Source organism: Catenibacterium sp. co_0103 (assembly GCF_004168205.1).
Classification (GTDB): domain Bacteria; phylum Bacillota_I; class Bacilli_A; order Erysipelotrichales; family Coprobacillaceae; genus Catenibacterium; species Catenibacterium mitsuoka_A.
In genome coordinates this window covers 1-43,246 of record NZ_RCYB01000013.1, presented here as the reverse complement: position 1 = coordinate 43,246, position 43,246 = coordinate 1, and the positions used below count along the sequence as shown (strand labels likewise).

Genomic DNA, 43,246 nt, shown 5'->3' with positions numbered 1-43,246 from the left:
AAGAATGATGCTTGTCAGTATATACCATATGATTCTTACTGGAGAGACATTTAATCCTTCAGATTATGAATCATTTAAAAATCCTAAGCCACCTATAAAGCAACAAGTTTTAACAGAAGAATCAGCGATAGAGTTTCTTAAGAAATCAGGTTTTGACGTTTCTAAATTAACTAAACCATAATATTCAATTATTCTATTTTTTCTAAATTATTCAAACTTATTTTTAAGTTTGTCTTTTTTTATACGTTTGCAACGGTGTACAAAGGGAACATAATAAAAAACTTAATAATGGACTGCCAATCTTACACAAAGTACCGCCCAAACGAGACTACGGGCGGTATTTTTGTATCATGGCGGAGAAAGGAGGAACTTCCCACGGGGGCTTGACTGAAAAGTTGAGCCCCTTTTTTCATGCCCAAAAACAGGAGGTAAATGCTTATGGCAGATGATAAAACCACAAAAACGCCGGAACAGCCGGTAACGGATAGCGGGTCGGGCAAGGAAACGTCTCCCGCTCCCCCAAAAGAGCCGGAGAAAGTTTCCGTTTCCCCGGAGCCGGAAAAAAAGACGGAACCAGAGGTAAAGAACCCACAGGTTTCTGTCTATAACTTCGCTGAAATTATGAAGGAAAAGAAAGCCGAGGAACGGGCGGCAGCTCCCGGCGGGGAAAAGCCTGCCCCGGCAAAAGCGGAGAAACCGGAAAAGCAGCCGGAGACTCCGAAAAAAGCGGAGGAAAAACCCAAAGAGCCGGAACAGCCGAAGCGCCGGGGCCGTCCCCCGAAAGCAGATAAGGACAAGGACGCAGCCCTGAAGCCCAAAGCTCCCGCACAGAAACCGGAAAAGGCGGTCAAAAAGGAACCGGAGAAAAAAACGGCTCCCACGGTGCAGACCGCTCCCACTCCGAAGGAACCCGAAAAGCCGAAGGATGCACCACGCCGGGGCAAGGAGCAGATCGTCTATATCAAGCTGAACGAGCTCTACGCCTTCAAGAACCATCCCTTTGAAGTCCGGGATGATGAAGAAATGCGGGCTATGGTGTCCAGCGTTAAGGACAAGGGCGTGACCCAGCCCGCTATTGTCCGTCCCCGTGAGGATGGCGGCTATGAGATCGTGTCCGGCCACCGCCGCCAGAAAGCCAGCGAGCTTGCCGGGTATGCGGATATGCCCTGTATCGTCCGAAACCTGACAGACGATGAAGCCATCACACAGATGGTCGAGGACAATCTCAACCAGCGTGAAGAAATCCTACCCAGTGAGCGGGCCAAAGCCTTGAAAATGCAGCTTGAGGCAATCAAGCACCAGGGTTCCCGCACTTCGGGCCAGATTGACCCGAAGGACGCAGGAAAACGCTCCAACGAAATTGTGGCCGAGCGGAACAAGATGGCTGTCAAACAGGTGCAGCGGTATATCCGGCTCAATGAGCTGGTTCCCGACCTGATGAAGCTGATGGATGAAAAAAAGCTGGGCTTTACTACGGCGGTGGAGCTTTCCTATATCGGCAAGAAGAACCAGAACTATATCGCCGTCGCCATTGACAGCCAGCAGTCCTCGCCTTCACAGGCGCAGGCAAAGCGTATGCGTGAGCTGGACGAAAAGAAGCTGCTCAACGGGGATGTGATCGACGGCATTATGATGGAGGACAAAAAGGAGGTAGACAAAGTGATTTTGACAGGCGCGGAACTGAGCAAGTATTTCGGCAAGGAAACTACGCCGAGGGAAATGAAGGACCAGATCATCAAGCTGCTGGACGACTGGAAGGGTCAGCAGAAGGAACATGAAAAGCCGGAGAAGAAAACCGAACAGGAAAAGTAAGCCCAAACTTCGGGTCAGCATGGCCCGAGGATTGCGGGGCTCTGCCCCGCGCCCCGAAGCTCTGGAGATATAAATTATTCCCCGTCGCCAGTTATTCCGTAGCATAGCCGGGAAAATCAGTCAAGGGCAGCGCCGCCGCAGGCGGTGCCAGAGGCACCCTTGACGGATTTCTCCCGGTTATGCTTTTTCCCGGTCAAGCGACGGGGATATAAATTCTCCAGAGCCGTTCCCCTTCCCGGGGGAAGGGGCGGAGGGGTTGGGCGAACTCTTGCTTTTCCCTAAACCAAAACAGAAATGGAGGCTCAACCAATGAAACGACCTTTAGCGTACCTGACCGCCGCATGGAGCGGCGAGCCGGATGTTGATATGGAGCTGGCGGCCCACTACTGCCGTCTTGCTTATGAGGCGGGCTTTTCCCCGATCTGCCCGCTCTTGTACCTGCCGCTGTTTTTGAATGACAGCGTTCCCGAGGAACATAAGGCCGGGATTGATATGCGCCGGGATATGCTGCGGCGCTCCCATACCCTGATCGTCTGCGGCAGCGCTGTGGACGAGGATGTAAAAAACGATATTGCGGTTGCCGGGCGGCTGGGCATTGCGGCGACCACACTGGAAGGGGTGCTTGCCGTGAAGGGACACGGCACCCCGAGCCATGCCGGACATTAAGCTGGGGAGCCTTTTTGACGGGATCGGCGTGTTCCCTCTGGCTGCTTCCCGGTGCGGTATCCGTCCGGTATGGGCCAGCGAGATTGAAAAAGCGCCCATCTCCATAACCAAAAGGCACTTTCCCGACATGGTACATTTGGGGGATATTACGAAGGTGGACGGCGGGAGAATCCCGCCGGTCCATGTGATAACCTTCGGCTCTCCCTGTCAGAACCTTTCTCTGATCGGCAACCGCTCCGGCCTTGCCGGGGCAAAATCAAGCCTGTTCTATCAGGCGTTTCGTATCATACAGGAAATGAGGGATGCTACTGATAACCTATATCCAGCTATCGCTGTTTGGGAAAACGTCATGGGAGCGTTTTCTACAAATGACCGGATGGACTTTAGAGCCGTCCTATCCGCCTTCTCGGACACCGAAGTTCCAATGCCTCCTTCGGGAAGATGGGGAAACGCCGGAATGGTGCGAGGGGGAACGCCTGATGTGTGCTGGCGGCTCATGGACGCCCAGTATTGGGCAGGCACCCGAAGGCTGGCACGAAGGCAGCGGATTTTCGTCGTGGCGGATTTTGGAGGCAGACGTGCCGCAGACATACTATTTAAGCCCCGTCCAATGCTCCCACTTCCTCCGCCTTGCGGAGAGGGCGGGCGGGCCGCCGCCGAAGGAGATCGAACAGCTTCTTTTGAAACAGGGCGGCAGATACCAGTCATCCACCCCTTTCAGTGCTTCCGTATGCGGGGAGCGGCAAAAAGGCAGGAAGAAGCGGCCTTCCGAAACAGCTTCGGATTACCAACTGACCCTTTTCCCACTCTTTTAGCCAGTGATGTAACGCCCTTTGCCTTCTGGTATGAGGACGACCCGGTGGGCGGCTGTATCCGTTTTCTGACGGAAACGGAAAGCGAACGGCTGATGGGGCTGCCGGAGGGCTGGACAAAGTACGGGGCGGACGGCGTGGAGATCCGGCCTCTGCAACGCTACAAGGCGCTGGGGAACGCGATTGCCCTCCCTTGCGCCGATTACATTATGGCCGGGATTTATGAGGTGCTGGCTGACCGGGCCGGAAAGGAGGAATGAGCCCATGTTTGAAGCCTATATAACCAACACCGCCCTGTACCCCTTGATGGGGATTGAGGTAGGGACAACGGTACATTTCCCCACGACGACACAGGAGTTGCAGGCCGCCCTTGCCAAAATCGGGATAGACGGGAAACGGTACAGCGAAGTGTTCTTTACCAGCTTTGACAGCGATGTGCTGGGACTCTACGATCATCTCTACGAATGTGAGAACATCGACGAGCTGAACGAGCTGGGCCACGCCCTGCTGGAAGTACGGGATAAGGGCGGACTGGAAACCTTTGAAGCCGCTCTTGTCTTGGGAAACCACACACGGAGCGTGAAGGATTTGATAAACCTGACGCAGAACCTTGACCTTTACCGCTTTTACCCGGATATTTCCGATGATGAAGGGCTGGGCCGTCTTTACGCCGACGAGCTTGGGACTATCGACATACCGGAGCACATTCAGAACTACTTCGATTATGAAGCATACGGGCGGGATGTGCGTATCAACGAGGGCGGCGTATTCGCTCCCGGTGGGTATGTGTCGGCAGTCCCGGAGGGCTTCAAGGAGTATTACCACGGGCCGCAGGACATTCCGCCGGAACACCGGATATTTGCCTATCCTGAAAAGGCCGAGCCTGTCCACTCCATTCTCGCTGCACTCAAACGGTTTCAAGAAGCCCCGCCCGCTCCGAAAAAGGACAAGGCGGGGCCTTCCCATGAAGAACGGTAAGACTTCGGGCCAGCATGGCCCGAAGCATGAAGGAGGTGCATACCATCAACTATTACCCTATCAATGAAGGAGCCGCCCGCCGGGCAAAAGAAATGAACAGCTTTTCCGACTACAAGGAAGGGAGCGCAACGGCGGAATACCGGGCAATGGTGGACAAGGCCGCCGCCATAGCGGAAAAGCAGAAATCCCGGGTGGACCCCATGTACCATGAGAAGATCGACCATCTGTTAGACACCTACGCCCGCAAGCTGGCCGAAAACATGAACCAGGGCTTTGCCATTGACGCAAGGGTTCCCTCTGTGATGATCGCCGGACCTGCCAATTTCCCGGTGGGAAAGAAGGAAAAACAGAACCGGGCTCGGGACAGCAACATGGAGGAATGGCGGTATATTCAAGGGCTGCTGGATAAGATACGCAGTACCGGCATGGGCGGGATCAGCGCCGATGACCCGGCAGCGATTGAAAAGCTCCAGAAGAAGCTGGACGGGCTGGAACGCTCCCAGCTCATTATGAAGGAGGTCAACGCCTATTACCGCAAGCATGGCAAACTGGATGGCTGTGCGCTGCTGTCGCCGGACCAGATCGAAAAGCTGAAAGCAAGCATGGCGTCAAGCTGGCGGAGCGACCCGAGGCCCTTTGAAAGCTACCAGCTTACCAACAACAACGCGGAGATCCGCCGGGTAAAGGCGCGTATCGAACAGCTTTCCAAACAGGCGCAGCGGGAGTTTTCCGGCTGGGAGTTCGACGGGGGTCGTGTGGAGATGAACCGGGAGGACAACCGCTTGCAGGTATTCTTTGATGGAAAGCCTGACGCGGACACCCGGGCCGAGTTGAAAAGCAGCGGCTTTCGCTGGGCTCCCAGCGTAGGCGCATGGCAGAGGCAGCTCACGGACAACGCCATCCGGGCGGCTGACCGGCTGGAATGTATCAAGCCGCTGTCCGGCGAAAAGCCCTCCCAGCTTCAAAAGAAGCCCTCTATCTTGCAGACCATGCGGGAACAGGGCGAAAAAGTCCAGACGGAGCCGGAAAAGAAAGCTCCGTCCGGCAGGGATGCCGAGCGGTAAGCCTCGGGCCACATTGGCCCGAGGTTTTCTGTTCCCCGAGATTGTACGGGGGCCTCCCGGATAGCGGGGACCCCGACGGAAAGGAGGTTTTATGCAGGAAGAAGTAAACCAAAAAACAGTTGCCCTTTCGATCAGGACAACGAAGCTCACGGGAAAAGTGCTGGCTGCCGCTCTTGGGAAGGTAGCGCGGGCGGTGCAAAAGCACCATCGGAAGGCACTGACCCCGCAGGGACGCCAGAGCGTGAAAAAGCTGATGAACCACTATGGCGGCAAAAGCACCATGCCCTATGTGGGAGCTCCAAAGGATTTTGACCGGATTGCGAAGGAGTTCCATGTGGACTACGCTTTCCATAAAGTGAGCCCCGGTCATTACCTGCTGTTTTTCAAAGCCAATCAGGCGGACGCCATCACGGCGGCCTTCCAGAAGTACAGCGCAAAGGTGCTGAACAAAGAGCAGGACAAGGCTTCCATCCTCGGTCAGCTTCGGAAATTCACGGAGCAGATCAGGACACAGGCAAAGGAAAAGCAGCGGACCAGAGAGGCGGTGAAGGACGGACGTTGAGTGACAAGATCAGAAAATATGTGCTCCCAAACCTGCCGTACCTCTTTGTGTTCTGGTTTTTCTCCAAAATCGGGACGGCCTACCGGATCGCCCCCGGCACAGACTTCGGGACAAAGCTCATGGGGATGCTCGACACCTTCCCAAAAGCCTTTGAAACCTACTGGCCGGGGCTGGGCGGTATTGACCTGCTGGTGGGCCTTGCCGGTGCGGCTGGGATGTATCTGCTGATACAGTCAAAGATCAGGCAGGCGAAAAAATTCCGACGGGATGCGGAATACGGCACCGCCCGCTTTGGAACAAAGGAGGATATAAAGCCGTTTGTTGACCCAAAATTTCAGAACAATGTCATTCTGACCGGGACGGAGTTCCTTACCATGAACACCCGTCCGAAGATACCCGCCAATGCCCGGAACCTGAACGCCTGTGTCATCGGCTCGTCCGGCTCGGGAAAGACAAGGTTCTGGCTGACCCCGCAGCTCCTTCAAGCCCATTCCTCGTATGTGGTGGTAGACCCGAAGGGCGGCACCCTCGACCAGTGCGGGCGGTTTCTGCAACGGGAGAAATACAGGGTGCGGGTGTTCAACAGTATCGACTTTTCAAAATCCATGCACTACAATCCGCTGGCCTATATCAAGACGGAAAGCGATGTTTTGAAATTCGTTACCGCCCTGATCGCCAACACCAAAGGCGACGGCAAGGAGGGCGACGAGTTCTGGACTAGTGCGACTCGTTCGCAGACGGTAAAAAGTCTGCGCACGAGCAACGGTTTTCCGTTGTTCGGAGAACTGGTAGTTTGATAGGTGGAATGACGGGGTAACGCCCTGAAACGCCTACCCTTGATGGGCGTGCATTAGCTGTAATGGCTGGTGTACGAAGCCCCATGACAAAGGCTGAGAGTAACCGTAACCACTGCCTAAAGTGGTCGAAAGCGGTCTGGAGGCAGACTGTGTTACCTATAAGCCGAGAGTCTATAAGATACCTATGGTTAGAATGTTCGCTTTGGCGGGCGGACTGACGAACCTGCGAATGTACAGGTCTAAAAGAAGACCACGCAGAAATGTGTGGGTGCGTTAATGCGCAGTCGGTGTGGTTTAGTAGAAATTGATCCTACGAACGACCATGCTGTGTTACAGGCACAGGCAAGCCGACAGGTCTATAGCAGGAACCTATGGGTATGTATGAACAGATAGAACTATCGGAACGAGGAAAGGCAGCAGATTCCGCAAGGAATAGTCTGACGAAAAACAATAAGCAGACGAACTGCTGCTGAAAAGTAGTGGTCGAACCTATGATGTGCTTGCGTTATGTGAGCTACGGAGGAATGGCCACAAGTCGGTTGAGATAAGCAGGCATTATTCAATCCAACATAAGGATTCGAGTAAGACCAAAAGGGTCACTTTCGCAAAAAGGAGGTGATGCCTTATGCCAAAGAAAAACAAAACTCTATGTGTAGATGACTTACGTCATGCCGAGTATTACGGTATGCAGCCAGTTTTTGATGAACTCTATCATCGAAGTTTGGAGGGAGAAAATTTTACCGACCTTATGGATTTAATTCTGAGCCGGGACAACATTCTTCTGGCATATCGGAACATCAAAGCAAACGGAGGAAGCTACACAGCAGGAACAGACAACAAAAACATCAGTGACATCGGGTGTTTACCGCCCGAAACAGTTGCAGAGAAAGTGAGGTTTATTGTCACAGGAAGTCAGCACGGATACCGCCCAAAGCCGGTAAGACGCAAAGACATTCCGAAACCAAACGGAAAAACCAGACCGTTAGGTATTCCCTGTATCTGGGACAGGCTGGTACAGCAATGTATCAAACAGGTCATAGAGCCAATCTGCGAAGCGAAATTCAGCGACAACAGTTACGGCTTTCGCCCGAACCGTTCCGTGGAACACGCCGTGCAGAAAACTTACACCATGCTTCAACGCATGAACCTGCATTATGTGATTGAGTTTGATATAAAAGGATTTTTCGACAACGTAAATCACAGCAAGCTAATGCGGCAAATATGGGCAATGGGAATACACGACAAACAGTTGATTTTTATTATCAAGCGGATTCTGAAAGCACCGATTAGAATGCCAGACGGCACTACACTCATTCCAGACAAAGGCACTCCGCAAGGCGGTATCATTTCACCGTTGCTTGCCAATATCGTGCTGAATGAACTGGACAAATGGGTTGAGAGCCAATGGCAGAACCACCCTCTTGTAAAGGAATACGGGTATGAGAGGAAAATCAGAAACTCGATTACTTTTGACCGGAGCAAGGCATTCCTCAAAATGAGGAAAACAGGGTTGAAAGAAATGTATATCGTGAGATATGCAGATGATTTCAGAATTTTCTGCCGGAATAAAGAGGACGCTTTGAGAACGAAAGAGGCTGTAACGGCATGGATAACCGAGAGGCTGAGGTTGGAGGTATCGCCAGAGAAAACAAGGATAGTCAATGTTAGAAAACGCTATTCAGAGTTTCTTGGGTTTAAGATACGAGTCAGACCGAAAAGCAGGAAGTACATCGTGCAATCTCATATCTGTGACAAAAAGTTGGAACTGGAAAGGCAAAAACTGGTGGAACAGGCGAAACGAATTGCCCGACCTCCAGAGGGAAAAAGACCTTTGGACGAAATACGGCTGTACAATTCAATGGTTCTGGGAATACAGAATTATTTTCAACTTGCCACCTGCATCAGCATTGATTGCAGGAAAATCCACAGACAGGTCATGACAGTTTTAACAAATCGGCTCAATACAGAAACCGGGTGCAGACTTGTTCGAGAGGGCGGCGCAATGACCGAGAGCGAAAAAGAACGGTTTGGAAAGTCGGCAATGATACGGTATGTATCTGGAATCGACCAACCTATCTACCCTATCGCATACATCAAGAACAAGATACCGATGGCAAAGAAAGCGGCGGTTTGCAGTTACACGGTAGAGGGACGGGCATTGATACACACGAACCTAAGTATGAACTCATCTGTTCTATCAGGTTTGAGGAATCAACCGTCTATGGGGCGAAGCACAGAACTTACTGACAGCAGGATTTCACTATTCTCGGCTCAACGTGGAAAATGTGCGCTAAGTGGGGAACTCTTTGAAAATGCGGCTGACATAGTATGCTGGCTGAAAACACCGGCAGAATTGGGCGGCAAGGAACGCTATCGAAATATGATTTTGTTCCATAATAGATTTCTTCCACTCCTGCAAGAGTGTCCTAAGAATGAGCTAAAAGAGATAGCCGACACGCTCAAGGCAACAAAGGAACTGATGTTAAAAGTGAACAGTCTGCGCCAGCAGGCTGGTTTGTCCGCAATAGAAAACTAACATTTCATTTGGTGATTGATTAAATGCTTGTGAAAACAACCGATGGAACGCCGGATGCGGTGAAAGTCGCACGTCCGGTGTGGAGTGGGGGAAAATCCGGCGATAACTTCAAAGGATTACCTATCACTATAAGCTGAAACCCTCTTGTACTGCGCCCTTGTGGCCTACATCGTCTTTGAGGGGCCGGAGGAAGAACGCAACATGAATACGCTGGTGGAAATGATAAACAGCATGGAAGTCCGGGAGGATGACGAAACCTTCAAAAATGCGGTGGACTATATGTTTGACGGGCTGGAACGACGCAGCCCCCAGCACTTCGCCGTGAGGCAGTATAAGAAATATAAGCTGGCCAGCGGCAAAACAGCCAAAAGCATTTTGATTTCTTGCGGTGCGAGGCTGGCTCCCTTTGATATTCCCCAGCTTAGGGAGATCATGTCCTATGACGAGCTGGAGCTGGATAAACTGGGGGATGAAAAATCGGCGCTGTTCTTCCTTATCAGCGACACGGACACCACCTACAATTTTTTGGTTGCCCTTGCTTTTTCGCAGATGTTCAACCTTCTGTGTGAACGGGCTGACAACACCTATGGCGGGCGTCTGCCCTACCATGTGCGGGTGCTGTGGGACGAGGCAGCCAATACCGGGCAGGTGCCGGGGCTGGAAAAGATCGTGGCCGTCATCCGCTCCCGGGAGATCAGCCTGACGCTCTTTTATCAGGCTATGAGCCAGTGCAAGGCATTGTACAAAGACCATTCCGAAACCATCATGGGAAACATGGACAGTATCGTGTTCCTCGGAGGCCGGGAGGCTTCCACCCTAAAGGATATTTCGGAAAACTGGCTGGGCAAGGCCACCATCTCCATGCAGACCGAGGGCCGAAGCCGGGGACAGTCTGAAAGTTACAGCCAAAATATGCAGCGGCTTGGCCGGGAACTGATGACCACCAGCGAGATCACCACCATGCCCGGGGATAAATGTATCTTGCAGCTTAGGGGGCTCCCGCCCTTCCTATCTCCGAAGTATGACTTGAAAAAGCACCCGAATTACAAGTACACAGCCGAATTTGATAAAAAGACAAACGCCTTCCGCTTGGAAAGCCTGTTCCGCCACCGGCCATTGAGACTAAAGCCGGAGGACGAATACACGGTGTACGAAGTGGACGGCTCCGACATAGACGAAGAAGCTGACCTGTTGAATTTCGACGATCTGGACAGCGACGAGTTTGTGTAACTTCGGGCCATGATGGCCCGAAGCGCCGCCGATGTGGGCGGCTTTTTTTGTACCCAAAACCATCAAACAAACAAAATGGAGGAACGTATATGGAATTTTTCAATCAGGCAATCGACATTCTTAAAATTCTGGTCATGGCTCTTGGCGCCGGTCTGGCGGTGTGGGGCGTCATCAACCTTCTGGAAGGTTACGGGTCGGACAACCCTGCGGCAAAATCACAGGGCATTAAGCAGCTCATGGCAGGCGGCGGTGTCGTTCTGATCGGCCTTCAGCTTATCCCTCTGCTGTCCGGCCTGTTCAGCTAAGTGTTACCCGTTGTCCCTTTTTCCAGAAAAGGAGCTGATGTATGGACTTTATCATCGACGCAATCGTTGAATGGCTGAAAGGTCTGCTCGTCGATGGTATCATGGGAAATCTGGACGGCCTTTTCGATAACGTCAATCAGAGCGTTGGCGAGATCGCCACACAGGTAGGCACGACCCCGGCGGACTGGAACGCCGGGGTCTTTTCCATGATACGACAGATCTCTGAAACTGCCATTCTGCCAATCGCCGGGGTCATCCTCACTTTTGTAATGACTTATGAGCTGATACAGATGCTTATAGAACGCAACAACCTCCATGAAGTTGACACATGGATGTTTTTTAAGTGGGTGTTCAAAACCTTTGTGGCTGTGATGATCCTGACGAATACCTTTAATATCGTGCTGGCGGTCTTTGATGTGAGCCAGCATGTGATCCAGCAGTCAGCGGGCATTATCCAGAACGGGACAGAGATCACGCCGGATGTGCTGGACAGTCTGCGGACAGAGCTTGAGGCGATGGAGTTAGGCCCTCTGTTCGGACTCTGGCTCCAGTCCTTCCTGATCCAGCTTACCATGATTGCCTTAAACATCGTGATCTTCGTTATCGTATATGGCCGTATGATTGAAATTTATTGCGCGTCCAGAAGCGCCGCTTTTCATCCAAAGGCGGTGTGCGGGCATTTTGGGAACCCGGCTTTAGCAAGCCGGTAAAGAAAAGTATCAAAGACGTGAAAAGCGTCACTTTAGCGTCATCCGATTTACCCCGGAGGGAAACCACAAGGGGGACAATAGCGTATCGGAAAAATCGCAAGTTGGGAAAACCATCTACCCACGACTGAGCGGCAAGACGCAACATTGTGAATGAGGAGCAAGGCTAAACTGCTTTAAGGGCAGTCCGAGGCGGGATACTCGACCCGGCGGCGCAGGATGGTTGTATTCGCCGTATGTCATAGCGGAATGTGACAGGTAAACACAGACCGCACGATACTTATGACAGCCAGCCGCAGTAAGCGGAAAAGGACGAAAACCCACTACCGACATCACAATACGCTTTTCCCAAAGTGTCTAACTGGAGATTGCCTAAACCGGAACGCCGGAACTATCCGGCTATGCGTAATGCCGCAAGGCGATAAATTTCAAGGGGTAAAAACCCAAGAAAGATGACGCTGAATATCCGGCATGGCAACGGAGCCTCCGTAGTAGTCCGAGGGCGGGAAAGCCGTCTACATGGCGAAGGGAGGCAGGATGTCAACCAATTCATAAAAAGGAAAGGTGCGTGAGGCATTATGAGAAGTCCTGAAAATGTGTTGGAAAGCCTAAAATCCAAGGCGTGTAACAAGAGTTACAAGTACGAGCGGTTATACCGCAACCTGTACAATCCACAATTCTATCTGCTGGCATATCAGCGGATACAGGCGAAACCAGGCAACATGACAGCCGGAACAGACGGCAAAACCATTGACGGAATGGGAATGGCAAGGATAAACGCCCTCATTGAAAAGATGCGGGATTTTAGTTATCAGCCTAACCCGGCAAGGAGAACGTATATCCCGAAATCCAATGGGAAAATGCGTCCTCTGGGGATACCGTCATTCGACGATAAACTGATACAGGAGGTGGTGCGGCTCATCTTAGAGAGTATTTATGAGCCAACCTTTAGCGACTATTCCCACGGTTTCCGTATAAACAGAAGCTGCCATACGGCACTCAAATATGTGCAGAAATATTTTACGGGGACAAAGTGGTTCGTTGAGGGAGATATAAAGGGCTGTTTTGACAACGTAGACCATCATGTGTTGATTGCTATTTTGCGAAAGCGGATTGCAGATGAATATTTCATCGGTCTGCTCTGGAAGTTCTTGAAAGCCGGATATATGGAGGATTGGAATTATCACAATACTTATTCCGGTACTCCGCAAGGCTCCATCATCAGCCCAATCCTTGCAAACATCTACATGAACGAACTGGACAGTTATATGGCAGAGTATGCAGAGAAATTCAACTGCGGAAACCGCCGTAAAATCAATCCTGCGTTCAAGAAGAAGCTGGATGTCTGCCGGGGGAAAGAACAAAGGCTTAAAAGAAATCTCTCTAAAATGAGCGAGGAAGAAAAAGAGGGCTTAATTGCAGAAATCCGGGAACTGCGGCGTAGTCTGAAATCTATGCCGTATAGCGACCAGATGGACGATAGCTATAAACGGATTTGCTATATCCGATATGCCGATGATTTCTTAATTGGAGTTATCGGCAGCAAAGAGGACGCAGAACAGATTAAACAAGATGTAGGCTGCTTTATCCGGGACAAACTCCATCTGGAAATGTCCGAGGAAAAGACATTGATTACTCATGGACACGACGCTGCGAAGTTCTTGGGATATGAGGTCACAATCGCCAAAGGCGAACACAACAAAAAGACCAAAACCGGGGCTACCAGACGGGTAAACAATGGAAAAGTCTTACTTTATGTTCCCCATGATAAGTGGGTAAAACGACTGTTCTCCTACAATGCCCTCAAGATTAAATACGACAAACAAAATGGAAACAAAGAGGTTTGGGAACCTGTCCGGCGCACTCGCCTGTTGCACTTGGACGATTTGGAAATCTTAAACCAGTACAACGCAGAAATTCATGGATTGTATAACTACTACCGACTTGCAAACAACGTGTCTGTACTCAATAACTTCTACTATGTAATGAGATACAGTATGCTCAAAACCTTTGCTGGAAAATATCGGACACGAATCAGCAGAATTATCCGCAAGTACCGTCAAGGGAAAGATTTTGTTGTGGAGTATCCGAAGAAAAACGGCAAGGTGGGAAAAGTGCTGTTCTACAATGACGGTTTCCGCCGGAATACCAAAGTAGAAAGCGGAAATCCCGATATAGTAGCACGAGCCGTTGAGAATTATGGACGCAACAGCCTGATTAAAAGACTGCAAGCGAACCAATGCGAGTGGTGCGGCGCAGAAAATGTGCCGCTTGAAATACACCATGTACGAAAACTCAAAGATTTAAGTGGCAGAAAACAATGGGAAATCGCCATGATTGGGCGTAAGCGCAAGACAATGGCACTCTGCGTCTACTGTCACGATAAGTTACACGCTGGGAAATTAGACTGACATCTGGAGAGCCGGATACGCTGAGAGGTGTAAGTCCGGTTCGGAGGGGAGTTCTCGGAAACCTACCATAGTGATATGGTAAGGCGCCGGGTTCTTACCCTACTACTCACAAGTTTAGCGCCTATCCCGTTTGCCACCGTCCCCAACAGGGAAACCGGGCACATGGGGCAGAACTATTTCCGCTCCCTCTTTGCGGTGGGCTTTCAAGGTCTATTGATCTTAGTCTGTGTCGCCATCTATGCGGTGCTGATCCAGAGTATCGCCACCGACGGCGACCCCATCGGGGCGATCTGGGGCTGCGTGGGATATACAGTGCTGCTGTGTTTTACCTTATTCAAAACAGGCAGTCTTGCAAAATCCATCTTCGGCTGCCATTAAGAGACTTCGGGCCATGTTGACCCGAAGCAGAAAGGAGGATCATGCCGAAAGAAAAATTTTCAATAATCTATGCAGATCCACCGTGGCGGTATGAACAGAAAAACAGGCAGGGATCAGCAGAGCTTCATTATCCCACTATGAGTATTGAAGAAATCTGTTCCCTTCCGGTAGCCGACTTGGCTGCAAAAGACAGCGTTCTGTTTCTGTGGGCAACATTCCCGCAACTGCCGGAAGCCTTAAAGGTCATTAAAGCATGGGGCTTTTCTTATCGTTCTGTGGCTTTTGTATGGATAAAGAGGAACCGGCGCTCCTACTCATGGTTCTACGGTCTGGGGTACTGGACCAGAGGCAATGCAGAAATTTGTCTTTTAGCCATAAAAGGACATCCGAAGCGTAAGTCTGCTGGTGTCCATCAGCTTATTGTTTCCCCGATAGAGCGCCACAGCAAAAAGCCGGACGAGGCCAGACAGAAAATTGTAGAACTGATGGGCGATATACCACGAGTGGAATTGTTCGCCAGAGAAAAAAAGCCCGGATGGGACGTGTGGGGAAACGAAGTTGAAAGCACTGTAAACTTGTAACAGCTTCGGGCCATGCTGACCCGAAGCGGAAAGGAGAAATCCATGCAGGAAAAAACTGCGGGCGGAACACCAGCCGCCCCTATAAAGCTGGATGTAAGCGTGCGGGTCATCGAACCTGTGAAAAACCTCATGGGCTTTGCCAGCGTGAAATTCAATGACTGCTTTGTGGTGGAAAATCTGAAAATCGTACAGGGCAGCAAGGGCCTCTTTCTTGGGATGCCCAGCCAGCCGGACGGTAAAGGCGGCTACCGGGATATGGCCTACCCTGTCACAAGGGAGTTCCGGGAACAGCTCAACACCGCTGTTCTGCAAGCCTATGAGGCAAAGCTGGAACAGATGGCGGAGCGCGGCTCTGTGGGGCGTGCGTCCATCAGCGACCAGCTCAAAGCTGGAAAAGCGGCTGCCGAACAGGCAAAGGCAGAACGGCCTCCGAAGGAAAAGCTCAGCCGCAGCGCAGAGCGTTGACCTCGGGCCATGCTGGCCCGAAGCAGAAAGGAGGCGGGAACCATGCCACGCAAACGGACGGGCTATGACGCGGCCTGCTATTACGACGGAAAACTGCTGGGCCGCTGTACCAAAGCGGACAGCGACGCCTATACCCTGTTGATGAACGCCTGCGGCGGGGAGGCCGCCCGTGTCCTTCGGGAATATGCCTATTTTTCCCCGGAACTTCGCGCCATCTTAGAAAAGGCGGCGCTCATGCAGGCGGACCGGAACCGGACGGGCGGAATGTTCCATGCGCCGAAAAGTTCCCCGTGGGGCGAGGTGCAGAATTGTGAAACCCTCTGTCCGGGGGTGTTTTTGGTATCTACCGCCAGCCACGGCGGAACGATGGTGGCAAACGAGGTAGCCGCCGTCCTCTCCCCAGCGGCCAAAAAATGCGGCTTCAAGGATAAGGGCTATATCTGCTATGAGGAGGACGCACAGGAAAGCGTAGTGCTCCGGGAACTGCTGGATAAAAAGCTGTGGAACATCCCTGACCGCATTAAGGACAAAGAGCAGTTTGAGGAAAACCTCAATCAGTCCATCCGGCAATACAACCCCGAATACTGGCGGGCAAGGCAGAGCGGACGAGAAGCCGCCGAAGCTGCCCGCAGCACAGCCCCGGCCAAAGAGGCCGCAAGATAACCTCGGGCCATACTGGCCCGAAGCAGTAAAGGAGGTGTACCCAAATGGCCTATGTGCCAGTACCAAAAGACCTTTCCAAAATTAAGACAAAGCTGGCCTTCAATCTGACGAAGCGCCAGCTTGTTTGTTTTTCCGGCGCGGCGGCGGTAGGGCTCCCGGCCTACCTGCTTTCCCGTGGAAGTATCGGGAACAGCGCCGCTATGTTCCTGATGATCAGCCTCATGCTCCCGTTTTTCTTTCTGGCTATGTATGAGCGGGACGGTCTGCCATTGGAAAAAGTGCTGAAAAACATCATCCGCACCCGGTTCCTTTATCCCCGTGTGCGGCCTTACGAAACCGAAAACTTCTATGCGCTGTTTAGCGCCAGAAAGGAGGCGCAGCCGATTGCGAAACAGAAAAAGGGCCGGAATGCCCGCAGGCAGAAAGCCTGAAAAGCAGGGCCTTCTCGGCCTGTTCACGAAAGGAAAGAACATTCCAACCACTGCCCAGCAGACACTCCCTTACCGGGAAATGTACCGGGACGGGGTGTGCCGGGTAGCGGACCGCTATTACACCAAAACCATTGAATACGAGGACATCAACTACCAGCTCGCACAGTCCGAAGATCAGGCGGCCATCTTTGACGGGTGGAGCGCCTGCCTCAACTACTTTGACAGCAGCCTTCCGTTCCAGCTTTCCTTCCTCAACCACCGGAGCCGCCCGGGCAGCCGGTACAGCGTGAACATCCCCATGCAGGATGACGATTACAACAGCGTCCGGTGTGAGTATGTGGAAATGCTGGAAAACCAGATCGCCAAAAGCAACAACGGCATTGTCCGCACAAAGCTCCTGACCTTCGGCGTGAACGTGGACGACCTTCCCACCGCCAGGGCAAGGCTGGAACGTGTAGAGGCGGACATTTGCGGGAACTTCAAAAAGCTGGGCGTCAAGTGCCGCTCCCTTTCGGGGCTGGAACGGCTGGAGCTTCTTCACGGGCAGCTCCACCCCGGCAGCGGCTCCCCCTTCCGGTTTTCATGGGATATGATACCAAAAACCGGGCTTTCCACCAAAGACTTTATCGCCCCGGACAGCTTCGACTTCCGTTTCAGCCGTCTGTTCCGGGTGGGGACGACTTGGGGCGCTGCCTCCTACTTGCAGATTTTAGCCTCGGAGCTCTCGGACAAGCTGCTGGCGGAGCTTTTGGAAATGGATGCGGAAATGACCATCACCCTCCATATCCAGACCGTCGATCAGGCCGCCGCCGTAAAATCCATCAAGGCCAAAGTCTCCGACATTGACAAGATGAAGGTGGAGGAACAAAAGAAGGCAGCCCGGTCAGGGTACGACATGGACATACTTCCGCCCGACCTCGTAACATACAGCAACGACGCAAAGACCCTTCTGGAAGATTTACAGAGCCGGAATGAAAGAATGTTCCTGCTGACCTTCCTTGTGGTAAACATGGCCCCGACCCGCCGGGAGCTGGACAATGACCTGTTCACGGTGTCGGGTATCGTCCAGAAATACAACTGCACCTTGAAGCGGCTGGACTTCCAGCAGGAGGATGGTTTTCTTTCCAGCCTTCCGCTGGGCCATAACGGCATTGAGATCAAGCGCGGCATGACCACCAGCTCCACGGCCATTTTCGTTCCCTTTATGACGCAGGAGCTCCGCATGGATGGCGAAGCCGTCTATTACGGTCTCAATGCACTTTCCCATAACATCATCATGGCAAACCGGAAAAAGCTCAAAAACCCCAACGGCCTGTTCCTCGGCGTGCCGGGCTCCGGCAAATCCTTTGCCGCAAAACGGGAGCTTGTGAACGTGTTCCTTGCCACCCGTGACCGGATCATTGTGGTTGACCCGATGGGCGAATATTCGCCCCTTATCAAGCGGCTGGGCGGTCAGGTCATCGAGATCGCCCCGGACAGCCCCCACCACATCAACCCGATGGACATTGATTTGAGCTTCGACGAGGAAAACCCGATGGCGCTGAAAGCCGACTTTATCCTGTCGCTGATGGAGCTGATCGTCGGCGGCAAGGACGGCTTACAGCCGGTGGAACGGACCGTCATTGACCGCTGTGTGCGCCAGATGTACCGGGAGCATTTGCAGGACCCGGAAACGGCGAAAATGCCGACCCTCCAAACCCTCTATGACCTGCTCTGTTCCCAGCCCGAGGGCGAGGCGGTGCGGCTGGCAACGGCTCTTGAAATCTATGTGTCCGGTTCCCTTAACGTGTTCAACCATGAAACCAACGTGGATTTGAACCGCCGTCTGGTATGCCTTGACTTAAAAAAGCTGGGTGCCGGGCTTCGGACGATTGCCATGCTCATTATGCAGGACTTGGTAAACTCGCAGGTGTCCATGAATTTCCTCCGCGGTATCGCTACATGGTGCTACTTTGACGAATTTCATGTGCTGCTCCGTGACCGTCTGACAGCAAGCTATTGTGTGGCGATCTGGAAAATGCTGCGAAAAAAAGGGTGCGTTCCGAGTGCTTTAACGCAGAACGTGAAGGATTTTCTGGCAAGCCCGGAGATCGAGAACATCTTTGGTGCGACACGTTGACGCACAAACATCACGCTATGAGGGTAATACTTCATAGACTTATGGCCATGTGATGCTAAAAGCGTCGGGCTTATCTCGGCAGGGATGAGCAACAACTGATAACCCGATAGGTAGAATGAAGGAGTAACGCCCTGAAATGCCTACTCTGATACTTCGACCGGCTTCGGCTGTAATGGCTGGAGTCTGGAGCTCGATAAAGTCGGCGGAAGTTTGTCGTAACAGCGTGGCAACACGGCTGACGAAAGTGCAGTAGAGGTACTGTATGCAGATGACACGCCGGGAGTCTATAAAATATCTATGGTGAGAATGTCTACGACGGACTGACGAAAACCGCGAATGTACGGGTCTAGATGTTTACCGTATAGAAATGTACGGACACTTAAATGTGGGTCAGTGCGGTAAAGTAAAAATCGAAAATATGAAATTCCGTATTGTGTTACAGGCACAATCAAGCTGACAGGACTATAGCGGACACCTAAGGATATATGTACAGATAGGGTTATCGGAACGTGGAAAGGTACAGAGTTGCTCATAAGCAATCTGCGGACGAATCATATAAGCCGCTTAATCTGTGCTGAAAAGCGAAGCTCGAACCTATGACAGCCCAACGAAAAAGGCGGGCTTGAGGAATGGGCTTTAGTCGGTTAGAAACTATTGTTGTCATTCAATCGTATAAGGATTACGAGTAAGACAAAAAGGGACACTTTCCCGCGAAAGGAGAGTGATGCCTTATGACCAGAAAAAAGAAACAACTGCTATGTGAGGAAAATCTGCGACATAACGAGTATTACGGAATGCAAGATACCTTCGATAATCTATATGCTGCCAGTAAGAATGGTGAGGTGTTTACAGACCTCATGTCTATCGTCCTTCAAAGGGAAAACATTCTGCTGGCATACAGAAATATCAAGAAAAACACAGGAAGTAAAACGTGTGGAACAGATAAACTCACAATCAGGGACATTGGAAAGTGCTCCCCTGATGAAGTAGTTGAAAAAGTGAGATTTATTGTAAACGGAAGTGAGCATGGTTATCGTCCTAAGCCAGTCAGGCGAAAGGAGATACCGAAGCCATACGACCCGAGCAAGACAAGACCCTTAGGCATTCCATGCATCTGGGACAGGTTAATCCAACAATGTATTAAGCAGGTAATGGAGCCGGTATGTGAAGCTAAGTTCAGTGAGAACAGCTATGGCTTTAGACCGAACCATTCCGTAGAAAACGCTATCGCCAGAAGTTATAAACTGTTACAGCAAGCAAACCTGCACTATGTCATTGAATTCGATATTAAAGGATTTTTTGACAATGTGAACCATGCAAAGCTGATTCGGCAGATTTGGGCAATGGGGATTCACGATAAGGCGCTTATATTTGTGCTTCGGAGAATACTGACAGCACAGATAAAACTTGAGGACGGAACATTTATTACGCCTGATAAGGGAACACCACAGGGTGGAATCATTTCTCCACTCCTTGCAAACATCGTTCTTAACGAACTCGACCACTGGGTTGAAAGCCAATGGCAATGGAGTCCGATATGCAAAAGAAATGTCAGACCTGAAAACGGGTACAGACAGGCGAAAAAGTCCAACCTCAAAGAGATGTTCATTGTTCGATATGCGGACGACTTTCGGATTTACTGTAGAACGAAAGATACTGCTGAACGGACAATGCACGCAGTTATACAGTGGTTAAGAGAAAGGCTGAAACTGGAAATCTCAGAAAAGAAAACAAGGATTATCAATGTCAGAAATCATTACTCAGACTTCCTTGGGTTCAAGATGAAAGTTCACAGGAAAGGCAACAAGCTGGTGGTAATTTCATACATCGCTGATAAGAATTTTGACCACAAGCGCCAGAAGCTGAAAACACAGGCAAAACGGATTGTCCATCCCCGAAAAATCTATGGAGAACAGGGTGAAATCAGGCTCTATAACAGTATGGTCACAGGAATGCAGAATTATTACTGCATTGCCACCCATATCAACCATGATTGCGCAATACTAAATCGTGCAGTTATGACACTGCTCACAAATAGGCTTAGTACCCGTAACGGGAATCGATTGGTTAAAACCGGACGGGAATTGACTGAGTTTGAAAGAAGCCGATTTGGAAAATCCAAAATGATGCGATATGTTGCAGGCACAAATGAGCCAGTATATCCTATTGGCTACACGCAACACAAGAATCCTTTATTCCGTAAAAAAACATGGAATTACTACACTCCAGAGGGGCGGGAAGGCATTCACAATAACCTACGAATCAATATGGCCATTCTGCTCTCGCTTATGCGGAAGCCACCCTATGGCTATAGCGCGGAATATGCAGATAACAGAATATCACTATTCTCTGCTCAATGGGGAAAATGTGCTGTTACCGGTGAAGAATTCTCAAGTACACATGAGATTCACTGTCATCACAAACTGCCCCGGTATCTTGGAGGCGATGATTCCTATGGGAATCTTATTTTAGTGAAGGATTCTGTACACAAGTTGATTCATGCCATCAATGCAGATACAATCGCAAAATATTTGGAACTCCTACAGCTTGACAAGAGCCAGCTCAAAAAGGTAAATACGCTCCGTGAGTTGGCGTCTCTGCCGTTAATCTAATCTCTCACTAATCAACACAACACAGTATTTCTATGACAGGTTTGATTGTTTAGACAACGAAATCTACTAACCGATGGAACGCCGTGTGCGGTGAAAGTCGCATGCACGGTGTGAAGTGGGGGAAAAGCCTGAGATGATATCAGGGGCTTACCTATCACTATAAAACTCGGACTTCCTTGTGCTGCTCTCGCAGGCACAGGGCGACCGGCAGATTTTAGCCAAACAGCTTGGGATCAGTCCCCACCAGCTTTCCTATGTGACCCATACCAATTCCGGCGAAGGGCTGCTGTTCTTCGGGAACACCACCATCCCGTTTGTTGACCGCTTCCCGCAGAATACCGAGCTGTACGCCATTATGACCACCCGCCCGGAGGACAAAAAACAGGAAATGAACCGGGCATAACACACTTCGGGCCATGATGGTCCGAGGTTTGGAAAGGAGGGATACATTATCGGAAAGAAACCGGACAAACGGAATTTTCAGAGGCCGGGGCCGACGGAGGATACCGGGGGCAATCGCCCCGGGCCGGCTGAACGGGAAGGACCTTCCCCCGCACCATCCCGACGCCTGCGGTTTGAGAACGAGGATACCGGGCAGGACAGTCCTTCGGGCCACAATGGCCCGAAGTCCAAAAACGGCAAGTTTCAAGAGGACAGCCGGAAAAGCCGTCCCTCTGACCGCATGAGGCAGGAAGATGAAGCGGGCGGGTCGCAGGATACCGGCAAGGCACAGGAGCCGGAGGGCTCCGCCGAGAAGGCTGGGCGCAAAAAGGATAAGTACCAGAAAGCACAGGCAAAAGCGGAACACGCCGGGGAAAAGCTGGGAAAGGCCCGGGAGAAACTGGACAAGACCGAGGCAAAACGGGCAGCGAAGAAACCGCCGGGGCTTGCAAAAAAGGCAGTCCGGGGAGCCCGCACCGAAGCATGGTTTTATCTCCACAACAAAATCCACGAAGTTGAGCATGAAAATGTGGGTGTGGAAGGAGCCCATAAGTCGGAACTTGTGGCCGAGGCCGGAGCCCGGAAACTGACCCGGTATGCCAAACGGAGATACCGGGAGCACCCGGCCCGGAAGGTGGCAAAGTGGGAACGGAAGGACATAAAAGCCCGGGCCAATGTGGATTTTCAGAAGATGGCCTCCGAGCACCCGGAGCTTGCCAGCAATCCGCTTTCCCGTGTGCAGCAGAAATGGAAACTGAAACGCCGGTATTCCAAAGAAGCAAAGGCGGCTGCAAAACAGGGCGCAAAGGCCGCAAAGAAAACCGCTGCCGCTTCGGGAACTGCGACCCGGCGAGCGGCGCAGTTTGTGACCCGTCATCCTGTGGCGGTGCTGGTCCTGCTCCTGCTGTTGCTGCTCTGTTTTCTTGTGTCGGCGGTAAGCTCCATCTTTCCCACGCTTGGCAGCGGCCTTGCCAATGCGTTATCCGGAACCTCCTACGCCTCGGAGGATACGGACCTGCTGGGCGTGGACGAGGACTACACGGCGCTGGAAAATGAGCTGGTGCAGACGGTAGCGAACATCGAAAGCACCCATCCCGGCTATGACGAGTACCGCTATTCCGTGGACGAGATCGGCCATAACCCCTATGAGCTGGCGTCCTATCTCTCGGCAAAGTACCATGTGTATTTCCAGGAACAGGTGCAGGACGAACTGCGGGAGATTTTCGAGGCACAGTATGAACTGACCTTGACGGAGGAAGTCGAGATACGCTACCGCACCGAAACCAGCACCGACCCGGAGACCGGGGAAACCACCACCGAGGAAGTCCCCTATGAGTATTACATTCTCAATGTGACCCTCACAAACAAAACGCTGCCCGCCGTGATCCTGCCGAGGCTTAACGAACAGCAGCGGGAAATCTACACCGTTATGCAGCAGCTTAAAGGCAACAAGCCCTATCTGTGGGAAGGGATTTACAACGGCGGCGAAGATACCGGCCCCAGCTATGAGATACCCGGCGAGGCACTGGATGACCCGGCTTTTGCGGCGCTCATGGAAGAAGCCACAAAGTACATCGGCTGGCCCTATGTGTGGGGCGGCTCCAGCCCGTCCACCTCCTTTGACTGTTCGGGCTTTGTCTGCTGGGTGTACACGGCCAGCGGCGTCCACAACCTGCCCCGTACCACGGCGCAGGGCATTTACAACCAGTGTGCTATCATTTCTCCCTCCGAGGCAAAGCCCGGCGATATTATCTTTTTCACAGGAACCTATGACAGTGGAGTGCCTGTGTCCCACGTGGGGATTTATGTGGGCAACGGGATGATGCTCCATTGTGGGTCCCCCATCCAATACGCAAACATCAATTCAAGCTACTGGCAGACACATTTCTATGCCTTCGGGCGTTTGTGAGCCAGAGGAAAGGAGTCCTTGCATGAACAAGATCGACAAGCTCGATAAGGAACTGGAAAAAGCCCGGGAGAAGGCTGCCGAGTGGCAGGCCAAAATCCGGGAGCTGGAAAAGCAGAAACAGGAGGAAGAAAACAGCCAGATCGTGCAGGCGGTGCGCTCGCTCAAACTGACGCCCGCCCAGCTTATGGCTTTTCTGAATGACCCCAAAAACAGCCTTACCGCTTCGGGCCATACTGACCCGAAGCCGGAGGAACCCGGAAAGGAGGACACAGCCCATGAAGAAAACTAAATACCGCAGGCTGGCGGCGATGGCTGCCAGCCTTTTGTGTTGCATGATCTTTACGGTCCCGGCCTATGCACAGAGCAGCGAGCCGCAGCCGGAGACAGCTCCCGCCCCGGTGGAAACCGAAGCGGAGCCGGAAACCCAGAACCCCTTTACTCCGGACGGGACGGGAACCGTGGTGGACAACGCCACCGACGAGGATGGAAAGGAGTTCTACACCATCACCACCGCAGACGAGAGCGTGTTTTATCTGGTGATCGACAAACAGAAAACCAGCGAGAACGTCTATTTCCTCAATACCGTTACCGTAGACGACCTTCTGCCTCTTGCCGAACAGGGTAAGGAACCACCCAAAGAAGTGACCCCGGAGCCAGAGCCAAAGCCCACCGAACCGGTAGAGGAAGTACCGGAACCCGAGCCGGAGAAAAAGGATAGCCCCCTTCTCTCTCTGCTCCTGATCGGTGCGGTGGTGCTGGCCGGCGGTTGGATTGGTTACTATTTCAAGATTTACAAGCCGAAGCATGAAGCCCCGGATTTGGAAGATGATTACTGCGAATATGAGGACGGGGAGCTGGAGGAGATCGCAGAGGAACCCGAGGACGAAGATACCCCGCCGTGGGAGGAAGATACGGAGGAATGAGAATGAATTTTACAAGCAGCCCTTTTGAACGAATGATGAAGGAAGTACCGCACCCCGGCTGGGACAATGACGACCCTTGTAAGGGATGCCGTTACTACAAGGAGTGCAAAGGAAAGAAAAAACAGTGCCGGAAGAAGTTCCGGGCGCTGATCGTGGAGCCCCGCCCTTCGGGCCATCGTGGCCCGAAGTCATAAATGGACGCCCGGGAGCTGACCCGTGACGAGAAGAAGAAAATCCGCACTCTGGTCACGGGGATGTGCGCCAACTATGACCGGGAAAGCGGCCTGTGCCTTCCTCTTGACTGTGCCTGCTATATGCTGCACAAGTGCTGGACAGGGGCGTACTGCCGTTATTTCCGTGAGGCTGTCCTGCCCCTTAACCCGGAGCTTCAAGCGGCTCTGACAACGGAAGGCATCTCCCCGGAGCTGCGGGCCTGTGCGGTCTGCGGAAAGGCATTTTTGCCCGAGGGGCGTCAAGCCTACTGTTCCGACGCCTGCAAGGCCGAAGGGAACCGCCGGAAAAGCCGGGAACGCATGAGGAAAATGCGGGAGAAAAGGCCGGGCGGCTGTTACGATTTGCCGCCTCCAAAGGCTTGACATTCCGGGCTTTTTGGAGGGTGTTTCCGGGGTGGGAATATCTTATTACATTCCTCCCCGGTCTGCCCTCTTATTTCGTAACATCCAGCACTTCGGGTCATGTTGGCCCGAGGCACAGAAAGGAGGGATCTCTTGGAGACAGTACAAGGATATGTGATTTTGAAAGCTGCCACCTTTGAAACCGGACACGGCTTTGCGCTGGGGCATAATCCGGGAGCGCCGAGCCCCTTTGTGACCTGGCAGTTTACCGAGGGGGAAAACGGCCATCGGGATTACTACTGGGGCCGCTATGGAAACAGTCAGGCGTGGGCGCAGAAGGACTTTGACCGCCGGGTGGACGACTATCAGCAGCTTTACCATGCGGCGGTCAAGCATACCGAGCTGGGACCGGAGGGCGTTTACCGCTATTATTCCACCCAGCGCCCCGTAGACATAGGCACCTATCCGAAGCCGCCGGATAACCAGCCCCTTTCCATCGTCAACTACGATGACGACAGGCGGCGTCCTGTGGCAGACGGCAGGCTGATGGCATGGGGCGAACTGACCTACGCAAAGCCGCTGACCGAAAAGCAGATGGAGGATTATGAACTGAAACCAGCACCGGGCAATCCTGACAGGGTGCGCCCATCCATTACCGCCCGGCTCAAAGAAGGAACCAGAGGGCAGGAACCCCCGAAGGAGCCCGGCCAGAAGCGGAGCCATAAAAACCATGAGGAACGATAAAGGAGGAACGCCATGCACGAAAAAGACAACTATCTGAAAACCGCCGAGCTCTCCACGGAGCAGAACTGCAACATGATCGACGGCGTACCCAACAACACGCCCATCCCACCCACGCCCCCGGAGCTGGACGCAAAACCGCTTGATAAGGTAAAGGAACCCAAAGAGCGTCGGAAAGGCCGGGAGCTGGAACGCTGATGGAGAACCGCAAGCGGAATGTCCATCTGCACGTCATGGTAACGCCGGACGAGCTGGCAGCCATCCATGAACGGATGGCCGAGGCGGGCATTTCCAACGCCGGGGCCTATGTGCGGAAAATGGCTCTGAACGGGTATATCCTGCACATCGACCTTGCACCTGTAAAAGAGTTGATCTCTCTGCAACGGCGCTGTTCCAACAATCTCAATCAGGTTGCCATACACGCACATACCTATGGCGTGTACCCGGAGGAAATCGACGGATTGAAGCGGGACTATGAAAAGCTGTGGGGCGAGGTGTCAAAGGTGCTGCGGGAGCTTTCCGAGCTGGTGGCAAAGTAAGACGAGGGCGGCAGGCTTCCGTTGCGGGGCTTGCCGCCCTGTTCTTTTTTTATCACTTCGGGCCAGCATGACCCGAAGCCCGTCATAAAAAATTCAGATTTTCAAGATTGTAGAACCAGCTCTATAATGATATAATAATTTAAGAAGGGAGGCTGATACCATGCTGAAAATGGTTATTCGCATGAATGATGATAAAATCACAGCCGAAAATAAGTACCGGCTGGATGGCATTTACAACACAATCAATCATACATTCCAAACCGTGGGCCTTCCCCGTATGGAGGATGGTTCCGGCGCTTTGGTATTCCGTGACTGCGGCAGAGCGAGGGATTTTAGTCTGTTCGGCCGGATCGTCAATACCTTGAAGCGGCAGACATGGTTCATGGATAATGTTTCTGTGTGGCGTCTTTGTGACAGTGACGATTCTGACAGTCCAGATGATTTCAATGAAGAAGATCTGTTGACCCACTATCAGGAAAAAACGGCAATGAGGGCTTGAGTTTTGGAGAGAAAATATTTCAAAGCCTTAAATTTTGATCTGGACACCCATCAATTAAAAGAGCATTACCCCGGAGCCAATTACCGGCAGGCGTATGACGACTTGCGCCGGTTCTTCAAACGGCATCGTTTTTCTCACCGTCAAGGCTCCGGCTACATATCGGATGATAAGCTGGCAACTGCTGATATATATGACTTGATGGATGAATTAAGCAGACAGTTTCCGTGGATTGGAATATGCGTGAATAAAATTGATGTGACCAACGTGGGACGGCAGCACGATTTGACAGAGCTCTTGAAACCAGCAGAGGATATTGTTATCGACACTTCGCTGCTGACAGTTCCCGATTGCCCGCAGCAGGAAACAGAATAACAGAAATTCGGCAGGACATGAATGTGTCCTGCTTTTTCTGTTTTCGGGCCATACTGGCCCGAAGTTTGGGGACAGGATTCACTAATCTTTCGCAACATTTATGTCCCCGGGCAGGCATGATAAAATAGAGGTAGAAAGGATAGATAAAGGAGGTTTTGAAGATGAAGATACTGCTGAAAATATTGGTTGCTCCCTTTGCTTTAGCGTTGTCCCTTCTGGCGGCTCTGCTGGTGTTCCTGTTTGATATTTGTGCCGTCCTGCTGACGATTGCCTCTGTGATCTTTGCGGTGCTGGGTGTCGCTCTCTTTTTCACGCCGACGCCCATAGGCGGGATTGTATTTCTGTTTCTTGCCTTCCTTCTTTCGCCGTATGGACTGCAAGCGGCGGCGGGCTCCCTTCTTTGGGCGCTGGACGGAGGCAAATCCGCTCTGTACCGGTTTCTGGCAAGTTAAGCAGCCTCGGGCCATACTGGCCCGAAGTCGGGGCGGTCTGAATGGGCCGCCCCTTTCTCATGGAAAGGAGGAATGATTTTTGGCTACCACAACTTTGTTACAGCGCCATGCGGGCGAAGGCGAAACGATTGCCGAGGCTATCCGGGATTGTCTGGACTATGGCAAGGACCCGGAGAAAACAGAAAGCGGAAAGTATATCTCCGCTTATGAATGTGATCCGGCCACCGTGGCGGACGAGTTCCTTTTGGCAAAGGCCAGCTATGCCGCTATGACGGGTCGGGAACAGAAAAAAGAAAATGATGTGCTGTGCTATCAGATACGACAATCCTTCTATCCGGGCGAGATCACCCCGAAGGAGGCGAACCGTATCGGCTATGAGCTGGCTATGCGTTGGACAAAGGGGCGGCACGCTTTTATCGTTACCACACATACCGACAAGCAGCACATCCATTGTCACATTTATTACAACTCCACCACCCTTGACTGCACCCGGAAATTCCGAAACTTTTGGGGCTCCAGCTTCGCCCTTCGGCGGCTCTCTGACAGGCTGTGCCTTGAAAACGGGCTGTCCATTGTAGAGAACCCGAAGCTCCGGAGCAAGGGCAAGTATCGGAATTATGGAGAATGGCAGAAAGACCGGAAAGGGCCGCTTTCCTATCAGGACCGACTGCGCCTTGCTATTGATACCGCACTGGCGGAACGCCCCGCTGATCTGGACGAATTTCTCAATCTGATGAAGCGGGCCGGGTATGAGGTCAAGAAGGTTCGGGGCGGCGGTATCAGTTTCCGGCTGACCGGGCAGGGACAAGAACGCTTTACCCGTCTGCGGGCCTCCACGCTGGGGGACGGCTACGACTTACAAGATGTTCTGGCCGCCATTGAGGACAAAGAAAAACGCCCCGGGCGCTCGGAGCGGAAAATCAGTCTGGCGGTGGATATTCAAGCAAAGCTGGCTGCCGGTAAGGGGCCGGGATATGAACGCTGGGCGAAGGTATTTAACATTAAGCAGATGGCCGCTGCCCTTGCCTATATACAGGACAATGGACTGACCGATTATGAGCAGTTGGCACAGAAAGCCACCGAGGCGGCAGACCGTTTCCATGCCATTTCCGAGCAGATCAAGCAGACGGAACAGGCCATGAAAACCAATGCTGGGCTAAAGGCCGCAACGGTTCAGTATGCCAAAACCCGTCCGGTCTTTGAGCAGTATAAGGCGACGAAGTACAGCCGGAAATTCCTTGCGGAGCATGAGGCCGACCTTGAACTGTACCGGGCTGCACAAGCGGAAATGCGCTCTCTGCTGGGCGGGGCGAAGCTCCCTAAAATGGATGTGCTGAAGGAGGAAGGCCGCAAGCTCACAGCAAAGAAAAAACAGCTCTATGGAGAATACCAGAAGGCACGACGGGATATGCAGGAGATTATCACGATCAAGGCGAACATTGACACTCTGATGGGCTACACCGAGCCGGGAAGAAAGCAGGAAAAGGAGCGTTAAGGTTATGAAAATAAGGAGCAAAGCGACGCTGACACTTCGGGCCATGTTGGCCCGAAGATACGGGTTTGGGGCGAGCCCCAACAAGCCGCCTTTGTGCCACTTGTGGCCACAGAGGCATTGCTTGCCACTTAGTGGCAGCCCCTAAAATGGCGCAAAAAAACAGAGGCCCTTATTCTGGAACCTCCGTTTCTCTGGCTTTCTTAATGCCCTCGGCTGTGGCTTCTATTACAACAAGCTCTTTTTCATTCATAGAATTTAGGAGCACATCAATGTGCTTTCTGCAAGAGCTTGACCTTGCCCCTCCGTCCGCATGAATAAATTGGTCAACTGAAACGTCAAACATGGTAATGAGTTTAACAAAAAGGTCGAAGCTGGGATATTGACCTTTGTTCTCAATATTCATAATGGTACGGGAGTCACGGTCTACTAATTCCGCAACATAGGCTTGTGTCCAGCCCTTTTCTTCTCTGGCTCTTTTGAGTGCCAACCCGAGGCCGTGAAAGTCAAACCTTCTTTCATCTTGGTTCATTCTCATATCACCCTATATCATTGTACATTTCGGGTTAAATTATGAGAATGTAATGAAATTTGATGTGAGGTAGTATTTTATTTCTTGTTTTTGTCTGTCTATTATAAGTTAATATATTTCTATTGGAATAACAACTTCCACGCTTAATCCGTGCGGGGCAGTATCAGAAAATTGAATTGTGCCTTGATGTATTTTCACAATCTGCCGCACGATTTTAAGACCCATCCCATGCTCGATTTCTCCCGTTTGCTTTTGCGTACTGGAAATATCTCTGTCGTTATTCAATGTGTTTAGTTGCGGCTCACTTATTCCACAGCCATTGTCTATTACAGAAAAGGTACACGTTCTATCACAGCTTCCTACTGATACTTGTATCCTACACCCGTTTGGATTATGGACAATACAATTCCTGATTAAATTGCATAACATCCGGTTTAGTAAGGATTGATCGCCAGTAATAGTGATAGCTTTTCCGGGATTATCTTCTGATAGCTCTAATTCATATTTGTCTGATAGGCCATCATTCAAAACTTCACTTACGGCTTGCCTCGCCAATTCTACCGGGACAAGTGTTTGCTTTTGCATAGGCTGCATGGAATATTCCAGTTTTGTAGTCAAATTCAAATTCTCAACTAAATTCTTTAGTTTTTCGCTATGTTTGCGGATAATTTCCGCTTGCTTTCTGGTGGTTTCCGGCAAAGAAGCAGTTTCTTCAATTTCGCTGGCATACCCTAAAATCATAGAAAGCGGCGTGCGTATATCGTGAGAAATACCCCTGATCCATTCGGCGCGGGTGTTATCTTTTTTTAGTAAGTAATCACCGGCTTTATTCAAACCGGCATTGATTTCTGCTAACTCCCCGTTTTCTTCCAGATGAACGGGATGCCCGGATGAAAGATGTCGTATGCCATTCAAAATCGGCTCCATAGCTTTTTCAATCCGATGGGCATTTCGGACAAATAGATACAACATTAACAAAACATTGATACAGACAGCGGCTAAAAATCCAAATGCTATCGGCCGAAGATATTGAGTTTTGATGGAAGTGTAGTAATTCGTTACATATCCCTGCGGGAAACCAACAACTAAAAGGCTGCCTTGTCGATTCCAAATATTAACTGGATAACTGTTAAGATACCAACGGCTGAACATAGCAACGTCCGTTGTGGAATAGTGGCGCGGCAATTCTTCCGGCACATTCATTTCCCAAATTATGTTTCCATTTTCATCCAAAATCATGGCCCATGCGCAAGCATTGCTTAACATTTCCTCTGCCTGTATATCGGCATTGAATTGCCCGTTGGTTTCCGTGATATGATTTGAAAAATCTTCAATCGGGAAATTTGAGTTTTTTACATTCCCTAAATAGGCGGCTGCAAAGAAAGAGGCTACTAACAAAATATTGACGAATAGAAAGAGAATGATGATACTGACTATTGAAAATATATAGCGGCGAAAAAATCGCTCTGATTTGTTCATGTTTGCACCCCCTTAATGTTCAGACGATACCCAATTCCTTTAATTGTTACAAGCGCAACTGGTTTTGAAGGATTTTCCTCGATTTTTTCTCTTAGATGTCGGATATGAGTTGCTAATGTACTTTCGTAGCCTTGCCAGAAATCACCGCATATTGTTTGACATAATGCGCCTGTGGTAACGATTCTACCTTGATTTTCATACAGTTTTTTAAAAAGTTGAAACTCTTTGGCTGTCAGCGAAATACTTTCTTCGCTTCTCTGGACGATTGCTTTTTCCAGATCAACCGTAGCAGCGTCAAAGAACACTTTCCGCTCTTTCTCCGGGTAAACGCGTTTCAATATAGCCTGTACTCGAAATAGTAATTCTTTTGGTAAGAATGGTTTTAACAGATAGTCGTCTGCACCATTTTCAAAGCCTACAAATTTATCTTCGGCCTCGCCACGAGCTGTCAGCATTAAGACAGGAATTTTGCTGGTCTTTCGTAGTTCTTTTAATGCAGCAAACCCATCCATACCAGGCATCATAACATCGAGTATCATCATATCTGGTTCTTGCTCCTCACACATTTTTAAGGCTGCCTCGCCAGACGAAGCCGTCAATACCTGTGTAAATCCTGCTCTTGTAAAAATAGATTTTACCATCTCCAACAAATCTGCTTCATCATCAACTACAAGGATTCTTTTATCGTTCATAAGGCACCACCTTTTATTTGTTGCTCTTATTATACCTCAAGATAGGTAAAATGCCTATTCTGACCTTGAAATCTCAAAGTAAACTCAAGGTTGGCTCAATGTTATCTCAAAGTTGATATGTTATGCTGAGTACACAAACAAAAAAGGAGGCATAAGTGATGAACGATTACATTATTGAAACACATGATCTGACAAAAAAGTATGGAAGTCAGACCAGTGTTTCCCATCTGAATATTCATGTGAAAAAGGGCCGTATCTACGGGCTGTTGGGACGCAACGGTGCAGGTAAGACCACGACCATGCGAATGTTGCTGGGACTGACGGCTCCCACGTCTGGCGAGGTAACGATATTTGGAAAGCCCTTTCAGGGCAACGAAAAGAATATCCTGCCCCGTATAGGCTGTCTGATTGAGTCGCCGGGCTTTTACCCCAATTTGACAGGAACGGAAAACCTAAAAATCTTTGCTGAACTTCGAGGATTAAGGAGTCCCAAATATATCAAAAATGCATTGGAACTTGTCAATCTACCTTACCGGGACAAGAAGTTGTTTTCCCAATATTCTCTTGGTATGAAGCAGCGGTTGGCGATTGCTCTGGCCGTCATGCACAACCCGGAACTTTTGATTTTGGACGAACCGATTAACGGCCTCGACCCCATCGGCATTGCGGAAGTGCGAGATTTTATCCGAGAATTGTGTGATACTAACGGTAAAACCATTTTAATTTCCAGTCATATTCTTTCGGAAATCTCTCTGCTTGCAGACGATGTGGGAATTATTGACCACGGCAAGTTGCTAGAAGAAGAAAGTCTGAAAGAATTGGAGGCGAAAAACGCTAAGTTCATCCACTTCTGCGTATCGGATGCACAAAAAGCTGCGAAAATTATTGCTGCAACATTTCACAGCAAAGATTTTCGCCTTACAGATGCCAATAATCTGTATCTCTACGATATGACCCTGCCAGTGGAAAGGATTAACCGTTCTTTTGTCGAATCAGGAATTGAGATTCAAGAAGTCCATCTTTGTGAGGATACTTTAGAGGACTACTTCAAAAAGATAACAGGGGGTGAGGGGATTGCTTAACTTGATTCGGTGCGAGTTTTGGAAACTGAAAAGAAAAATGTTCGTGCAGTTGGTATTGGCGGCATCTTTTCTGTTTCCAATCCCACTAACTGCCATTATCTATTATCTGAACACGGCGCAAAACAAATACGCTACAAAAGCAGCAGCTTTTGACGCCCTGTGGCAATCCGTAATCGGTTTTGGTATGTTGCTACTTCTTCCCTGTATTTTAGGAATTGTTGCAGCACTCCTCTTTTTTATGGAGCGAGATAACGACACCTTTAAAAACCTACGGACAATTCCGATAACAAGTTCACAGATGGTTATCGCAAAGTGCATTGTTTTATTATTGCTTAGTATTGCGTTTTGTATATCTTCGACTGTGGCCTCTATCCTTTGCGGTTTTGTCTTTTTCGGAGTGACCGATATTTTGTTTAAGGTATTGTTTTCCGCTATTTACGGATTATTGATTGCGATTAGTGCATTACCGCTGATATTGCTGATTGTATTTTTCAGCAGATCCTATATTTTTTCCATTATGCTTTGTGTATTTTATAGTGTATTCAACCTGCTCTCAACATTTTCTATGACAGCACTTCCAAAATGGCTTGTACTTACTCTGCCTACACCGAGCATTATGTTGTGGGGAACCCAGCAAATGTCTTCTCGTACTGCTATAAACGACACAGAGGATTTGCAGAACTTCATTCAAATGGGATTGATACCTTCTACTCCTCAACTAATTATAACTTTGGGGGTAATTGGGGCTGTTTCACTTCTTCTGGCGGTCTATCTTTATAAGAAAAGGAGTGAGTAAAATGGTAACAATTATAAAAACCGAGTTTATGAAGCTGAAAAGATATTTTATTGTCTGGATTGGCGTGTCCCTCATGCTTCTTACAGTTCTGCTAACCTTGTTTACTACAATGGCCGATGACGGAATGGTATGGGACTACCAATTTCTTTTTGAACAGGTAGTTAAGCATTTTGTAACAATGATTTTCCCAATGTGTATCACGCTGATTAGTGGGTATATGATTTCCCGTGAATATACAGACGACACATTAAAAAATATTGAAACATTACCCATTTCATTTAGGAAACTTCTGGCGGGTAAATTGATTGTTTCTGCAATTCTGTCCTTTTTCTTAGGAATTGTGTGCTTTGCTTTCACAGTCGTTGCAAATTTTATCATGGGATATGATGGATTTGCTTTGATTCCTGCGCTTACAGGATTGGTGCAAATGGCATTGTTAGGATTCTTCCTTTACTTGACAATGCTGCCCATTATTGTTCTGACAAGCAGACATAAAGGGAGTTTCCTTGTAGGGGTTATCGTCGCTTTTGTATATGGGTTTATAGGAATGTTTGCAAATGGGACTTTACAATCTATATATCCTGTCTCCGCTGCGCTTGGTTTAATCAATTATCGAGCTGGCGCAGAAGGAGTTATGTGGAATAAAGGACTGTGTTTTATTAGTATTCTGATTATGTGTGCTATTGGAATTGCTTTGATGTTTGTAAAACAGAAACCAGAAAAGAGAGAATCTAAAAAAACACAGCACACAGCACCTAAAAAGGGCTGGTAAAAGAAAGAGAGGTAACCTTTATGAGTTCTAAGAAAAAAATAGGAATTGTGATTGTCGTTGCTGTACTAGCAATTACTTTTATGACTGTAGCTTTTCTCACTACGCAGACCAATATAGACTACTATACGCAGATCGATAACCGATGGGTAACAGATATTGCACCGCATGGTGCGATGAACTATAAATACACATTGGTTGCTTATAATGAAAGTGGTAATGCAAAAGACGTTACTTTTGAAACAAGCAAAGTTCTCACAGATGGTGCGTATCTGTGCTTGAAAGTGGCTCCCATCAGAGGGGTTGTAACATGGGCTGAAATGCAGTTTGATGAATTACCTTCTTCTGTTCAAGAAAAATATAAAGAATAACCCCGCAGGACAATAAAGGCGCCTGTAATGAAATATATTTAGATCAGCTGCCGCACGACGGCAAAAGAAAAAAAGCCGTCGTACAGCAGCCCTTTTGACACGCCCATACGACCAGCGGCGGCTTTGATTTTCAGAGCCGCCGTTTCTTTCGTTTATCTTAAACCAACGACGACCTAACACCGTGTAAATCCACGGCGGCATATAGGAGGATTGCCGCCGTGTCTATGTTTGCCTTTTTTCACAGTACCCATGACCTGCACCAGTTAAAAAAAGCATAGCTCCCCCTCCGGGTTATTCTGGCTATATATGCGAAATTTGTTGGAACCTTAACTATTGTGTCATTTCATGCGTCCGTGTGGCTTCATGCCGCCCGGGCGCTTTTGCGTTCTTATGGGACTGCTTCGGGTCATGTTGGCCCGAAGTCATTCCCCGTTGCCGCTCCCCGCCGCCTTCGTTTTGGTCACTCGTCAACCAACAACCGAAACGGAGGTCAATATGGCTATTATCAATTTGCGGGACTATTACCCATTCTATACATCGGATTGCTTCATGGAAGTATCGGAAGAAGTTGCAGAAATGTTCAAAGAGTTTGATCGTAAAGAGGCTGCCTACCGGCTGCGTACATACCGCCACAAAGCCTACTATTCCCTTGATCGGGATGACGGGCTGGAGCATGAAGCTGTCTTTGTTGCCTTATCTCCCCATGAACTGTATGAGCGGAAAGTGACCATGCAGGAGCTTCATGCGGCGATTGCCAGTCTGCCGGACAAACAGGCAAAACGGATTTACGCCCATTTCATTCTCGGCATGACCAAACAGGACATTGCCCGGGCAGAGGGCGTCCATGAAAAAGTGGTTCGTGTCGCAATCGAGCGAGGTCTGCGGCGCTTAGAAAAAATTTTGAAAAATTCTTTGTAAGGCGTACCGATTTAGACCGGAAAATGAAATGGTTTATGAGAGGCAAAACACTTCGGGTCACAATGACCCGAGGTTCAGATAAGCCTCATGCAGATTGAAAATTGAATAAAAAGACACCCGGATACGAAGGGGAACGCGCTGTGTGACAGACCCGCCATGACCTCGGATTTCAGAGAATACAGTCTTTGTAAAACTGAGCGAGCGAACAGGTCCATGCCATAGGTGGGGCAAGGCTGGCTCCACCGGAACAGGCGCAGAACCCGGATACTTGCGTTTAGTCACAGTCCGAGCGTTGAAGCGGCCTTGCAAGCCGTGAGCCGTCGCAGGCAATGAGAACGCCTTGCCATCAGAATGGGGAGAGTTGAAATACTATGGGGCATGAAGCCTATGTCCGTCCGATGTGTCTGAAATGAAGTGAAAACCTATGGGGAGCCCCCGGCAATGCTGTCTGATGATAGGCCAACCGATCCGGTGTGGCTCCCCATCTTTTCAAAAAAGGAGCATTTTATGGGAAATGCGTTTGGAATGATCCCCGGCTTGGAAACGGACGAATGGAGTAATGACGCCTGCCGCGGTTATGTCATTATGGCAATGGAGGACTGCGGATTTTCAAAGAAGGATATACGGCGTGTTGTGGGGCAGCTTTATGAAGTATTTGACCTCAACAGCGTGGAGGACGCCAAAGAAAAGTACCATTCCAGTCCTTACTGACCTCGGGCCACATCGACCCGAAGTGGAGAAAGCTCAAAGGGCGGCACCTGCTGGGTGCCGTCTTTTGACATTTCCCCACGGGACAAGTGGGAAAGGCTGGCATATACACGCACTTTCGCAAAGGAGGTTTTCAATGACGCAAGCTGTCACTTATGAACGAGAAACAAAGTCTGTCGCATTTCAAGGGAAGATCATTGTGCTGGAAAGCCTCACGCCGGTACTTCCCCCGAAGGAGAAAGCACAGCGCAAAAAAGAAATTGAGCGTTGTCTTTACGAGGTGTTCAGCAAATATGGAGACAGATTTCCCTAATCATTCGCAACATTGTTGTCCGGGGCTGCTGATGGTATAATATAGTTGTAAGGTTGGTAGCTCCATTCCAACAAGGAAAGGAGCCCAATATGGAATTTATCAGAGAAGATTGTATTTACGCAAGACAGTCAGTAGACCGCAAGGACAGTATCAGCATTGAAAGTCAGATCGACTTTTGCAAGTATGAATTGAAAGGTGGGAGCTGCCGGGTATTCAAGGACAAAGGCTATTCCGGTAAGAACACGGACAGGCCGGAGTTTCAAAAGCTGCTGGGCGAGATCCGCAAGGGAAAGGTTCGGCGGGTCATCGTGTACAAGCTGGACCGTATAAGCCGCTCTATTCTGGACTTTGCAACGATGATGGAGCTGTTTCAAGAGTACGATGTGGAGTTTGTATCCTCCACGGAAAAGTTTGATACTTCGACCCCGATGGGCCGGGCCATGCTGAATATCTGCATTGTATTCGCCCAGCTTGAACGTGAGACAATTCAGAAGCGTGTCACAGACGCCTACTATTCACGGTGCCTGAAAGGCTTTCACATGAGCGGACAGGCACCATACGGTTATCAGTTAGAGCCTACTGTGGTAGAGGGTATCCGCACAAAGAAAATGGTTGCCGACCCCGTAGCCGCCGACCATGTTCGGCTGATGTTTGAAATGTACGCTGAACCGGAAACCTCCTTCGGAGATATTACCCGATACTTCGAGGAACATGACATAAAAATTTATGGCAAATCCATGTTCCGTACATTTCTTTCCCAGCTTTTAAGAAACCCCGTTTACGCACAGGCCGATTTGGAGCTGTACGAATTTTTCAAGAGCCAGGGCGCAGCGATTGTCAATGACGCTTCCGACTTTGCCGGAACAAACGGCTGCTATCTCTATCAGGGGCGGGATGTGAAGGAGGACAAGGACAGGTGCTTAAAAGACCAGATACTTGTTATCGCTCCCCACGAAGCACTCATTTCCTCTGACACATGGCTGAAATGCCGGAAAAAACTTATGGCAAATACCACCTTCCAGCAGGGACGGAAACCGAAGAACACTTGGCTGGCCGGAAAAATCAAATGCGGGCATTGTGGGTATGCTCTGAAAGCCACCCATGTACCAAACAGCACCGGATATTTCCGCTGTACCAAACGGACGGAAAACAAAGGCTGTCCGGGCTGCGGGAAAATCCGTAAAGAAGAATTTGAGCAATTCATTTTCTCGGCCATGCAGGAAAAGTTCAAAGACTTTCAGATACTCCACGGCAGAGAGGAAAAAGTCAATCCGAAGCTGACCGCCTATCAAGTGGAGCTGGCACAGGTGGAGGCAGAAATTGAAAAGCTGCTGGATACGCTGACCGGAGCCAATGCGACCTTGCTTGCCTACGCTAACAAAAAAATTGAAGAACTGGACACCCGACGCCAGACCATTTCAAAGGCAATCGCTGAATTGAGCGTTGAAACCATATCTCCCCAGCAGATAAAGAAGTTATCCTATTATCTCGACAACTGGGACAGCATAGATTTTGACGACAAAAGAAAAGCCGCCGATGGTTTGATCTCTACGATCAAGGCCACCAGCGACCGTGTTCAGATAGAGTGGAAAATCTGACATTTCCGCTCTATCGCCCCTCATTTCTATTTTATCTTGTTTGTACCCCTTGTACACTGAGGTTTTGATTGATTTTTGTTTCACACTTTCTACCATTGGTGCCTTTTTATCAAAATAAACAGGCTTGAAATGAGACACGACTTCATACTCATACCCTTCAATACGATTAAGTTGATCAAGTATTTCTTCTAGTGTAATTCCTGCTGGATAACTAATAGAAAAGCTGAAGTCTTCTTTAGTTAAATGATAGTTACGGATTTCTAATTGTCCAAACTCATCATTCTTATAATCAATACCAAGTCTTTCACCTTTATTTTGTGTATTTAAGATATACTTATTCATAAAAGTAATCAAATGATCTAGATCAGCTTTCACTTTGATAACAGCACGTCCTCTTTCAGCATAAACAACAGGATATTTACAATCTGGTGTAAAGCCGGCAATAGGTGCTTTTTCATAATCTAAATAATATTTTAAATCCTCAAATCCTGATTCTTCATCACAGCCAAAGATGATACGTACTTCTCTTTCAGGCTTTATACCAAGTCTCTTTAAAGCAGTAAGGGCATAAAGACATGAAAGAATAGGACCCTTGTTATCTAGAATACCACGGCTATAAATCACGCCATCTTCTTCATAAGCACTAAATGGTGGATGTTTCCAGCCTTCACCTACTGGTACAACATCTAAATGACCACAGGCACATACATAATCATCACTTTTACCATAACGTGCATAACCGATATAATGATCAACATCAACTGTTTCAAATCCAAGATCACGAGACAACTGGAGTGTTTCATCAAGTGCATGGCGTACGCCTTCTCCAAAAGGAGCATCATTCACAGCCTCAGATTCTACACTATCAATACGTACAATACGCTTGATTCCTTCAATCATCTCATCTGCAATCTCATCAACAGCCTTTAATATTTCTTCATTCATTATTTTCTTACCAATGGGGCTGTTCTTGTACGCATATAATCATCAAGCCATTCCTGACTTGCTTTTTCAAACACGCTATGTTCACCTTCATGCTTTACTACAAATACAGTTGGTTCAAGTTCTGGAGTTGCAACTACAAATGAGAAACCTTCAATATTTGTGGCACATCCCCATTCACCTTTATTATTCATAGCGATTAAAGACATATCTCCTGCTTCACCACGACGTTTGATTAATTCTTTAGAGAATGTATTAACCGCCTTTTCACATGCAGCCTGTGGGTGCATACCTTCTTTCATCATTCTTACGATTTCATAAGAGACACAGCCCTTCATTACATCTTCACCAAGTCCTGTAGCACTTGCACCACCTACTTCACTATCAACATAGAAACCAGATCCAGATACGGGTGAATCACCTACTCTACCAGAGCGCTTCATAAATAGACCACTTGTAGAAGTCGCAGAAGTCATCTTTGCATTTTCATCTAAGCAGACCATACCTACTGTATCATGACCAGAATAAGGTTTAATTTCCTGAGTCATTTCTTTTAATCTATTATGATAATGAATTTCAGCACGTTCAGTAAGCATATTCTTTCTTTCAAAACCATTCTTAGATGCATACTTTTCAGCACCTGCACCTACTAAGAAATTATTTACCTTTTCATGAGATAACTTTCTAGCGATTTCTACAGGATTGGCAAAGTCTTTGATTGCCCCAACGCATCCTACAGAAAGAGTATTTCCGTTCATATAAGCCGCATCTAATTCAACAATCATTTCTTCATTAGGTAATCCCCCATAACCTACTGATTTATAATATGGGAAATCTTCTACAGCCTTAACAGCTTCAACAATCGCATCTCCTGCATCTCCATGATTCTTTAAAATTTCATCTGCTTTGGTAATACCTTCTAAAGCCATTCTCCAAGTAGCAATAATACCGTACATATTAATATCCTCCTTTTATTGAAAGAGGATACGTCCTCACGTATCCTCAAGTTAATTTAGAAACAATACTTAGAAGCAACGATGTCTTCGTCTTTCTGTTCACACATTGCCTTGGCAAGCTGACAGATTCCTTCTAACGATTCATTTAAACCAGTACCACCCTTCTTAGGTGTCTTGATAATATGAACCTTGTCTTTATATTCATTAATTGTCTCTTCATTTTCTATACTCATTGCAGCTATAGCATGTGAATGAGTTTTTTCGTTAATATCATAGGCGACACGTGCAGCCATGCGTCCATAGCCAAGATAGTTGAAACATGGACCACATACAACAACATCTGGTTTGATTTTTTCTGCCATTGCGCAAAGTTTACGGCTGACTTCATCACTATTTGCTTCATAGAATCCATCTCCACAATATAAACAGCATACAATATGTCCATTTACCTGTTTTAAGAATGGTTCCATCATAATAGCAGGTCCACATGATTCTTTTACTAGTCCTAAAGGTACCATGTGATCATCTTTAATCCCTTTACCAGACTGGATCTGGTCATAAATCATTACGATTTTCATGTTTCATCTCTCCTTCTTATAGATCGTCAAAAGATAAGTCGTCTAAATCAATATCGTCTTCTTCTTTAGCAGCCTGAGCCTGAGCTTCTTCATTTAAGTACTGCTTATCAAGTACCTTGATGAATGGCATATAGATAATAACACCAATAACGATTAGGACAGCCTGAAGCAGTGCACCTACCCAGTTAGTTGCTAAGAAACCTGAGATAATTGGTGGCATAGTCCAAGGGATGTTGATACCTGAACAGATTGGAACAATCTTAAGAGCCATACAGAAGTATGAGATAATGATATTTACTGTTGGTACTAACATGAATGGAATAAGAATAGTTGGATTTAATACGATTGGTAAACCGAATACGATTGGTTCGTTGATACCAAAGATACCTGGAACTAAAGCAAGTTTACCTAAGTCTGTAATACGTTTAGATTTACAGAATAATAACATTGCGATTAATAATGATAATGTAGAACCACATCCACCAAATGTAGCGAATAAGTCCTGGAACTGCTGACAGATGATATGTCCTGTACCCTGCCCTTTAGTGAAGAAAAGAATGTTTTCTGCTGATAGAGTCTGAAGAATTGGGTTAAATACAGCACCTACTACTGATCCACCATTGATACCAAAGAACCAGAATAAATGTAAGAAGATATAAGCAACAACCATTGCACCTAATGTATCACCAAGGTTAAGTAATGGTGTCTGTAAGAATTCAAAGATAATCTGGAATACGTTTGTTCCTAAGAAACCAAACATTAAGTTTACTAGGAAGAAGAAAGTCATTACGAATGTTGCTGGAATCAATGCTGAGAAAGATTCTACAACTGTTGGTGGAACACCAGCTGGCATCTTGATTGTCCAGCCTTTACCTTCTACCCAAGCATAAATATGTACGCTTAAGAATGCAGTAATGATACCTACGAAGATACCCTTAGCACCAACCCATCCTAATGGGATACCAGAAAGAGTTGCTTCAATAGTTTTAGATCCTACAGCAACATTACCAGTGATTGAGTATGGCATGATTAAGAACCATGACATAAGTGCACAGGCAGCACCGAAGATCTTGTTTGTCTTCATCTGACCAGCAAATGAATAAGCGATACCCATTACCGCAAATACTGCCATGATAGTGAATGTTGCATCAGATGGCTTTGATAAGAATGCAGCAAGTGACTCACCTGTTTTCTGATTGATAATTGTTGATTCTAAAAATTTTGTCCAAGCTGCAATTGGAAAGTTTGCGATTAATAAGAAAATTGATCCTGCAATAAGTAATGGTGTTGATACTAAGAAACCATCACGAATTGATATTAAGTATTTATTACGCCCGATTTTTTCCGCTAAAGGCATTAAATACTTTTCAAGTTGTTTCATCATACTTTAAGTACTCCCTTTAATTATTATTTATTGTTTTTCTTAATTAATAGAATTGCTTTTTTTAGTACTCTTTCACCGTTCATCATACCGTAATCATCCTGGTCGATTACAGAAATAGGTATGTTTAGGTGCCCGAAGTTAGCTACTGTTTCGTCATAAAGATATTCAACCTGTGGACCAAGTAAAATACAATCAGGACAATCAGATTTAACGATTTCTCCTAATTTGTTATGAAAAAAAGCAGCGACCTTAATTGGTAGGTTATGGCTATTAGCAACTTCCTGCATCTTACTTGCAAGAATACTAGTAGACATACCTGCACTACAGAATAAATAAACCTTTTTCATCCTATTCTCCTCCTTCTAATTTTTTAATTCTTTGAGATAGTTTGATAATCTCTTCAGCCATGATTTTTGTTGTTTCAGCATTCATAAGCTGATCTTCCGCATGCATAAGAAGAATTGTTGGAACTGTCTTTTCACCACATGCTTCCTTCTGGATAAGTGATGCATGTGCTTCATGACCTTTCACAAAGCTTTCTTCTCCTTCTTTGATTTTTGCGCGAGCTTCATCAAAATCACCCTTCTCAGCAAGATACATTGCCTGTACATAACGTGACTTTGCAGCACCCACGGCAGAAATAATGTTAAAACTTAATAATTCTAAATCTTCCATGTGATTTCCTCCATCTCACAATTCATAGTATAAACTTATATTTATTTTCAGGTGGTGAATGCGATTTCCTCTATTTAGGAAAAATTCACTACTTTAGTACGTGCTAGATAAGTGTGAAACAAAAATCAATCAAAACGTATAAAAAAAGACAAACTTAAAAATAAGTTTGAATAATTTAGAAAAAATAGAATAATTGAATATTATGGTTTAGTTAATTTAGAAACGTCAAAACCTGATTTCTTAAGAAACTCTATCGCTGATTCTTCTGTTAAAACTTGTTGCTTTATAGGTGGCTTAGGATTTTTAAATGATTCATAATCTGAAGGATTAAATGTCTCTCCAGTAAGAATCATATGGTATATACTGACAAGCATCATTCTT

Annotated in this window: 44 protein-coding genes and 7 pseudogenes; 41 read left to right on the top strand and 10 right to left on the bottom strand. The window is 48.5% G+C overall.

The genetic code is table 11. The features are described from left to right. From EAI80_RS13320 to EAI80_RS03730, 33 genes and pseudogenes are all read left to right on the top strand, one after another. Positions 1-181 (top strand): annotated as a pseudogene (locus EAI80_RS13320) (hypothetical protein); the annotation flags it as partial. A 257-nt stretch (positions 182-438) separates the two neighbouring features. Next, positions 439-1,812 (top strand): ParB/RepB/Spo0J family partition protein, encoded by a 1,374-nt coding sequence (locus EAI80_RS03900; RefSeq protein WP_202976597.1) that lies wholly within the window; start codon positions 439-441, stop codon positions 1,810-1,812. A gap of 309 nt (positions 1,813-2,121) precedes the next feature. Next, positions 2,122-2,478, top strand: coding sequence for a hypothetical protein (locus EAI80_RS03895; RefSeq protein WP_192923995.1), 357 nt, complete (start codon positions 2,122-2,124; stop codon positions 2,476-2,478). After that, positions 2,465-3,550, top strand: a complete 1,086-nt coding sequence (locus EAI80_RS03890) for a DNA cytosine methyltransferase (RefSeq protein ID WP_129980997.1) — start codon at positions 2,465-2,467, stop codon at positions 3,548-3,550. The genes EAI80_RS03895 and EAI80_RS03890 overlap by 14 nt, the downstream gene beginning before the upstream one ends. A 4-nt stretch (positions 3,551-3,554) precedes the next feature. After that, positions 3,555-4,268, top strand: a complete 714-nt coding sequence (locus EAI80_RS03885) for an antirestriction protein ArdA (protein WP_015555149.1) — start codon at positions 3,555-3,557, stop codon at positions 4,266-4,268. 26 nt (positions 4,269-4,294) lie between these two features. Continuing rightward, positions 4,295-5,332, top strand: a complete 1,038-nt coding sequence (locus EAI80_RS03880) for a hypothetical protein (RefSeq protein WP_202976596.1) — start codon at positions 4,295-4,297, stop codon at positions 5,330-5,332. Positions 5,333-5,423: 91 nt separating this feature from the next. After that, positions 5,424-5,894, top strand: a complete 471-nt coding sequence (locus EAI80_RS03875; protein WP_129980995.1) for a PcfB family protein — start codon at positions 5,424-5,426, stop codon at positions 5,892-5,894. Continuing rightward, positions 5,891-6,637: pseudogene (locus EAI80_RS03870) on the top strand (type IV secretory system conjugative DNA transfer family protein); the annotation flags it as partial. The gene EAI80_RS03875 and the pseudogene EAI80_RS03870, both read left to right, overlap by 4 nt. Positions 6,638-7,316: 679 nt before the next feature. Beyond that, a complete protein-coding gene (gene ltrA, locus EAI80_RS03860) occupies positions 7,317-9,227 on the top strand; it encodes a group II intron reverse transcriptase/maturase (RefSeq protein WP_113998925.1) in 1,911 nt (636 codons plus the stop codon). 132 nt (positions 9,228-9,359) lie between these two features. Next, positions 9,360-10,457, top strand: a pseudogene (locus tag EAI80_RS03855) (TraM recognition domain-containing protein); the annotation flags it as partial. A gap of 89 nt (positions 10,458-10,546) precedes the next feature. Next, positions 10,547-10,762: a Maff2 family protein gene (locus EAI80_RS03850; protein WP_016306504.1), complete on the top strand. Its 216-nt coding sequence runs from the start codon at positions 10,547-10,549 to the stop codon at positions 10,760-10,762. Between the two features lie 41 nt (positions 10,763-10,803). Beyond that, positions 10,804-11,394: pseudogene (locus tag EAI80_RS03845) on the top strand (CD0415/CD1112 family protein); the annotation flags it as partial. Positions 11,395-12,047: 653 nt separating this feature from the next. Next, complete coding sequence (locus EAI80_RS03840) at positions 12,048-13,880, top strand: reverse transcriptase/maturase family protein (protein ID WP_129980993.1); 1,833 nt, start codon at positions 12,048-12,050, stop codon at positions 13,878-13,880. Between the two features lie 102 nt (positions 13,881-13,982). Then, positions 13,983-14,258: pseudogene (locus tag EAI80_RS03835) on the top strand (hypothetical protein); the annotation flags it as partial. 41 nt (positions 14,259-14,299) lie between these two features. Beyond that, positions 14,300-14,839 (top strand): MT-A70 family methyltransferase, encoded by a 540-nt coding sequence (locus EAI80_RS03830; RefSeq protein WP_129980992.1) that lies wholly within the window; start codon positions 14,300-14,302, stop codon positions 14,837-14,839. Between the two features lie 42 nt (positions 14,840-14,881). Beyond that, on the top strand, positions 14,882-15,304 hold the full coding sequence (locus EAI80_RS03825; RefSeq protein ID WP_238634392.1) for a SpoVG family protein: 423 nt from the start codon (positions 14,882-14,884) through the stop codon (positions 15,302-15,304). Between the two features lie 9 nt (positions 15,305-15,313). Beyond that, positions 15,314-15,967 carry a hypothetical protein gene (locus EAI80_RS03820; RefSeq protein WP_129980990.1) on the top strand — a complete coding sequence of 218 codons (654 nt, stop codon included), beginning with the start codon at positions 15,314-15,316 and terminating at the stop codon, positions 15,965-15,967. 44 nt (positions 15,968-16,011) lie between these two features. After that, the gene (locus EAI80_RS03815; RefSeq protein WP_129980989.1) at positions 16,012-16,398 is read left to right on the top strand and encodes a PrgI family protein; all 387 of its coding nucleotides are present in this window, start codon (positions 16,012-16,014) and stop codon (positions 16,396-16,398) included. Between the two features lie 79 nt (positions 16,399-16,477). After that, complete coding sequence (locus tag EAI80_RS03810) at positions 16,478-18,517, top strand: DUF87 domain-containing protein (RefSeq protein ID WP_342771501.1); 2,040 nt, start codon at positions 16,478-16,480, stop codon at positions 18,515-18,517. Between the two features lie 731 nt (positions 18,518-19,248). Further along, complete coding sequence (gene ltrA, locus EAI80_RS03805; protein WP_002585010.1) at positions 19,249-21,129, top strand: group II intron reverse transcriptase/maturase; 1,881 nt, start codon at positions 19,249-19,251, stop codon at positions 21,127-21,129. A gap of 178 nt (positions 21,130-21,307) precedes the next feature. Continuing rightward, positions 21,308-21,532, top strand: a complete 225-nt coding sequence (locus tag EAI80_RS03795; protein WP_238634389.1) for a hypothetical protein — start codon at positions 21,308-21,310, stop codon at positions 21,530-21,532. A gap of 279 nt (positions 21,533-21,811) precedes the next feature. Next, on the top strand, positions 21,812-23,479 hold the full coding sequence (locus tag EAI80_RS03785) for a C40 family peptidase (protein ID WP_129980986.1): 1,668 nt from the start codon (positions 21,812-21,814) through the stop codon (positions 23,477-23,479). Between the two features lie 22 nt (positions 23,480-23,501). Beyond that, positions 23,502-23,768: a DUF4315 family protein gene (locus EAI80_RS03780; RefSeq protein WP_023042370.1), complete on the top strand. Its 267-nt coding sequence runs from the start codon at positions 23,502-23,504 to the stop codon at positions 23,766-23,768. Then, positions 23,755-24,402 carry a DUF4366 domain-containing protein gene (locus tag EAI80_RS03775; RefSeq protein WP_129980985.1) on the top strand — a complete coding sequence of 216 codons (648 nt, stop codon included), beginning with the start codon at positions 23,755-23,757 and terminating at the stop codon, positions 24,400-24,402. The genes EAI80_RS03780 and EAI80_RS03775 overlap by 14 nt, the downstream gene beginning before the upstream one ends. Further along, complete coding sequence (locus EAI80_RS03770; protein ID WP_005927616.1) at positions 24,399-24,596, top strand: hypothetical protein; 198 nt, start codon at positions 24,399-24,401, stop codon at positions 24,594-24,596. The genes EAI80_RS03775 and EAI80_RS03770 overlap by 4 nt, the downstream gene beginning before the upstream one ends. Further along, complete coding sequence (locus EAI80_RS03765; protein WP_055650129.1) at positions 24,597-24,998, top strand: cysteine-rich VLP protein; 402 nt, start codon at positions 24,597-24,599, stop codon at positions 24,996-24,998. Between the two features lie 132 nt (positions 24,999-25,130). Continuing rightward, positions 25,131-25,721, top strand: coding sequence for a hypothetical protein (locus EAI80_RS03760; protein WP_202976595.1), 591 nt, complete (start codon positions 25,131-25,133; stop codon positions 25,719-25,721). Between the two features lie 12 nt (positions 25,722-25,733). Next, entirely contained in the window at positions 25,734-25,916 is a 183-nt protein-coding gene (locus EAI80_RS03755) for a DUF4316 domain-containing protein (protein ID WP_003500078.1), read from the top strand. Then, positions 25,916-26,257, top strand: a complete 342-nt coding sequence (mobC, locus tag EAI80_RS03750; protein WP_012741672.1) for a plasmid mobilization relaxosome protein MobC — start codon at positions 25,916-25,918, stop codon at positions 26,255-26,257. The genes EAI80_RS03755 and mobC overlap by 1 nt, the downstream gene beginning before the upstream one ends. Positions 26,258-26,417: 160 nt before the next feature. Next, complete coding sequence (locus EAI80_RS03745; RefSeq protein WP_016306492.1) at positions 26,418-26,756, top strand: hypothetical protein; 339 nt, start codon at positions 26,418-26,420, stop codon at positions 26,754-26,756. A gap of 3 nt (positions 26,757-26,759) precedes the next feature. Beyond that, on the top strand, positions 26,760-27,128 hold the full coding sequence (gene vapD, locus EAI80_RS03740) for a VapD family protein (RefSeq protein WP_016306491.1): 369 nt from the start codon (positions 26,760-26,762) through the stop codon (positions 27,126-27,128). 161 nt (positions 27,129-27,289) lie between these two features. Beyond that, entirely contained in the window at positions 27,290-27,580 is a 291-nt protein-coding gene (locus EAI80_RS03735; protein WP_129980983.1) for a CD1845 family protein, read from the top strand. A 79-nt stretch (positions 27,581-27,659) separates the two neighbouring features. Further along, a complete protein-coding gene (locus EAI80_RS03730) occupies positions 27,660-29,075 on the top strand; it encodes a relaxase/mobilization nuclease domain-containing protein (protein ID WP_129980982.1) in 1,416 nt (471 codons plus the stop codon). Between the two features lie 169 nt (positions 29,076-29,244). Here EAI80_RS03730 and EAI80_RS03725 read toward each other — a convergent pair whose 3' ends face one another. The 3 genes from EAI80_RS03725 to EAI80_RS03715 form a co-directional block, all read right to left on the bottom strand. Next, a complete protein-coding gene (locus EAI80_RS03725; protein WP_005927604.1) occupies positions 29,245-29,610 on the bottom strand; it encodes a helix-turn-helix transcriptional regulator in 366 nt (121 codons plus the stop codon). Positions 29,611-29,712: 102 nt separating this feature from the next. Next, positions 29,713-31,083 (bottom strand): HAMP domain-containing sensor histidine kinase, encoded by a 1,371-nt coding sequence (locus tag EAI80_RS03720; RefSeq protein ID WP_129980981.1) that lies wholly within the window; start codon positions 31,081-31,083, stop codon positions 29,713-29,715. After that, positions 31,080-31,775, bottom strand: coding sequence for a response regulator transcription factor (locus EAI80_RS03715; RefSeq protein ID WP_129980980.1), 696 nt, complete (start codon positions 31,773-31,775; stop codon positions 31,080-31,082). Before EAI80_RS03715 ends, EAI80_RS03720 begins: the two co-directional genes overlap by 4 nt. Positions 31,776-31,933: 158 nt before the next feature. Between EAI80_RS03715 and EAI80_RS03710 the strand changes: the two genes are divergently transcribed. From EAI80_RS03710 to EAI80_RS03680, 8 genes are all read left to right on the top strand, one after another. Then, positions 31,934-32,857, top strand: a complete 924-nt coding sequence (locus tag EAI80_RS03710; RefSeq protein ID WP_129980979.1) for an ABC transporter ATP-binding protein — start codon at positions 31,934-31,936, stop codon at positions 32,855-32,857. After that, positions 32,850-33,653, top strand: a complete 804-nt coding sequence (locus tag EAI80_RS03705) for an ABC transporter permease (RefSeq protein ID WP_129980978.1) — start codon at positions 32,850-32,852, stop codon at positions 33,651-33,653. Before EAI80_RS03710 ends, EAI80_RS03705 begins: the two co-directional genes overlap by 8 nt. Position 33,654: 1 nt before the next feature. Next, positions 33,655-34,425 (top strand): ABC transporter permease, encoded by a 771-nt coding sequence (locus EAI80_RS03700; protein WP_129980977.1) that lies wholly within the window; start codon positions 33,655-33,657, stop codon positions 34,423-34,425. A gap of 20 nt (positions 34,426-34,445) precedes the next feature. Continuing rightward, positions 34,446-34,793: a YxeA family protein gene (locus EAI80_RS03695; protein WP_129980976.1), complete on the top strand. Its 348-nt coding sequence runs from the start codon at positions 34,446-34,448 to the stop codon at positions 34,791-34,793. Positions 34,794-35,288: 495 nt separating this feature from the next. Continuing rightward, on the top strand, positions 35,289-35,711 hold the full coding sequence (locus EAI80_RS03690) for a sigma factor-like helix-turn-helix DNA-binding protein (protein WP_009901667.1): 423 nt from the start codon (positions 35,289-35,291) through the stop codon (positions 35,709-35,711). Between the two features lie 525 nt (positions 35,712-36,236). Continuing rightward, positions 36,237-36,422: a hypothetical protein gene (locus EAI80_RS03685; RefSeq protein ID WP_334293849.1), complete on the top strand. Its 186-nt coding sequence runs from the start codon at positions 36,237-36,239 to the stop codon at positions 36,420-36,422. Positions 36,423-36,555: 133 nt separating this feature from the next. Next, the gene (locus EAI80_RS13315) at positions 36,556-36,732 is read left to right on the top strand and encodes a hypothetical protein (protein WP_005927581.1); all 177 of its coding nucleotides are present in this window, start codon (positions 36,556-36,558) and stop codon (positions 36,730-36,732) included. Positions 36,733-36,821: 89 nt separating this feature from the next. Beyond that, positions 36,822-38,330 carry a recombinase family protein gene (locus EAI80_RS03680; protein ID WP_005927564.1) on the top strand — a complete coding sequence of 503 codons (1,509 nt, stop codon included), beginning with the start codon at positions 36,822-36,824 and terminating at the stop codon, positions 38,328-38,330. A 42-nt stretch (positions 38,331-38,372) separates the two neighbouring features. Here the strand turns inward: EAI80_RS03680 and EAI80_RS03675 are convergent. The 7 genes and pseudogenes from EAI80_RS03675 to EAI80_RS13310 all read right to left on the bottom strand — a co-directional run. After that, positions 38,373-39,230, bottom strand: a pseudogene (locus tag EAI80_RS03675) (Sapep family Mn(2+)-dependent dipeptidase); the annotation flags it as partial. A 44-nt stretch (positions 39,231-39,274) separates the two neighbouring features. After that, positions 39,275-40,228 carry a N(4)-(beta-N-acetylglucosaminyl)-L-asparaginase gene (locus EAI80_RS03670; protein ID WP_129980973.1) on the bottom strand — a complete coding sequence of 318 codons (954 nt, stop codon included), beginning with the start codon at positions 40,226-40,228 and terminating at the stop codon, positions 39,275-39,277. Between the two features lie 56 nt (positions 40,229-40,284). Further along, a complete protein-coding gene (locus EAI80_RS03665) occupies positions 40,285-40,806 on the bottom strand; it encodes a GrdB-related putative oxidoreductase (RefSeq protein WP_129980972.1) in 522 nt (173 codons plus the stop codon). A 16-nt stretch (positions 40,807-40,822) separates the two neighbouring features. Then, complete coding sequence (locus EAI80_RS03660; RefSeq protein WP_129980971.1) at positions 40,823-42,190, bottom strand: PTS sugar transporter subunit IIC; 1,368 nt, start codon at positions 42,188-42,190, stop codon at positions 40,823-40,825. Positions 42,191-42,213: 23 nt separating this feature from the next. After that, positions 42,214-42,537 carry a PTS sugar transporter subunit IIB gene (locus EAI80_RS03655; RefSeq protein ID WP_129980970.1) on the bottom strand — a complete coding sequence of 108 codons (324 nt, stop codon included), beginning with the start codon at positions 42,535-42,537 and terminating at the stop codon, positions 42,214-42,216. Between the two features lies 1 nt (position 42,538). Continuing rightward, positions 42,539-42,865 carry a PTS lactose/cellobiose transporter subunit IIA gene (locus tag EAI80_RS03650; protein ID WP_129980969.1) on the bottom strand — a complete coding sequence of 109 codons (327 nt, stop codon included), beginning with the start codon at positions 42,863-42,865 and terminating at the stop codon, positions 42,539-42,541. A 200-nt stretch (positions 42,866-43,065) separates the two neighbouring features. Then, a pseudogene (locus EAI80_RS13310) lies at positions 43,066-43,246 on the bottom strand (hypothetical protein); the annotation flags it as partial.

What these genes read in the sequence shown, in the direction of transcription:
- ltrA (WP_113998925.1), top strand. Translation starts at nt 7,317, where the DNA reads ATGCCAAAGAAAAACAAAACTCTATGTGTAGATGACTTACGTCATGCC.
- EAI80_RS03885 (WP_015555149.1), top strand. Translation starts at nt 3,555, where the DNA reads ATGTTTGAAGCCTATATAACCAACACCGCCCTGTACCCCTTGATGGGG.
- EAI80_RS03710 (WP_129980979.1), top strand. Translation starts at nt 31,934, where the DNA reads ATGAACGATTACATTATTGAAACACATGATCTGACAAAAAAGTATGGA.
- EAI80_RS03880 (WP_202976596.1), top strand. Translation starts at nt 4,295, where the DNA reads ATGAAGGAGGTGCATACCATCAACTATTACCCTATCAATGAAGGAGCC.
- EAI80_RS03875 (WP_129980995.1), top strand. Translation starts at nt 5,424, where the DNA reads ATGCAGGAAGAAGTAAACCAAAAAACAGTTGCCCTTTCGATCAGGACA.
- EAI80_RS03765 (WP_055650129.1), top strand. Translation starts at nt 24,597, where the DNA reads ATGGACGCCCGGGAGCTGACCCGTGACGAGAAGAAGAAAATCCGCACT.
- EAI80_RS03755 (WP_003500078.1), top strand. Translation starts at nt 25,734, where the DNA reads ATGCACGAAAAAGACAACTATCTGAAAACCGCCGAGCTCTCCACGGAG.
- EAI80_RS03665 (WP_129980972.1), bottom strand. Translation starts at nt 40,806, where the DNA reads ATGAAAATCGTAATGATTTATGACCAGATCCAGTCTGGTAAAGGGATT.
- EAI80_RS03810 (WP_342771501.1), top strand. Translation starts at nt 16,478, where the DNA reads ATGTACCGGGACGGGGTGTGCCGGGTAGCGGACCGCTATTACACCAAA.
- EAI80_RS03770 (WP_005927616.1), top strand. Translation starts at nt 24,399, where the DNA reads ATGAGAATGAATTTTACAAGCAGCCCTTTTGAACGAATGATGAAGGAA.
- EAI80_RS03815 (WP_129980989.1), top strand. Translation starts at nt 16,012, where the DNA reads ATGGCCTATGTGCCAGTACCAAAAGACCTTTCCAAAATTAAGACAAAG.
- EAI80_RS03850 (WP_016306504.1), top strand. Translation starts at nt 10,547, where the DNA reads ATGGAATTTTTCAATCAGGCAATCGACATTCTTAAAATTCTGGTCATG.
- EAI80_RS03680 (WP_005927564.1), top strand. Translation starts at nt 36,822, where the DNA reads ATGGAATTTATCAGAGAAGATTGTATTTACGCAAGACAGTCAGTAGAC.
- mobC (WP_012741672.1), top strand. Translation starts at nt 25,916, where the DNA reads ATGGAGAACCGCAAGCGGAATGTCCATCTGCACGTCATGGTAACGCCG.
- EAI80_RS03785 (WP_129980986.1), top strand. Translation starts at nt 21,812, where the DNA reads ATGAGGCAGGAAGATGAAGCGGGCGGGTCGCAGGATACCGGCAAGGCA.
- EAI80_RS03825 (WP_238634392.1), top strand. Translation starts at nt 14,882, where the DNA reads ATGCAGGAAAAAACTGCGGGCGGAACACCAGCCGCCCCTATAAAGCTG.
- EAI80_RS03715 (WP_129980980.1), bottom strand. Translation starts at nt 31,775, where the DNA reads ATGAACGATAAAAGAATCCTTGTAGTTGATGATGAAGCAGATTTGTTG.
- EAI80_RS03890 (WP_129980997.1), top strand. Translation starts at nt 2,465, where the DNA reads ATGCCGGACATTAAGCTGGGGAGCCTTTTTGACGGGATCGGCGTGTTC.
- EAI80_RS13315 (WP_005927581.1), top strand. Translation starts at nt 36,556, where the DNA reads ATGACGCAAGCTGTCACTTATGAACGAGAAACAAAGTCTGTCGCATTT.
- ltrA (WP_002585010.1), top strand. Translation starts at nt 19,249, where the DNA reads ATGACCAGAAAAAAGAAACAACTGCTATGTGAGGAAAATCTGCGACAT.
- EAI80_RS03775 (WP_129980985.1), top strand. Translation starts at nt 23,755, where the DNA reads ATGAAGAAAACTAAATACCGCAGGCTGGCGGCGATGGCTGCCAGCCTT.
- EAI80_RS03900 (WP_202976597.1), top strand. Translation starts at nt 439, where the DNA reads ATGGCAGATGATAAAACCACAAAAACGCCGGAACAGCCGGTAACGGAT.
- EAI80_RS03650 (WP_129980969.1), bottom strand. Translation starts at nt 42,865, where the DNA reads ATGGAAGATTTAGAATTATTAAGTTTTAACATTATTTCTGCCGTGGGT.
- EAI80_RS03820 (WP_129980990.1), top strand. Translation starts at nt 15,314, where the DNA reads ATGCTGGCCCGAAGCAGAAAGGAGGCGGGAACCATGCCACGCAAACGG.
- EAI80_RS03720 (WP_129980981.1), bottom strand. Translation starts at nt 31,083, where the DNA reads ATGAACAAATCAGAGCGATTTTTTCGCCGCTATATATTTTCAATAGTC.
- EAI80_RS03655 (WP_129980970.1), bottom strand. Translation starts at nt 42,537, where the DNA reads ATGAAAAAGGTTTATTTATTCTGTAGTGCAGGTATGTCTACTAGTATT.
- EAI80_RS03745 (WP_016306492.1), top strand. Translation starts at nt 26,418, where the DNA reads ATGCTGAAAATGGTTATTCGCATGAATGATGATAAAATCACAGCCGAA.
- EAI80_RS03660 (WP_129980971.1), bottom strand. Translation starts at nt 42,190, where the DNA reads ATGATGAAACAACTTGAAAAGTATTTAATGCCTTTAGCGGAAAAAATC.
- EAI80_RS03895 (WP_192923995.1), top strand. Translation starts at nt 2,122, where the DNA reads ATGAAACGACCTTTAGCGTACCTGACCGCCGCATGGAGCGGCGAGCCG.
- EAI80_RS03735 (WP_129980983.1), top strand. Translation starts at nt 27,290, where the DNA reads ATGAAGATACTGCTGAAAATATTGGTTGCTCCCTTTGCTTTAGCGTTG.
- EAI80_RS03685 (WP_334293849.1), top strand. Translation starts at nt 36,237, where the DNA reads ATGATCCCCGGCTTGGAAACGGACGAATGGAGTAATGACGCCTGCCGC.
- EAI80_RS03700 (WP_129980977.1), top strand. Translation starts at nt 33,655, where the DNA reads ATGGTAACAATTATAAAAACCGAGTTTATGAAGCTGAAAAGATATTTT.
- EAI80_RS03725 (WP_005927604.1), bottom strand. Translation starts at nt 29,610, where the DNA reads ATGAGAATGAACCAAGATGAAAGAAGGTTTGACTTTCACGGCCTCGGG.
- EAI80_RS03840 (WP_129980993.1), top strand. Translation starts at nt 12,048, where the DNA reads ATGAGAAGTCCTGAAAATGTGTTGGAAAGCCTAAAATCCAAGGCGTGT.
- EAI80_RS03780 (WP_023042370.1), top strand. Translation starts at nt 23,502, where the DNA reads ATGAACAAGATCGACAAGCTCGATAAGGAACTGGAAAAAGCCCGGGAG.
- EAI80_RS03690 (WP_009901667.1), top strand. Translation starts at nt 35,289, where the DNA reads ATGGCTATTATCAATTTGCGGGACTATTACCCATTCTATACATCGGAT.
- EAI80_RS03670 (WP_129980973.1), bottom strand. Translation starts at nt 40,228, where the DNA reads ATGTACGGTATTATTGCTACTTGGAGAATGGCTTTAGAAGGTATTACC.
- EAI80_RS03830 (WP_129980992.1), top strand. Translation starts at nt 14,300, where the DNA reads ATGCCGAAAGAAAAATTTTCAATAATCTATGCAGATCCACCGTGGCGG.
- EAI80_RS03695 (WP_129980976.1), top strand. Translation starts at nt 34,446, where the DNA reads ATGAGTTCTAAGAAAAAAATAGGAATTGTGATTGTCGTTGCTGTACTA.